The 54,343-nt window shown below is 61.7% G+C and carries 59 protein-coding genes (2 of these 59 cut by a window edge); 22 read left to right on the top strand and 37 right to left on the bottom strand.

The window, feature by feature from the left end; all coding sequences use genetic code 11:
- A protein-coding gene (locus tag DMY87_RS08855; RefSeq protein WP_110790909.1) for an EAL domain-containing protein crosses the window boundary here: on the bottom strand, positions 1-166 show its start. The gene continues 2,213 nt to the left of window position 1, outside the view; the window shows 166 of its 2,379 coding nt (coding positions 1-166); its start codon is at positions 164-166; its stop codon lies off the left edge, out of view.
- A gap of 203 nt (positions 167-369) precedes the next feature.
- Entirely contained in the window at positions 370-966 is a 597-nt protein-coding gene (locus DMY87_RS08850) for a 50S ribosomal protein L25/general stress protein Ctc (RefSeq protein WP_110790908.1), read from the bottom strand.
- Positions 967-1,265: 299 nt separating this feature from the next.
- Here DMY87_RS08850 and DMY87_RS08845 point away from each other — a divergent pair, with 299 nt between their 5' ends.
- From DMY87_RS08845 to DMY87_RS08830, 4 genes are all read left to right on the top strand, one after another.
- On the top strand, positions 1,266-3,350 hold the full coding sequence (locus DMY87_RS08845) for a putative bifunctional diguanylate cyclase/phosphodiesterase (protein ID WP_110790907.1): 2,085 nt from the start codon (positions 1,266-1,268) through the stop codon (positions 3,348-3,350).
- Positions 3,351-3,491: 141 nt separating this feature from the next.
- Positions 3,492-4,448 carry a helix-turn-helix domain-containing protein gene (locus DMY87_RS08840; protein ID WP_110790906.1) on the top strand — a complete coding sequence of 319 codons (957 nt, stop codon included), beginning with the start codon at positions 3,492-3,494 and terminating at the stop codon, positions 4,446-4,448.
- A gap of 140 nt (positions 4,449-4,588) precedes the next feature.
- Positions 4,589-6,103: an aldehyde dehydrogenase gene (gene adh / locus DMY87_RS08835; RefSeq protein ID WP_110790905.1), complete on the top strand. Its 1,515-nt coding sequence runs from the start codon at positions 4,589-4,591 to the stop codon at positions 6,101-6,103.
- Positions 6,104-6,256: 153 nt separating this feature from the next.
- The gene (locus DMY87_RS08830) at positions 6,257-6,628 is read left to right on the top strand and encodes a DUF779 domain-containing protein (RefSeq protein WP_110790904.1); all 372 of its coding nucleotides are present in this window, start codon (positions 6,257-6,259) and stop codon (positions 6,626-6,628) included.
- A gap of 16 nt (positions 6,629-6,644) precedes the next feature.
- On the opposite strand, the gene DMY87_RS08825 is transcribed toward DMY87_RS08830, so the two are convergent.
- From DMY87_RS08825 to lgt, 7 genes are all read right to left on the bottom strand, one after another.
- Complete coding sequence (locus tag DMY87_RS08825; RefSeq protein ID WP_110790903.1) at positions 6,645-7,499, bottom strand: hypothetical protein; 855 nt, start codon at positions 7,497-7,499, stop codon at positions 6,645-6,647.
- Between the two features lie 157 nt (positions 7,500-7,656).
- Positions 7,657-8,589 (bottom strand): ribose-phosphate pyrophosphokinase, encoded by a 933-nt coding sequence (locus tag DMY87_RS08820; protein ID WP_110790902.1) that lies wholly within the window; start codon positions 8,587-8,589, stop codon positions 7,657-7,659.
- 150 nt (positions 8,590-8,739) lie between these two features.
- Positions 8,740-9,537 carry a hypothetical protein gene (locus DMY87_RS08815; protein WP_425353482.1) on the bottom strand — a complete coding sequence of 266 codons (798 nt, stop codon included), beginning with the start codon at positions 9,535-9,537 and terminating at the stop codon, positions 8,740-8,742.
- 93 nt (positions 9,538-9,630) lie between these two features.
- On the bottom strand, positions 9,631-10,782 hold the full coding sequence (locus tag DMY87_RS08810) for a M24 family metallopeptidase (RefSeq protein ID WP_110790900.1): 1,152 nt from the start codon (positions 10,780-10,782) through the stop codon (positions 9,631-9,633).
- Position 10,783: 1 nt separating this feature from the next.
- Positions 10,784-11,578, bottom strand: coding sequence for a peptidoglycan editing factor PgeF (pgeF, locus tag DMY87_RS08805; protein ID WP_110790899.1), 795 nt, complete (start codon positions 11,576-11,578; stop codon positions 10,784-10,786).
- Positions 11,579-11,708: 130 nt separating this feature from the next.
- Positions 11,709-12,809, bottom strand: a complete 1,101-nt coding sequence (locus DMY87_RS08800; protein ID WP_110790898.1) for a class I SAM-dependent methyltransferase — start codon at positions 12,807-12,809, stop codon at positions 11,709-11,711.
- A gap of 13 nt (positions 12,810-12,822) precedes the next feature.
- The gene (gene lgt, locus DMY87_RS08795; protein WP_110790897.1) at positions 12,823-13,668 is read right to left on the bottom strand and encodes a prolipoprotein diacylglyceryl transferase; all 846 of its coding nucleotides are present in this window, start codon (positions 13,666-13,668) and stop codon (positions 12,823-12,825) included.
- Between the two features lie 191 nt (positions 13,669-13,859).
- Here lgt and DMY87_RS08790 point away from each other — a divergent pair, with 191 nt between their 5' ends.
- The 4 genes from DMY87_RS08790 (at position 13,860) to DMY87_RS08775 (ending at position 16,253) form a co-directional block, all read left to right on the top strand.
- On the top strand, positions 13,860-14,120 hold the full coding sequence (locus tag DMY87_RS08790) for an accessory factor UbiK family protein (protein WP_110790896.1): 261 nt from the start codon (positions 13,860-13,862) through the stop codon (positions 14,118-14,120).
- A 458-nt stretch (positions 14,121-14,578) separates the two neighbouring features.
- Positions 14,579-15,079: a type III secretion system chaperone family protein gene (locus DMY87_RS08785; RefSeq protein ID WP_006725585.1), complete on the top strand. Its 501-nt coding sequence runs from the start codon at positions 14,579-14,581 to the stop codon at positions 15,077-15,079.
- A gap of 2 nt (positions 15,080-15,081) precedes the next feature.
- A complete protein-coding gene (gene proC / locus DMY87_RS08780) occupies positions 15,082-15,900 on the top strand; it encodes a pyrroline-5-carboxylate reductase (RefSeq protein WP_110790895.1) in 819 nt (272 codons plus the stop codon).
- Entirely contained in the window at positions 15,897-16,253 is a 357-nt protein-coding gene (locus DMY87_RS08775; RefSeq protein ID WP_110790894.1) for a tRNA-binding protein, read from the top strand. The genes proC and DMY87_RS08775 overlap by 4 nt, the downstream gene beginning before the upstream one ends.
- A 50-nt stretch (positions 16,254-16,303) precedes the next feature.
- Here the strand turns inward: DMY87_RS08775 and DMY87_RS08770 are convergent, their stop codons facing one another.
- Genes DMY87_RS08770 through DMY87_RS08760 form a run of 3 tightly spaced genes read right to left on the bottom strand, consistent with a single transcriptional unit; the run spans position 16,304 to position 18,950 of the window.
- Positions 16,304-17,686 (bottom strand): ATP-binding protein, encoded by a 1,383-nt coding sequence (locus tag DMY87_RS08770; protein ID WP_110790893.1) that lies wholly within the window; start codon positions 17,684-17,686, stop codon positions 16,304-16,306.
- Between the two features lie 45 nt (positions 17,687-17,731).
- The gene (locus DMY87_RS08765; RefSeq protein WP_110790892.1) at positions 17,732-18,454 is read right to left on the bottom strand and encodes a response regulator; all 723 of its coding nucleotides are present in this window, start codon (positions 18,452-18,454) and stop codon (positions 17,732-17,734) included.
- Positions 18,435-18,950: a MarR family winged helix-turn-helix transcriptional regulator gene (locus tag DMY87_RS08760; protein WP_110790891.1), complete on the bottom strand. Its 516-nt coding sequence runs from the start codon at positions 18,948-18,950 to the stop codon at positions 18,435-18,437. The genes DMY87_RS08765 and DMY87_RS08760 overlap by 20 nt, the downstream gene beginning before the upstream one ends.
- 305 nt (positions 18,951-19,255) lie before the next feature.
- Here DMY87_RS08760 and DMY87_RS24145 point away from each other — a divergent pair, with 305 nt between their 5' ends.
- Together DMY87_RS24145 and DMY87_RS08755 are read left to right on the top strand one after the other, a co-directional pair.
- Entirely contained in the window at positions 19,256-19,420 is a 165-nt protein-coding gene (locus DMY87_RS24145; protein WP_165826178.1) for a hypothetical protein, read from the top strand.
- Between the two features lie 74 nt (positions 19,421-19,494).
- Positions 19,495-20,139, top strand: a complete 645-nt coding sequence (locus DMY87_RS08755; RefSeq protein WP_110790890.1) for an MBL fold metallo-hydrolase — start codon at positions 19,495-19,497, stop codon at positions 20,137-20,139.
- A 61-nt stretch (positions 20,140-20,200) separates the two neighbouring features.
- Here the strand turns inward: DMY87_RS08755 and DMY87_RS08750 are convergent, their stop codons facing one another.
- The 5 genes from DMY87_RS08750 to DMY87_RS24025 form a co-directional block, all read right to left on the bottom strand.
- Entirely contained in the window at positions 20,201-20,665 is a 465-nt protein-coding gene (locus DMY87_RS08750; protein WP_110790889.1) for a BA14K family protein, read from the bottom strand.
- 145 nt (positions 20,666-20,810) lie between these two features.
- Complete coding sequence (locus DMY87_RS08745) at positions 20,811-21,026, bottom strand: cold-shock protein (protein WP_006725577.1); 216 nt, start codon at positions 21,024-21,026, stop codon at positions 20,811-20,813.
- A 252-nt stretch (positions 21,027-21,278) separates the two neighbouring features.
- Complete coding sequence (locus DMY87_RS08740; protein ID WP_110790888.1) at positions 21,279-21,500, bottom strand: hypothetical protein; 222 nt, start codon at positions 21,498-21,500, stop codon at positions 21,279-21,281.
- Between the two features lie 194 nt (positions 21,501-21,694).
- A complete protein-coding gene (locus DMY87_RS08735) occupies positions 21,695-22,981 on the bottom strand; it encodes an NAD(P)/FAD-dependent oxidoreductase (protein WP_110790887.1) in 1,287 nt (428 codons plus the stop codon).
- A gap of 94 nt (positions 22,982-23,075) precedes the next feature.
- Positions 23,076-23,489 carry a hypothetical protein gene (locus tag DMY87_RS24025; protein ID WP_133253011.1) on the bottom strand — a complete coding sequence of 138 codons (414 nt, stop codon included), beginning with the start codon at positions 23,487-23,489 and terminating at the stop codon, positions 23,076-23,078.
- 244 nt (positions 23,490-23,733) lie between these two features.
- Between DMY87_RS24025 and DMY87_RS08720 the strand changes: the two genes are divergently transcribed.
- The 3 genes from DMY87_RS08720 to DMY87_RS08710 all read left to right on the top strand — a co-directional run bounded on the left by DMY87_RS08720 (position 23,734) and on the right by DMY87_RS08710 (position 25,737).
- Positions 23,734-24,936 carry a pyridoxal phosphate-dependent aminotransferase gene (locus DMY87_RS08720; protein ID WP_110790884.1) on the top strand — a complete coding sequence of 401 codons (1,203 nt, stop codon included), beginning with the start codon at positions 23,734-23,736 and terminating at the stop codon, positions 24,934-24,936.
- Between the two features lie 103 nt (positions 24,937-25,039).
- Positions 25,040-25,327, top strand: coding sequence for a type II toxin-antitoxin system Phd/YefM family antitoxin (locus DMY87_RS08715; RefSeq protein ID WP_110790883.1), 288 nt, complete (start codon positions 25,040-25,042; stop codon positions 25,325-25,327).
- Positions 25,328-25,329: 2 nt separating this feature from the next.
- On the top strand, positions 25,330-25,737 hold the full coding sequence (locus DMY87_RS08710) for a type II toxin-antitoxin system VapC family toxin (protein ID WP_110790882.1): 408 nt from the start codon (positions 25,330-25,332) through the stop codon (positions 25,735-25,737).
- A gap of 7 nt (positions 25,738-25,744) precedes the next feature.
- Here the strand turns inward: DMY87_RS08710 and DMY87_RS08705 are convergent, their stop codons facing one another.
- The 3 genes from DMY87_RS08705 to DMY87_RS08695 all read right to left on the bottom strand — a co-directional run bounded on the left by DMY87_RS08705 (position 25,745) and on the right by DMY87_RS08695 (position 29,690).
- Positions 25,745-26,971 (bottom strand): PQQ-dependent sugar dehydrogenase, encoded by a 1,227-nt coding sequence (locus DMY87_RS08705; RefSeq protein ID WP_110790881.1) that lies wholly within the window; start codon positions 26,969-26,971, stop codon positions 25,745-25,747.
- 175 nt (positions 26,972-27,146) lie between these two features.
- Positions 27,147-28,352, bottom strand: a complete 1,206-nt coding sequence (locus DMY87_RS08700; protein ID WP_165826177.1) for an OpgC family protein — start codon at positions 28,350-28,352, stop codon at positions 27,147-27,149.
- A gap of 180 nt (positions 28,353-28,532) precedes the next feature.
- On the bottom strand, positions 28,533-29,690 hold the full coding sequence (locus tag DMY87_RS08695) for a calcium:cation antiporter (RefSeq protein ID WP_205908158.1): 1,158 nt from the start codon (positions 29,688-29,690) through the stop codon (positions 28,533-28,535).
- Positions 29,691-29,830: 140 nt separating this feature from the next.
- On the opposite strand from DMY87_RS08695, the gene DMY87_RS08690 reads away from it, so the two are divergent.
- Positions 29,831-30,100, top strand: coding sequence for a DUF2188 domain-containing protein (locus DMY87_RS08690; RefSeq protein WP_110790879.1), 270 nt, complete (start codon positions 29,831-29,833; stop codon positions 30,098-30,100).
- 21 nt (positions 30,101-30,121) lie between these two features.
- Here DMY87_RS08690 and DMY87_RS08685 read toward each other — a convergent pair whose 3' ends face one another.
- A complete protein-coding gene (locus DMY87_RS08685) occupies positions 30,122-31,045 on the bottom strand; it encodes a LysR family transcriptional regulator (RefSeq protein ID WP_110790878.1) in 924 nt (307 codons plus the stop codon).
- Between the two features lie 103 nt (positions 31,046-31,148).
- On the opposite strand from DMY87_RS08685, the gene DMY87_RS08680 reads away from it, so the two are divergent.
- Positions 31,149-32,174 (top strand): NAD(P)H-binding protein, encoded by a 1,026-nt coding sequence (locus DMY87_RS08680; protein ID WP_110791023.1) that lies wholly within the window; start codon positions 31,149-31,151, stop codon positions 32,172-32,174.
- On the top strand, positions 32,171-32,569 hold the full coding sequence (locus DMY87_RS08675) for a DUF6220 domain-containing protein (protein WP_110790877.1): 399 nt from the start codon (positions 32,171-32,173) through the stop codon (positions 32,567-32,569). Before DMY87_RS08680 ends, DMY87_RS08675 begins: the two co-directional genes overlap by 4 nt.
- A 162-nt stretch (positions 32,570-32,731) precedes the next feature.
- Here DMY87_RS08675 and DMY87_RS08670 read toward each other — a convergent pair whose 3' ends face one another.
- The 4 genes from DMY87_RS08670 to trxB all read right to left on the bottom strand — a co-directional run bounded on the left by DMY87_RS08670 (position 32,732) and on the right by trxB (position 36,440).
- Positions 32,732-33,832, bottom strand: coding sequence for an alkene reductase (locus tag DMY87_RS08670; protein ID WP_110790876.1), 1,101 nt, complete (start codon positions 33,830-33,832; stop codon positions 32,732-32,734).
- A 61-nt stretch (positions 33,833-33,893) separates the two neighbouring features.
- Positions 33,894-34,187 (bottom strand): ArsR/SmtB family transcription factor, encoded by a 294-nt coding sequence (locus DMY87_RS08665; RefSeq protein ID WP_110790875.1) that lies wholly within the window; start codon positions 34,185-34,187, stop codon positions 33,894-33,896.
- A 358-nt stretch (positions 34,188-34,545) separates the two neighbouring features.
- A complete protein-coding gene (locus DMY87_RS08660; protein ID WP_110790874.1) occupies positions 34,546-35,442 on the bottom strand; it encodes a LysR family transcriptional regulator VtlR in 897 nt (298 codons plus the stop codon).
- A 20-nt stretch (positions 35,443-35,462) separates the two neighbouring features.
- Complete coding sequence (gene trxB, locus DMY87_RS08655; protein ID WP_110790873.1) at positions 35,463-36,440, bottom strand: thioredoxin-disulfide reductase; 978 nt, start codon at positions 36,438-36,440, stop codon at positions 35,463-35,465.
- A gap of 237 nt (positions 36,441-36,677) precedes the next feature.
- On the opposite strand from trxB, the gene DMY87_RS08650 reads away from it, so the two are divergent.
- Both DMY87_RS08650 and DMY87_RS08645 read left to right on the top strand, forming a co-directional pair.
- Complete coding sequence (locus DMY87_RS08650; protein ID WP_110790872.1) at positions 36,678-37,145, top strand: Lrp/AsnC family transcriptional regulator; 468 nt, start codon at positions 36,678-36,680, stop codon at positions 37,143-37,145.
- 63 nt (positions 37,146-37,208) lie between these two features.
- Entirely contained in the window at positions 37,209-37,946 is a 738-nt protein-coding gene (locus tag DMY87_RS08645; RefSeq protein WP_205908154.1) for a hypothetical protein, read from the top strand.
- Here the strand turns inward: DMY87_RS08645 and DMY87_RS08640 are convergent.
- From DMY87_RS08640 to greA, 3 genes are read right to left on the bottom strand one after another with little or no spacing between them, the layout of a single operon-like run.
- Positions 37,900-38,730 carry a glycosyltransferase family 25 protein gene (locus DMY87_RS08640; protein WP_110790870.1) on the bottom strand — a complete coding sequence of 277 codons (831 nt, stop codon included), beginning with the start codon at positions 38,728-38,730 and terminating at the stop codon, positions 37,900-37,902. The genes DMY87_RS08645 and DMY87_RS08640 overlap by 47 nt on opposite strands.
- Positions 38,731-38,775: 45 nt before the next feature.
- A complete protein-coding gene (locus DMY87_RS08635) occupies positions 38,776-39,843 on the bottom strand; it encodes a glycosyltransferase family 4 protein (RefSeq protein ID WP_110790869.1) in 1,068 nt (355 codons plus the stop codon).
- A 16-nt stretch (positions 39,844-39,859) separates the two neighbouring features.
- Entirely contained in the window at positions 39,860-40,336 is a 477-nt protein-coding gene (gene greA / locus DMY87_RS08630; protein ID WP_110790868.1) for a transcription elongation factor GreA, read from the bottom strand.
- 288 nt (positions 40,337-40,624) lie between these two features.
- Between greA and DMY87_RS08625 the strand changes: the two genes are divergently transcribed.
- On the top strand, positions 40,625-41,854 hold the full coding sequence (locus DMY87_RS08625; protein WP_110790867.1) for a putative DNA modification/repair radical SAM protein: 1,230 nt from the start codon (positions 40,625-40,627) through the stop codon (positions 41,852-41,854).
- Positions 41,854-43,320, top strand: a complete 1,467-nt coding sequence (locus DMY87_RS08620) for a UdgX family uracil-DNA binding protein (protein ID WP_110790866.1) — start codon at positions 41,854-41,856, stop codon at positions 43,318-43,320. The genes DMY87_RS08625 and DMY87_RS08620 overlap by 1 nt, the downstream gene beginning before the upstream one ends.
- Before the next feature lie 94 nt (positions 43,321-43,414).
- On the opposite strand, the gene DMY87_RS08615 is transcribed toward DMY87_RS08620, so the two are convergent.
- From DMY87_RS08615 to carB, 7 genes are all read right to left on the bottom strand, one after another.
- Complete coding sequence (locus DMY87_RS08615) at positions 43,415-44,968, bottom strand: MFS transporter (RefSeq protein ID WP_110790865.1); 1,554 nt, start codon at positions 44,966-44,968, stop codon at positions 43,415-43,417.
- A 130-nt stretch (positions 44,969-45,098) separates the two neighbouring features.
- The gene (locus tag DMY87_RS08610) at positions 45,099-45,563 is read right to left on the bottom strand and encodes an SRPBCC family protein (RefSeq protein WP_110790864.1); all 465 of its coding nucleotides are present in this window, start codon (positions 45,561-45,563) and stop codon (positions 45,099-45,101) included.
- Positions 45,560-46,012: an SRPBCC domain-containing protein gene (locus DMY87_RS08605; RefSeq protein ID WP_110790863.1), complete on the bottom strand. Its 453-nt coding sequence runs from the start codon at positions 46,010-46,012 to the stop codon at positions 45,560-45,562. Before DMY87_RS08605 ends, DMY87_RS08610 begins: the two co-directional genes overlap by 4 nt.
- Positions 46,009-46,359 (bottom strand): ArsR/SmtB family transcription factor, encoded by a 351-nt coding sequence (locus tag DMY87_RS08600; protein WP_110790862.1) that lies wholly within the window; start codon positions 46,357-46,359, stop codon positions 46,009-46,011. The genes DMY87_RS08605 and DMY87_RS08600 overlap by 4 nt, the downstream gene beginning before the upstream one ends.
- 135 nt (positions 46,360-46,494) lie before the next feature.
- A complete protein-coding gene (locus DMY87_RS08595; RefSeq protein ID WP_110790861.1) occupies positions 46,495-46,689 on the bottom strand; it encodes a DUF2283 domain-containing protein in 195 nt (64 codons plus the stop codon).
- Positions 46,686-46,940 (bottom strand): DUF4258 domain-containing protein, encoded by a 255-nt coding sequence (locus DMY87_RS08590; protein WP_110790860.1) that lies wholly within the window; start codon positions 46,938-46,940, stop codon positions 46,686-46,688. Before DMY87_RS08590 ends, DMY87_RS08595 begins: the two co-directional genes overlap by 4 nt.
- Positions 46,941-46,949: 9 nt before the next feature.
- Positions 46,950-50,432: a carbamoyl-phosphate synthase large subunit gene (carB, locus tag DMY87_RS08585; RefSeq protein ID WP_110790859.1), complete on the bottom strand. Its 3,483-nt coding sequence runs from the start codon at positions 50,430-50,432 to the stop codon at positions 46,950-46,952.
- Between the two features lie 338 nt (positions 50,433-50,770).
- On the opposite strand from carB, the gene DMY87_RS08580 reads away from it, so the two are divergent.
- Both DMY87_RS08580 and DMY87_RS08575 read left to right on the top strand, forming a co-directional pair.
- The gene (locus DMY87_RS08580) at positions 50,771-51,688 is read left to right on the top strand and encodes a phosphatase PAP2 family protein (RefSeq protein WP_110790858.1); all 918 of its coding nucleotides are present in this window, start codon (positions 50,771-50,773) and stop codon (positions 51,686-51,688) included.
- An 83-nt stretch (positions 51,689-51,771) separates the two neighbouring features.
- Positions 51,772-52,494, top strand: coding sequence for a DUF1868 domain-containing protein (locus tag DMY87_RS08575; protein ID WP_110790857.1), 723 nt, complete (start codon positions 51,772-51,774; stop codon positions 52,492-52,494).
- Positions 52,495-52,543: 49 nt separating this feature from the next.
- Here DMY87_RS08575 and DMY87_RS08570 read toward each other — a convergent pair whose 3' ends face one another.
- Positions 52,544-53,020 (bottom strand): hypothetical protein, encoded by a 477-nt coding sequence (locus DMY87_RS08570; protein WP_110790856.1) that lies wholly within the window; start codon positions 53,018-53,020, stop codon positions 52,544-52,546.
- 259 nt (positions 53,021-53,279) lie between these two features.
- Positions 53,280-54,343 carry the final stretch of a methyl-accepting chemotaxis protein gene (locus tag DMY87_RS08565; protein ID WP_110790855.1) on the bottom strand. It continues 1,312 nt past the right edge of the window, so 1,064 of the gene's 2,376 nt are visible here — the last part of the coding sequence; its start codon lies beyond the right edge, outside the window; it ends in the stop codon at positions 53,280-53,282.

Below are 54,343 nucleotides of genomic sequence, written 5' to 3'. Positions count from 1 at the left end.
CCAGGGCCTGGGCATTGGCGGCAATCACGACGTCGAGATTCTGCTGCAGTTCGCGCGACGCGCGATCAGTCGCCAGCGACAGAAACAGACCGAAGAGCGGAACGACCAGAATGAAGATCGTGGTCGCGACGATCGCCAGGAAGCGGCTTTCGACCGAACGGGTCATCGCGATCCAGACTCAACCGCGAAACGACGTTGCGACATGCTCATGACAGGCTCCCACGCGCAGAGATTGAATGCGCACGGTTGCATGAAACCGTTTAAATCTGACTAAGGAAAGTTGTGACATTTTCCTTGGTTTCAAAAGAAACCAATGAAAAACCCACCCCCTTGCAGGGATGGGTTCTCGATTGTCACCGTTGCCTGATATCAGGCTTCGGCAGCTTCTTCTTCCATGCCGCCAGCCGGAGCGACGATCGTGGCGATGGTGAAATCGCGATCGGCGATGACCGGGGTCACGCCCTTCGGCAGCTTCACGGCCGAGATATGCACGCTGTCGCCGACCTTGAGGCCAGCGAGGTCAACGGTGATCGCTTCCGGAATGTCGGAAGCCGGGCAGTGCAGTTCAACTTCGTGGCGAACGATGTTGAGAACGGCGCCGGTCTTGATGGCCGACTTCTCTTCATTGATGAAGTGAACCGGAACCTGAACCGAAACCTGGCTGTTTGCCGAGACGCGCAGGAAGTCGACATGCATCGTGAAGTCACGAACGACGTCGAGCTGGTAGTCCTTCGGCAGGACGCGGATCTTCTCGCCGTTGACGTCGATGACGGCAACGGTGGTCAGGAAACCGCCTGCGTGGATGCGCTTGGTGATCTCGTTGGTGTTGATCGAGATCGAAATCGGGGCCTGCTTGTCACCATAGATGACAGCCGGAATCAAACCGTTGCGGCGAAGTTCGCGGGAGGACCCCTTACCTACCCGTTCGCGTGCTACGGCCTTGAGCTCGTAAGTAGCGTGGCTCATGGCTTTACCTTTCAAGTTACTGGAGAGCCCTGGCGGTGCATTCTGCCGATGCCAGGACCGGAGACCGTTGCCGGTCCCATCCGCATTGCCTCCAAGGGTGTCTGCGCGGATCGGGCGCCTATAGACCAGATGATGCGGAATGGCAAGGTTTGCCGGCGAAAAGGCATGCTCGCCTGATCGTGATCGCGATCTAGCGCTCGGAAGGGCGGGTGGCAAGTTGGTAACCATCCGGGGCAAGCATTTGGAAATTGACGAATGTTAGGAAATGCAAAGCTGCTCCCTCCATCCGGTCATGTCCCATGTTCCAAGTCCTCACCTGCATCGCGGTCGATCATTCACCAATTTCCCTGGTGGCAGCCGTCAGCGTCTGTGTCTTCGGTTCGCTGCTCACGATGCGGCTTTTCGGTCGCGTCCGCAACACGCGGGGGATCACGCGGGCGAGCTGGATCACCCTGACCAGCGTGATTGCCGGTTGTTCGATCTGGACGACGCATTTCGTCGCCATGATGGGCTACCGCACCGGCGTGGTCGCCGGTTATGCCCCGACGGCCACTCTGCTCTCGCTGGTTCTGGCGATCACCGTTACCGGGATTGGTTTGACGATCGCGGCCATGACGCAGCGAAGCCTGCTGATCGAAGCGGGCGGTTTCCTCGTCGGCCTCGGGATCGCCGCCATGCATTATGTCGGTATGTCCGGCTATCAGGTGCAGGGACACCTGGACGTGGATCAAACGTATGTCGCCACATCGCTGGCCTTCGGCGCCTTCTTCGGGGCCCTGGCCACCAGCAGGGTCGCACGGCCGGTGACGCGGTTCTGTCGCTATGGCGGTGGGGTGGCGCTCATCTTCGCCATCGCCACGACGCATTTCATCGGCATGACCGGCGTGACGCTGGTTCAGGATCCCATGGCGGCCATGCCGGCCAACATCCTGCCTGAAAGCCTGATGACACTCGTGCTGATGCTGGTCACCGTGATGATTCTCGCCATTGGCTCGATGACCTACGTGATCGACCGGCAGACGTCGAAATCGGCACTTGAGCGGTATCGGCACCTGTCCCTGCACGACGCCCTGACCGGCCTTCCCAACCGTTCTGCCTTCCTTGAGCGTGTGGCGCACCTGATGGAGCGGCCCGACGCCCGGAATGCGCGGATTTATGTCCTGTCCTTCGATCTCGACCGGTTCAAGGAGATCAACGACGTTCATGGCCATGCTGCCGGAGACCAGGTATTGCGCGTGGCCGCTGAGCGGATGAATGCACAGATGGGCGAGGGGGACTTCGTCGCGCGCATCGGTGGTGACGAATTCGTGGCGGTCTCGTCGCGGCTCTTTACCCATGCCGAGGCGGAAAAGCTGGCACAGCGCATCATCACCGACCTGAGTGCACCGATCGTGTGGGAGGGGTTGACGCTGTCGATCGGCAGCAGCATCGGCATTGCCGTCTTTCCCGATGGCGCGGAGAATGTGGACGACCTGCTCGCCCAGGCGGATGTCGCGATGTACCGCGCCAAGGCGACGGGATCGAACAATGTCTGCTTTTACGATATCTCGATGGACCAGGCGGCGCGGGCGCGCAGTGCCCTTGCCATGGATATGCGCCACGGCCTCATGCATGGCGAATTCGAACTCTATTTCCAGCGGCAGAACGATACCCAGTCCGGCAAGGTTGTCGGGTTCGAGGTCCTGTTGCGCTGGACGCATCCGATGCGCGGTATGGTCTCTCCCGTCGACTTCATTCCGATTGCCGAGCGGACGGGATTCATCATGGAACTCGGCGACTGGGTGTTGCGGCAGGCCTGCCTGGAGGCCGTGCAATGGCGCAACCCGCTCTGCATCGCCGTCAATGTCGCGCCCAAGCAGCTTGCCAATCCGGCCTTTCCGCAGCGCGTGCGGGACATCCTCACCGAAACCGGTCTTCCCGCCGAGCGGCTGGAACTGGAAATCACCGAATCCGGCATCATTGCCGACCAGCAGCATGCGCTGAACATCATTCGCCAGCTCAAGTCCTTCGGGGTGAAGATCGCCATGGACGACTACGGAACCGGTTATTCGTCGCTGTCGACGCTGCAGCTCTTCCCCTTCGACAAGATCAAGATCGACCGCGCCTTCATCGACAACGTGGCAGAAAACCGCCAGTCGGCAGCGATCGTGCGCTCGACGCTGATCCTCGCCCAGAGCCTCGATATTCCGGTGCTGGCAGAAGGGGTCGAAAATGCCGACCACCTGAAATTCCTGCAGGACGAGGGCTGTGCCCAGGTTCAAGGCTATCTCTATGGTCGGCCAGCGCCGTTGTCGCAGCTTCAGGATGTCGTCAACGGTCAACCCGCTGACACAACGCCTGGCCCGGAAGCTCCTGCATCGGCCACACGGACACTCGCGGCCTGATCCTTCCACGGTCCTGACAAGTGTCGCAAAACTGCGCCACCTGAAAGACGTGAATTTTCGGACGCCAGTTGCCGCAGATCGCAGCGGATTGCATGCGCGTGCGGAAAGCGCATACTGGGCGATGCGCTTTGGGAGGAGCCGATGTCACAGGAACTGAGCCATTCCGATCTCGTCTACTCGACCGCACGACAAGCCTCTGCGGCCGTGACATCGCCCGTTGCCGCCTCATGGCGCCGCTGCCTCACCCTGCATCACCTGCAGCCGGAGGCCGCAGCACTGCCGATGCAGGTCGAGGACAAGCGGTTTCGCGAGGCGCGCGAGAAGATGGAGCGGCTGATCGGCAATGCGACCGATGAAGTCGACCGGCTCTACCAGATGATCGGGCGCTCGGGTTGCTGCATCGTGCTGGCCGACGCCGAGGGGATCGTCGTGGATCGGCGCGGCGCACCCGGCGACGACGCCGATTTCCGCAGGCTCGGGCTCTGGCAGCAGAATGTCTGGAGCGAGGCGAGCGCCGGAACCAACGGGATCGGTACGGCGCTGGCGGATGAACGGTCCGTCATCATTCATCGCGACCAGCATTTCATGAGTGCGAATATCGGGCTCTCCTGCGCCACGGCCCCGATCCGAGACCATCTCGGCCGGGTGACGGCAGCGCTTGATGTTTCCACCTGCCGCAGCGATGTCAACGACATGACGCTTGCGGTTCTCTCCCAGGCTGTCCGGGATGCGGCGGCGCGGGTCGAGTGCAATCTCTTCCGCAGCGCCTATGCCGGTGCCCGCATCATCGTGGTGCCGCAGGCCAATACGGTGGCGGCCCTGATCGCCGTCGACGGCGACGACATCATCCTTGGGGCGACGAAATCCGCCCGGATGGCGCTGAAGCTCGATGACCGGATGATCGCTCAGGGGCTCCCGGCGGCCGACGCGCTGCGGGAAGCCCGCGGTGAAGCCAGCGGCGATCTCGATGACGCGGAGCGGGCGGCGATCCGTCGCGTGCTGTCCCGGGCTCAAGGCAATGTCTCGCTTGCCGCCCAGATGCTCGGCATCAGCCGCGCGACGCTGCACCGGAAGCTGAAGCGTTTCCAGATCCAATAGCATGGCCGGCACTGTCGCATTCCTGAAACACAGTGCAGTGCGGTACAGGTTCGGGTGCCTTCTCATATCAGCATAAGCGGATGATCATCTTCCCATCGGAACCCGAGGAGGGGTTCCTTTCCTAAAGGGAGGATAATGCCATGAACATCCAGGTCCAGGCGCTTGCCGCATCGCCGTTCAAGCTGAAGTACGGCAACTTCATTGGCGGCGAGTGGCGCGAGCCGGTGAACGGCCGCTACTTCGAAAACACGACGCCGGTGACCGGCGGCAAACTCTGCGATGTCGCCCGTTCCGACGAACACGACGTCAATCTCGCCCTCGATGCAGCCCATGCCGCCAAGGACAAGTGGGGCCGTACGTCCACCACCGAGCGCTCGAACATCCTGATGAAGGTGGCGCAGCGGATGGAGGACAATCTCGAACTGCTGGCCCGTGCCGAAACCTGGGACAACGGCAAGCCGCTGCGCGAAACCATGGCCGCCGACATTCCGCTCGCCATCGATCACTTCCGTTACTTCGCCGCCTGCATTCGTGCCCAGGAAGGCACGATCGGGGAGGTCGACCACGACACGATCGCCTATCACTTCCACGAGCCGCTCGGCGTTGTCGGCCAGATCATTCCCTGGAACTTCCCGATCCTGATGGCCGCCTGGAAGGTGGCGCCGGCTCTGGCTGCAGGTAATTGCGTGGTGCTGAAGCCCGCCGAACAGACGCCGGCCTCGATCCTGGTGCTCGCCGAACTGATCGCCGATCTGCTGCCGCCGGGCGTGTTCAACATCGTCAACGGCTTCGGCCTCGAAGCCGGCAAGCCGCTCGCCACCAGCCCGCGCATCGCCAAGATCGCCTTTACCGGCGAGACGTCGACCGGTCGCCTGATCATGCAGTATGCGAGCCAGAACCTCATTCCGGTGACACTGGAACTGGGCGGCAAGTCGCCGAACATCTTCTTCGAAGACGTCATGCGCGAGGATGACGACTATCTCGACAAGGCGCTGGAAGGCTTTGCGATGTTCGCGCTCAACCAGGGCGAGGTCTGCACCTGCCCGAGCCGTGCGCTGGTGCATGAGAAGATCTATGACCGGTTCATGGAAAAGGCGATCAAGCGGGTCGCTGCCATCAAGCAGGGCAACCCGCTCGACATGTCGACGATGATCGGCGCGCAGGCCTCCTCCGAGCAGCTGGAAAAGATCCTATCCTACATGGATATCGGTCGCCAGGAAGGCGCCGAAGTGTTGATCGGCGGCGAGCGCAACAATCTCGCAGGCGATCTCGCCGGCGGCTATTATGTGAAGCCGACGGTGTTCAAGGGCCACAACAAGATGCGTGTGTTCCAGGAGGAGATCTTTGGGCCGGTCGTTTCCGTCACCACCTTCAAGGATGAGGCGGAAGCACTCGAGATCGCCAACGACACGCTCTATGGACTTGGCGCCGGTGTGTGGAGCCGCGAGGCGAACACCTGCTACAACTTCGGCCGCAACATCCAGGCCGGTCGCGTTTGGACCAATTGCTACCATGCCTATCCGGCCCATGCGGCCTTCGGTGGCTACAAGCAGTCGGGCATCGGTCGCGAGACCCACAAGATGATGCTCGATCACTACCAGCAGACCAAGAACATGCTGGTCAGCTATAGCCCGAAGGCACTCGGGTTCTTCTGAGCTCCTCCCCAGCCTCCCCTTGAGGGGGAGGTCGCAGCAAGGCCGCGGGTGGCGTGAATGTCCGTATCGACTCGGCGTCACGCCATCCCGGCACTGTGAGCCGACCCTCTCCCTCAAGGAGAGGGTGTGGGCGTTGATGCTTTGGAGAAAGCCATGTCGACTGAAACTGCCCCCCGTGTCGTCGCAACCGAGGCTGCTCTCGACTTCCTGGCTGAAATCCAGCGGGATCATCCGGACATCCTCTTCCACCAGTCCGGTGGCTGCTGTGACGGGTCGTCTCCCATGTGTTATCCGGCCAACGAATACCGGGTCGGGGAAACCGATGTGAAGCTCGGAGAGATCGGTGGAGTGCCGTTTTACATCAGCGGGAGCCAGTATGCTGTCTGGGCACACACGCAGCTGATCATCGATGTGGTGCCGGGCAGGGGCGGCATGTTCTCGCTCGACAACGGTCGGGAGCGGCGCTTCCTCACCCGCTCAAGGCTTTTTGCCGGTGGCGAGGCGTGTCCGCTGCCGGGTGCCTGAAACAAGATTGAACGGTTCAGCGCAGGCCGGTTTCGGCGCAGGCCTCGTCGATGATCGCAAGCTTGGCGGCCTGGGAGGCTGCGTATTCCTCGCGGAACTGCCGCGACACCCACATCACCGACCGTCCCCTCGCACCTTCCCAGCCGATGCTGCCGAGCGCTTCCGCCTCGCGCAGCTTTCGGTTCAGGTGGGTGCGCGAGAGACGGAAGATCTCCGCCATCTGCGGCACGGAGCGGACCTGGGTGCGCACCCGTTCAGCGGACGGATCTGCCAATTCGATGCCGGCCAGCAGCCAGTCCATGACGATGCCGCCATTGTTCAGCCAGGTGAAGAGTGACCAGGTCTGGGGTGGCGTGCGGATGGCCGGGGCCACCATGAAGCGACGGGTGATGGCGGGATGCAGACGGGGCAGCAGTGTCTCGTCGGCCTCGAAGGTCGCCAGACGATTGCCGCCGTCGATCGCGTCCAGACTGCGCAGGTGGATCCAGGTCCAGCGATGGACGCCGGCGATCGTCAGCGGAGAGGGGGCAACCGGTCGGTTGCGGCGGTCGCCGGCATGAACCTGCACCGCGATGCCGTAGACCAGCATTTCCTTGACGAAGGCGTCTGCCGTGTTGACGCTCGAAATCTCGAATTGACGGACCTGTTCGAAATATCGCGCGAGGAAGATCGCCGGCTCACTCGCCCCGGATGTGACTTCGTTGAAGTAGTGGGCCATTGCGAGGTGGCCGAGCAGCCAGCGTTGCTGGGTGCCAAAAACGGCAGCGAGCCTCGGGCTTTCGTCGTGGACGGCGAGCAGGGCTGCAGACTGATCCCGGATCGCCTCGTGGAGTTTCGGGCTTTCCAGCAAGGTTTCGACTGTCAGGGACATGTAAGATGCTGCGTCTTCCTGGAGATATTCAGGGGCGGCAAAGTCCCCTAGGCGGCAGACCATATAAGAACTCTCAGCCGACAGCAAACGGCATCGACTTCGATGATTAACGGCCATCGGCCGGTGCCGATGCCCCCCAGTCAAGCGTGTGGCGCGTTCAGTCGAAGAGGCTCGATACCGATTCTTCCTGGCTTGTGCGGTTGATCGCCTCGCCGAGCAGGGTCGATGTTGAGAGCACGCGGATGTTGTGTGCCGAAAGCACCGGCGTGGTCGGCTGGATCGAGTCCGTGATCACCAGTTCGCGCAGCTTGGAGGAGGCGACACGGGTGACGGCACCGCCGGAGAGGACGCCGTGGGTGATATAGGCCGTGACGCTGGTGGCGCCGTTCTTCAGGAGCGCTTCGGCGGCGTTGCAGAGGGTGCCGCCGGAATCGACGATGTCGTCGATCAGGATGCAATCCTTGCCGGAGACGTCACCGATGACGTTCATGACCTCCGACTCGCCCGGACGGTCGCGGCGCTTGTCGACGATGGCCAGCAGACAGTCGAGGCGCTTGGCGAGCGAGCGGGCACGCACCACGCCACCGACGTCGGGCGATACGACCATCACGTTGTTCTGGTCGTAGTGTTCCTTGATGTCGCGGGCGAGAAGCGGCACGGCATAGAGGTTGTCGGTCGGAATGTCGAAGAAGCCCTGGATCTGGCCGGCATGAAGATCAAGCGTCAGTACGCGGTCGGCGCCGGCCTCGGTGATCAGGTTGGCGACCAGCTTGGCCGAGATCGGTGTGCGCGGGCCCGGCTTTCGGTCCTGGCGGGCATACCCGAAATAGGGAAGGACGGCCGTGATGCGGCGTGCCGAAGATCGACGGAAAGCGTCGATCATGATCAGCAGTTCCATCAGGTGGTCGTTCGTCGGAAAGGACGTCGACTGAACGACGAACACATCTTCACCACGCACATTTTCCTGGATCTCTACGAAGATTTCCTGGTCTGCGAAACGGCGGACGCTGGCCTTGCCGAGTGGTACGTTGAGATAGGAGCAGATCGCTTCGGCCAATTGCCGGTTCGAATTACCTGCGAAAACCTTCATCTTGGCCCGCCTGTTACCATGCTGAGATGGGCGCTTTTTAGCGTCCTTACCCTTGAATGCAAGAGGCTTGGACGGGAACACCCCTATTTTCGGTTAATCATCGGAAATTGAATCGTTTAGCAAGACGTCGAGCCGGTCATCCAGCATGGTTCAGCCGGGCCGTCCGTTTCTCCAGGCGACGTATTCGGCCATGCTCTTGGTGGCGATCTGCTGCATGACCGAGGCGGGGACGGCGGCCCAGGGGTCCTTGGCGGCCGAGGGCACGACCTCCTGGCCCTGAATCCGGTGAAGACGGCCGCCATTGGCATCCAGCACGTCCCAGACATAGGTGACGGTGACATTGCCTCTGTCGGTGAAGGCGGAGAAGTATCCCTTCAGGATATGTTCGCTTGAGGCGTCGTTGGCGCTCTTGATCGTCAGGCCTCGGGCGCGGGCCTCTGCGCCGAGTTGCCGCGACAAGGGGGTCACCGCCTGGACGGGGGCGCCGATGATCGGCAGGAAGCGGACCGTGCCGGTGGTGGCCTGGCCTGTGGAGGCCGATTGCGCGGCGGCTGGCTGTGTCTGCTGTGCGGCGGTGGTTTGGGCCGTGCGCGCCGTGGAACCGGCCTGCGGTGCTGCCGGGAACTCCTGCGATGCCGCGCCATCGAGCGGCGGGGAGGCGACGGGGTTCACGCCGCCCTGAGCCAGGGCCTGTGCCTGCGCCTCCAGCGTGTTCTGCGGGCCGCGTGGTGCGGTGGGATAGCTGCCGGCCTGGTCGAGGGGAGCACTCTGAACCGACTGCACGCCGGCCGCGGCCGTGGGCTGTGTCTCTCCATAACCTGCGGGCTGGGTGCCGTTGCCGACATCGGCGCGGGGTGTCAGTACTTCCGTGCTGTTGCATGCGGCGAGCAGCCACAGGGGGAGGAGCATCGCGGCACGGCTCGTGGTCAATGTCGCTGAACGTCTCAAGGGCAGTTCCTTCCCCTTCGGCTCCCGTCACAATTTATGCGTCTAGCACGTTTCGTCTGTCAATTCCCTGAACAGATTGGAAAAACCTGGCGTTCAGACGGCGATCAGTTCCAGCGGATGGCGGGAGAGGGCGCGAGGTGCCGTTTCGGTCGTGAGATAGGTCTGGCCAAGCGTCATGGCGGCTTCCCTGTCGCTGTCCATGATGATCATGTGCACGAAAAGCGTCATATTGGGCTCGATCTCCTGGGGATTGCCGGCATGGAACATCTGATGCTCCATCCAGGAGGGCGAGAAGCGGGCGCCGACGGAATAGCCGCAGGCATTGAAGCGGTGCCGCGTCAGACCCCGCTCGTCCATGGTGCGGGCGTGGGCGTCGAAGAGATCGCCGAATGTATAGCCGGGGCGCAGGACCTGCTCGATGGCCTTCATGCCTTCGGCGGCGGCGGCGTAGAGTTCGCGATGGCGGGCCGAGACCTCGCCGATCAGGATCGTGCGCAGCATCGGGGCATGGTAATGGGCGGAGACGCCGGCCCATTCCAAGGTGATCTGGTCCGTGGCCGACAGTTTGCGGCGGCCGGACTTGTAGCGGCACAACAGAGCGTCGGGGCCGGAGCCGATGACAAATTCATTGGCGGAATAATCGCCGCCACCGGCCAGCACGGCGTGCTGGAGCGCCGCCAGAATGGCGGATTCGTCGGCCTCGGGGCCGATCAGCGGCAGAGCTGCGTCGAAGGCGTCGTCGGCCAGGTGAGCAGCTTCCACCACGCGTTCGATCTCGGCCGGGCTTTTGACCAGGCGAAGGTCACTCACGAGATAGGAGGCATCGCTGATCTGGGCGAAGTTCGTCAGCTGATTGTCGAGGAGGCGGGCGACACGGCCGGTCATGCCGTGGGTATCGTATTCGATCCCGATGCGGGCGCCGAGCAGATCGAGGTCGCTGAGGAGATTGCGCAGATCCGTCGTCGGGTCGGCATTCATGCGGTCGACCCAGACCACGATGTTCTCGATCGTCGAGGTGTGTTTGGCCTGGCGCAGGTCTGGCGAACGGGTGAGCAGGGTCATGCTGCCATCTGCCTTCACCACCAGTGTCTGGAAGAAGCAGTAGCCGAAGGTGTCGAAGCCGGTCAGCCAGTACATGCTCTCCTGGGCGAAGAGCAGCATGGCGTCGAGCTTTTCGGCGGCCATTTTTTCGAGCAGGCGTTCGCGGCGCGCGGAAAATTCGCTCTCGTTGAAATGTCGTGCCATGTCAGTCCTCCGTGATCGCGATCGCTGAAATCTGCCGCCCGTAATCCGGTTCCCCGGCATGGGTGGTTCGGCGATAGGAATAGAACGTCTCAGGTGCTGCATAGGTGCAAAGCCCGAGGCTGTCGGCTGTGATACCGGCACGCGCCAGTCGCATGAGCGTCAGGCCGGGCAAGTCGAACATGGAATGTCCGGGTTTGGCGGACGGGGTGAAGAAGGCGGCGAAGGCCGGGTCCTCTGCCAGGAAACGCTCGACGAATTCCGGGCCGACTTCGTAATTTGCGGCGCTGATCGACGGGCCGAGCGTGGCGCGGATGCTTTCCCGCTTTGCGCCAAGGGCGATCATCGCGTCGATGGTGTTTTCCAGGACGCCGCCGAGCGCGCCCTTCCAGCCGGCATGGGCCGCACCGATCACCCGGTTCTCCGCATCGGCGAAGAGGATGGGACCGCAATCGGCGGTCAATACGCCGAGCACCACACCGGGAGCCGCCGTCACCTGGGCATCCGCTTGCGGTCGGCTGCCGTCATAGTCGGCAGTCACGACGACGACATCGGGTGAGTGGATCTGATGGGCGGTCGCCAGACGCTCCGGTTCGAGGCCGAACCAGCCGGCAACGCGGCGGCGGTTTTCGTGAACACGCGCGGGGTCGTCATTCGAGCCGAGGCCGACATTCAGGCCGCGATAGATGCCGTCCGAGACGCCTCCCTCACGGGTGAAGAAGCCATGGCGAATTCCTGCCTTCTTCGCATGGTCGAGGTTTCCAGCGGTGATCGGGCGCGGCTGGTCGGTGGTGGTCATGATCCGGGTCTCCGGCGCTCGGCAAATCGGAGAGGCGTGAGCCATTCTCGCGAAATGCCTGATTTCGTTCGGCTTTCAGTTTATCGAGCCGTCGGGTCGGGGGCGATGGTGGCGTTCGAGGCGGCCCGTGTCAATGCTTGGCCTTGAACGGAGCAAGGTGCAGGGCAGGCATGGAGACCGCCATGACCTTGAACAATTCACCCATGTAGCCATTGCCGGCACCGGCCAGACGGTGGACCGCATCAACGATGGTCTTCTGGGTTGTTTCGTCCTTGCCACGACCAAGAACGGCGGCCCGTTCCTCGATGCCGAGGCCCACCAGAAAATCGCCCTGATGCATGCAGCCATTGAGATGGACGCCGGCGGCGAGGGCGGTGCGGGCGAGGTTTTCGAAGTCGACATGGCTGGTCAGATCCGCGAGGCCCGGATGGGCAAGCGGCGGATCATATTCATGGGCGCGGACCGCCTGGAGCGTGTCGCCGAAATTGCTGACCATGTGGCCGTAGTCGATGACGAGAGCCGTGCCGTGGCTCTGGCGCAGACGCTCGCAGATGGTGAGCATGACCGACTGGCGGGCAGGGGCCACTTCGAAGATTTCGCCATCCGACACCGGCGACGTCGTCTGGGGCAGCAGAGCAGGATCGAGCGTCGCGACGCCGAGCGTGAAGCACAATTCGCCTGTTTCGTCGAGGCCGACCATGCGTTCGCGGAAGCCGGACGGTGTCTTGACGAACTGGCGGATCGGAATGGCATCGAAGAGTTCGTTGGCGGCGAGCAGGGTGAACCCTTCGGGGACGCCGTCGAAGCTGTCATGCCAGGAGACCTTGTCGCCATGGCTGGAGAGCGTTTCCATTTGGGTCAGCTTCAGGAGCGCGCTGGTCTCGACGAGATGCACGGTTGCCGTCTCGTAGAGACGAGGCGCCGCGCGGGAGATGACCCGCAGCATGTCGGCCATCATCGTGCCACGGCCGGGGCCGATCTCGACGAGGCGCACGTCGAGCGGTTCGCCGTGCCGCTGCCAGGCGTTGATCATGAAGATGCCGAGCATTTCGCCGAAGAGCTGGCTGACCTCAGGGGCGGTGACGAAATCACCGGCGCGGCCGAAGGGATGGCGCGTGCGGTAATAGCCATGCTCAGGGTCCGCGAGGCAGAGCGCAAAATAGTCGGTGACGCTGATCGGGCCGTTGGTCGAGATCAGCGATTTAATTTTTTCGGCAAGCGGTGTCGGCATGCGTCCGGCCTCCTCAAGCGCTCGTCCGGGCCATGCGCCCGGAGCGTGCCAAGATCCACAGGCCGACGAGAGCCATGGGCAGAGACAGCACCATGCCCATGGTCAGCCAGCCGCCGAAGAGATATCCGATCTGCGGATCCGGTTCGCGGAAGAATTCGACGAAGATCCGGGCTGCCGCATAGCAGGTGACGAAGACGCCGGTGATACGGCCGGGATGGCGCAAGGCCTTGAAGGCGCGGGCAAGGAGCTGCAGCAGCAGGAAGAGCAGCAGACCTTCAAGGGCTGCTTCGTAGAGCTGGCTCGGATGGCGGGGGAAAGGGCCGCCGGTCGGGAAGGCCATGGCCCAGGCAACGTCCGAAGGCCGCCCCCAGAGTTCGCCATTGATGAAATTTGCAATGCGGCCGAAGAAGATGCCGAGCGGGGCGACGCTGGCGACGATGTCGAACAGGCTCCAGACCGGTACCAGATGCTTGCGGGCGAAGAAGACCATGGCAAGCGTTGCGCCGAGGAAGCCTCCGTGGAAGGACATGCCACCGTTCCAGACCTGGATCGCGCGGATCGGATTGGCGGCGACTGCAGCGAAGTCGTAGAACAGGATATAGCCGATGCGTCCACCGGCGACGATGCCGATGGCCACCCACAGAATGAAGTCGTCGATCTGCTCGACCGTTGCCGGCGGGGTGCCGTTCGGCCAGAGGTTGGGGCGGCGCAGGAGATCACGCGCGACCAGCCAGCCGATCAGGATGCCTGCAACATAGGCCAGCCCATACCAATGGACCGCCAGGGGACCGATCGAGAAGACGATCGGATCGATCGTGGGGAAGGATACGACGGCGAACAGGTCCAGGACTGACAACAATGGATTGCTTTCGTTGATGCAGGGCGAAAATGGCGTTGCGACTTGGGGCGGTCAAGATGGAATCTGGACGTCATGCCACACCGTCAACCACCTTTATGTCCAGACTACGTCTTGCACCCAGGAGCTTCTGGTCCTACCTCATCTGCAAGGGGACAATGGAGGTCCCGCATCCTGCTCAAGAGGAGAGTTTCATGTCGACCGGACCCAACCGCCTTTTCGATGATTTCGCCAAGCTGATGACGGATGCAGCGGGCGCTGCCCAGGGCGTGCGCAAGGAAGTCGAAACCGCATTTCATGCCCAGGCCGAGCGGTGGCTCAACAGCATGGACCTCGTCAAGCGCGAGGAATTCGACGTGGTGCGGGAGATGGCATTGAAGGCGCGCGAGGAAAACGACCTGCTGCTGAAGCGTATCGAAGTCCTCGAAGCCCAGCTCTCGGCGCAGGCGAAGTAAGAATTCGCGTCGGTGAGCCGTCTTTGCGGCGATCCAAGAGCACAGGACGACATTTTTGAACGGATTGATGGACCCATAGCTGTGGCTATGGGTCTTTTTGCGTTTTCAGAGCCTTGACGGAAACAATGGCGCCTTTTTCCGCGAAAAAATTACAGGTTGTGGACAGGTGCGAAAAAGCCAATCGCCAGAGTCGCTTATGACCTGATGCAAAGGCGATTCCCGAAGCGCCATCCACAGGGTCGTCGTCCAAATCGCCTGTTGGGGGCTGGTACTGGCTTCTGGCGATTATACACTGATTTTAAATGATGATTCGAAACGGGCCTTCACAAGTTTCGGACAGGGTGCGTGTTTTATCCTGGGGTCCTTCGGAATCGTTTTCAGTTAGTTCCGGTTTTAGTGTTCGAGTGCTCCGGCGTTTTGTCGGTAGCCCGTTTTCACTCCGGTCAAGAAGGTGAAGCATGAGCCTCATGGAAATCGAAGTCGAACGCCAGTCAAACCCGGTCGACATGATCGAGTTTGTCGCTGCGACCAATGACTGGTCGTTCGAACGATCCGGCGAAGACGAGATCGCAATGACCGTCGAAGGGCGCTGGGCCGATTACCACGTTTCCTTCTCCTGGATGGAGGAGTTCGAGGCGCTGCATCTGGCCTCCGCCTTTGACCTGAAGATCCCCGAGAACCGCCTCAACGAAGTCATCAAGCTGCTGTCCTACGTGAATGGCCAGGTCCTGATGGGGCACTTCGACCTGTGGCGCAACGAGGACGTGGTGATCTTCCGCCAGTCGCTGCTGCTCGCCGGTGGTGCGGAGCCGACCAACCGCCAGGTCGAGGTTCTGCTCTCGTCCGCCGTTGATGCCTGCGAAGCTTACTATCAGGCTTTCCAGTTCGTCGTCTGGTCCGGCATGGACGCCAAGAGCGCCATGGATGCCGTGCTGTTCGAGACCGTCGGAGAAGCCTGAGCATGAGCCAGTCCGTCTTCGGGCACATCGTCCTCGTGGGTGCCGGCAATATGGGCGGCGCCATGCTGTCCGGCTGGCTGAAGAACGGCATTCCGGGCTCGGCGGTGACCGTGCTCGATCCGGGCCCGTCCGATGCGATGAAGACGCTGATCGCCGAGGCCGGTGCCCAGCATGCGGTAACGCCACCTGCGGGGCTCGTCGCCGATATCCTGTTCCTCGCCGTGAAACCACAGGTGATGGATGCCGTCCTGCCGGGCCTCAAAGGTCTCGTCGGGCCGCAGACGACAGTGGTCTCGGTTGCTGCGGGCAAGACGATCGCCTCGATGGAGGCGCATCTCGGCCCGGCCGGCATGGTGCGGGCGATGCCGAACACGCCGGCAATGATCGGACGCGGCATTACCGGCGCCTTTGCCAACGGCGCGGTGACGGAAACCAAGCGTGACATCGTCGACCGCTTGCTGAAGGTGTCCGGCCCTGTCGAATGGGTTGACAGCGAGGCGGCGATCAATGCCGTGACAGCGCTTTCGGGCAGCGGTCCGGCCTATGTGTTTTATCTCGTCGAGTGCATGGCAGAGGCAGGTCGCAAAGCTGGCCTGCCGGCGGACCTCTCCATGCGGCTTGCTCGAGAAACGGTCGCGGGGGCTGGTGAATTGATGCACCAGTCCCCCGACCCTGCGTCCAAGCTACGGCAGAACGTGACCTCACCAGGTGGCACGACGGCGGCAGCACTTTCCGTGCTCATGGCCGAAGATGCGATGCAGCCGCTGTTTGACGCGGCCATCGAGGCGGCTCGCAAGCGGGCCGAGGAACTGGCGCAATGAGCAGCGAAACGAAGGCGCCCGAGATCACCTTCGGCGATTTCGAGAAGGTCGACATCCGTGTCGGGACCATCATCGAGGTCGAAGCGTTCCCGGAGGCTCGAAAGCCCGCCTTCAAGCTCAAGATCGATTTCGGCCCTGACATCGGGGTGAAGAAGTCGTCGGCCCAGATCACCGTGCATTACACGCCGGAGACATTGATGGGGCGCCAGGTGCTGGGCGTCGTCAATTTTCCGCCTCGGCAGATCGGTCCTTTCCGGTCGGAAGTGCTGACATTGGGCTTCGAAGATGCCGACGGCGCAATCGTGCTTGCTACTGTCGAACAGGGTGTGCCGAACGGGCGCAAGCTGATGTAATTCGCGGCGGCCCCGCTACGGCGCCGCTTTCTTTTCCACCATGACGCTTTTCAGACGGGAACGCGCAAGACGGCGCGCAGGCCACCCAAGGGGCTGTCCTCCAACGTGACGTTGCCGCCATGGCTGCGGGCGATGTCACGGGCGATTGCCAGGCCAAGGCCGGTGCCGGAGGCGTCAAGATTGCGGGCTTCGTCGAGTCGGAAGAAGGGTTTGAAGACGTCGTCGCGTGCCTCGCGCGGGATGCCGGGACCGTCGTCGTCAAAGATGATGACCAGCCATTTGGCCGTGTGGCGGGCATCAATCTTCAGCCGGTTGGCATACCGCCTGGCATTGGAGGCGAGGTTGGTGACAAGGCGGGCAAAGGCGTTGGGGCGGACGGAGACGGATGTTTCTCCCTCGAGCGTCCATTCGAATGTCCTGCCGTGCAGATTGAAGTCGGCCTCGAGCTTCTCGAAGAGTTCGGCCAGATCGAGCCGTCCGACATTCTCTTCCACTTCGCCCTTGGCGAAATCCAGATAGCCTTCGAGCATGCTCTGCATGTCGTCGACATCCTTGTTCAGGTTGTCGAGCTCCGGGCCGTCGCCGGCCAGCGCCAACTGCAGGCGGAAGCGGGTGAGGATGGTGCGCAGGTCGTGGCTGACCCCGGCCAGCATGGCCGTGCGCTGCTCCATCTGCCGCTCGATGCGTTCGCGCATCAGGATAAAGGCGAGACCGGCGCGGCGCACCTCGTCGGCGCCGCGTGGCGAAAAGCTCTCGGGCGGTTTCTGCCCCTTGCCAAAGCTCTCCGCCGCATTGGCAAGCGCCAGGATCGGCCGGATCTGGCCGCGCAGGAACAGGATCGAGATGACGATCAGGACGAGGGCGGTCGAGACCATCCAGACGATGAAGATATGGGTGTTCGAGGCATAGGCTTCGTTGCGGCGGGCGAAGATGCGCAAGGTGCCCTGGTCAACGACGATGCGGATCTCGACCAGATTGCTGTCGCCGACGGTGTCGATCCAGAAGGGGCGCCGGATGCGGTCCTCGATCGCATCCGACAGGATCTGGTCGAGGATCGAGAAGAAGGGGCGGGGGCGCGGCGGCGGAAGCTCGGTTCCCGGTTCCAGTGAGACCATCAGGTTGAGCTTGTCGGCGGCGATGTCGACGATCTTGTCGAAATCCTCCTGACCCGGATAGCGGTCGAGCAGTTCGATGACGGCGGAAATGTCACGCGTGACGGCGGCCGACAGGCGTTCCGTCACGAGCTGCCAGTGGCGCTCCATGAAGACGAAGGCGACCACGGTCTGCAGGATCAGCATCGGCAGGATGATGATCAGCAGCGAGCGGGCATAGAGACCGGTGGGCAGACGGTGGCGCAGCCAGCGGAGCATGCCCTTGATGCCCGTGGCCGGGCTGCGGTCCTGGTCCCGCCGGATCTGCTCGAATGGCGTCATTGCGTTCTGCTTCCTCGGCGCCCTCAGGCGTCGTTCGTGGCCTGCTCAGTCCATGCTCAGCCGGTAGCCGATACCGCGCACGGTTTGCAGCCAGACGGGGTTGGCCGGATCGTCCTCGATCTTGCGGCGCAGCCGGTTGATCTGGACGTCGATCGTGCGTTCACCGACATCGGCATCGTTGCCCACCAATTCATGGCGGGGAATGGTGTCGCCCGCGCGGCCGGCAAACAGCATCATGATTTCCTGCTCGCGGTCGGTGAGGCGGATCACTTCGGCGCCCTTGCGCAGTTCCTTGCGCAGAAGGGAGAAGGTGTAGGGGCCGAACATGATCTGTTCGATCTTCGGCGCGTCCGGATTGGTGTTGCGCTTGAGAATATTGTTGATGCGCAGCACGAGTTCGCGGGGATCGAAGGGTTTGGCAAGATAGTCGTCGGCACCGGCTTCAAGGCCGGCGATGCGGCTGTCGGCTTCGGAGCGGGCGGTGAGCAGGATGATCGGCACCTTCTTTTCGTCCGACAGGCTCTGGGTGAGCGACAGGCCGGATTCACCCGGCATCATGACGTCGAGCACCAGAAGGTCGAAGCTCAGGCCGCCAAGTTTGCGGCGCGCTTCGGCTGCATCTGCGGCGACCGAGACGCGAAAGCCCTTTTCCGTCAGGAACCGGTGGAGCAGATCGCGGATACGGGTGTCGTCATCGACGACGAGGAGGTGCGGGGCATCATCTGTCAGAACGATCTTTTTCAACACGTCAGTCGGCCCCCTCTTCATCCAAAGGCATGTCCACCGTCTGCTTCTGCATGCCTTGGAGAAAGCGGCGAACGGTGTCGCGCTCCCCGATGCTCATGCCCTGCATGGCCTGGGCGATGCGGCGGGACTGCGGTTCCGACAGTGCCAGCGACAATTCGCGGCCGGCAAGCGTCGGGTAAAGTCTGCGCTGGCGGCGGTCGGCGGGGCCGGCCATCTGGCGGATATAGCCGCTGTCGATCAGTTCCTTCAGCACGCGCGCCAGGCTCTGCTTGGTGATCTGCAGAATGCCGAGCAGGTCTGCCACGGTCATGCCCGGTCGGCGGCTGACGAAATGGACGACGCGGTGATGGGCACGGCCGTAACCCAGCTTGGCGAGGATGGCATCCGGATCGGAAACAAAGTCGCGATAGGCGAAGAACAGGCTTTCGATCGTCTCAAAATCGATCGCCTTGTCGTCCACCACGGGCAGATCCGGCAAAACCTTTTTGGCAGTCTTCGTCGCAGACTGTCGAACCACGCTGTCATTCCTTTCCGTGCCGACGAGCGTCCCCCGTCGGGGCCGAGGCTTGTCGGCTGTCTTTCGTTTCACGGCGAGGGATGGATCCATCCGCAACGCCCCGCATCGGGTTGCAGGTCCTGCGCCCGCTCGGCGGCAAAACTATGCGCAAGTGTAACAAATTTCCAACAGATTTACGATCTTCGCACAGTTTCACAATCGCATGGAAACCTTCGAGCGCACCTGTCGTTAAGCGGTGAGAAAACCCGTCAGCCACGGGCAAGCGAAGTCGGAGACACTCTCCGGCGGAGAGAGGGACACCGATCATGATCACCCACACCCATGCCGAAACTGAGACATCCGCATCCAGCCTGCGGCCGCTCGCCATCCTCGTGTTCACGACGAAGATCGTCGTTGCCGGATTTCTCGTGAGCCAGGCTGCCTTGGTGCCGGCAAGCCCGGTCGCGCAGGTTTACGGACTGAGCCGCTAAAGACGGTGACCATTCCTCTGGGGAGCCGGGCGTGGTAAGTCGCTCGCCGTCCATAGCAGAAGGAAGGCCATTTCATGGGTCAGGTCCAAACCGGCATCATCCCGGTCACCCCGTTTCAGCAAAATTGCACTGTTCTGTTCGATGACGAGACGCGCGAAGGCGTGATCGTCGATCCGGGCGGTGATGTCGATGTGATTCTGCAGGTCATCGCGGAAAACCGGATCACGCTTTCGGCGATTTGGCTCACCCACGGGCATCTCGACCATGCCGGTGGGGCCGCCGAGATGAAAGAGCGCACCGGGCTGACCATCATCGGGCCTCACAAAGACGATCTTCCGCTTCTGCAGCGCATCGAGACCCAGGCGGAAAAATACGGCATCACCGGGCTTCGCAATGTGACGCCGGACCAATGGCTCGAAGACGGCGCCAAGGTCTCCTTTGGTCGTCACGAATTCGAGGTTTATCACTGCCCGGGGCATGCGCCTGGCCATGTGATCTACTTCAACCGCGACCAGAAGTTCGCGCATCTCGGGGATGTGTTGTTCAATGGCTCGGTGGGGCGCACCGACCTGCCCGGCGGGGATCATCAGACGCTGATGAACTCGATCCGTGACAAGGTGCTGCCGCTCGGGGACGATGTCGGTTTCATCTGTGGCCATGGTCCTGGAAGCCGGATCGGCGACGAGCGCCGCAGCAACCCGTTCATCCAGGGGCTCTGATCCTCTTGCCAATAACGCAGAAAAGCCCCGCAAGGGGCTTTTCGCTTTCGATATACTTGTATCAGCCTGCGGTGCAGAAGTGCGACTGGCCGTCGTAGCCGATATAGGTCCCGGTGCGGGAATTGAAGCTGCGGTAACGCTGCGAGCAGTACTGGTACCAGGCGCCGGTCCAGGGTTCGACGCTGTAGGACTGATAGACCGGGCGCTGCTGCTGGTAGACCGGGCGCGGACGATAGACCTGGCGACGCGGCGGCGGCGGATAATCGTCGACGTAATAATCCTGGTCGTCATAGACGGACACCGGTCCACGGTCGACATAGACGCGGCGCTGGGGCGGTGGGCTTGCCAGGGCAGAACCGACGATCACACCGGTTGCAAGGCCGATCACGCCAAGGGCGATGGCATCGCCATTGTCATGGCGGTGATGACGATAATAGCGGTCATCGGCCTGAGCCTGCGAAGCAGCGGCCATCGGGACCAGGGTGACTGCAGCCGCAAGAAGGGCATTGCGCGCGAATTTGATCATGGCTTCGTTCCTCAACAACTGCGTGGTGCCTGAAGCAACACGCTATGGGAGGACATTAGGACTCGTTGGCTGAACGCAGTCTGAATGAAAAAACCCGGCATGGATGCCGGGCCGCAATTTTGAAGACAATACCGGCTGACGGAAATCAGCCGGAGATCTGCAGGTTTACGGCCTTGGGGCCTTTGCCGCGGCGATCCGGTTCCGTGTCGAAGCTGACCTTCTGGTTCTCGGTGAGACCCGAAAGGCCCGAAGCCTGGACAGCGGAAATGTGGACGAAGATGTCCGCGCCGCCATTGTCGGGCTTGATGAAGCCAAAGCCCTTGTCGGTGTTGAAGAATTTTACAGTGCCAGTCTCGGCCATGCGTCAGGTCCTTTTCTCTCTGCCCGTATTCGGCGGGGCAGCATTACAATTTTACCCGCTTGCGGGTGCGCGACAGGCATTTGTCGAAATGTGAGGAAAGGGGCCTTGTTACCGCAGACAATACCGAGATGTTGCTTCGCATCCCGATATCAACTGCCCGGGGTTGTTATAGCGTCCCCGGCGCGCATCTGTTTATAGGTCTTCCCATGCTCGCAAATTTGCCCGAACGGCGGAAGAGTGCTTGGTTTGTGGTTAATTGGCAAGCAAAAGTTTCAGCGGGCGCGGTGTGCAAAGTCCCGCATTCTCAGTGTCCTTGGCGTGAATCCCACGTGCCGGATGGGCGGATTTTGCCTTCACGTGAAAATTTGCATCGCCTGCGATGCAGATTGCGAAAAATATGCACTCCATCACGGATTTTTTCGGTCGAAAATTTTGCGTGCGGACACGAGGCACGCCGTCGTCTTTCTGCCTCATGCCTTAAGGTTTCCAGCGGGTTCCGCCCGAAAATGGATGATGATGGGCGGAGATCTCCGCCTTCGGCAACCATCCGCGCGCAAGCGGTGACATGAAAATTGCATCTCAGGTGGGCCGAGAGACCGGCCGCGCGCGGCCGGCAGGCAGCGTTGAGCGCTCTCCTGGCCAGCTCGCTGGCGTGCTCACGCCGTTCGTCACGTGTCAAAGGTGACTGATTTCAGCTTGTCGATGCCGAGCGCCTGGAGCGCCAGCTTTTCGTAGAAGGGCTCCGATTTGCCGAGCTTGACCTTGTAGAGGAAGTATTTCTCGAAGCCGATCTTTGCCGCATGCACCCACTTGCCCTGCGAGGACCAGTTGACATTGCGCGGCGGCAGCTGTGGCTGGGCGACGAAGGCGATGCCTCCATCGCCTAAATCCGCGAGGCAGACGGCGTTCCAGGTGCCCTGGGCATCCGGCTTCTCGCCATTGATCAGGGCAGCGATATTGTGGGCGGTGGCCGTCACCATGGATTCGATCATGAAGCCGGTCTTCGGCACGCCGACCGGTACGGCGGTCTTGCCGAGCGGCGGGATGGCAACGCAGACGCCGACCGAAAAGATGTTGGGGAAGGTCGGGTTCTGCTGATGCCTGTCGGCAAGGATGAAGCCGCGCGGATTGGTCAGGCCTTCGATGTCGCGGATGGCGGCGACGCCGCGAAAAGCGGGCAGCATCATCGTATAGGCACTCGCGATTTCGTGCGTCGTCTTGACCGTGCCGTCGTCGTTCATCTCCTCGGCGGTCACCTTGTCCGCATCGAACTTCTTCACGCGGGCATTGGTGACCCATTTGATATGCTTGGAGCGGAGGGCGCTTTCCAAGAGCCCCTTGGTGTCGCCAACCCCGTCCAGCCCGAGATGGCCGATATAGGGTTCCGACGTGACGAAGGTCATCGGCACGCGGTCGCGCACCTTGGCATCGCGCAAGGCCTTGTCGAGGATGAACGCGAATTCATAGGCAGGGCCGAAACAGGAGGCGCCCTGGACGGCGCCGATGACGACGGGGCCGGGATTGGCGACGAGCCTGTCGAAGGCCTGTTTTGCCGCAAGCGCGTGTTCGATGTGGCAGACCGATTGGGTGTGAGCCTCGGGGCCGAAGCCCTCGATCTCGTCGAATGCCAGCTCCGGGCCCGTCGCGATGACGAGATAGTCGTAATCGAGCGAGGTGCCGTCCGCCATGTCGATCCGGTTCTCGCTTGGCTGAAGACGCAGGGCGCCCTGCGGATGCAGGGTGATGCTGCGCTTGGCACAGGCCGGGCGCAGATCGACCTCGATCTCTTCGCGTCCGCGCCAACCAACCGCAACCCAGGGATTGGAGGGGACGAAGGAATAGGTCGATCCCTTGTTGATCAGGTGGATCTCGACCTCCTTGCCGAGACGATCGCGCAATTCGTAGGCCATGATGGTGCCACCCAGGCCGGCACCCAATACCGCAATCTTCTGCATAGCGTTCTCCTCCCGGCAATGCTCAGGAGAACAATATATACGAAACTACATAGGTATCAATTATTCTAAATGCTGATGCGCCCGAGCCATAGGATCATCCTTGGTGCCCGTCTCGCCGGCTGCCTTCCGAGCGCATCAGGTCATCGACGCTGCGGCGCCACAGACGGAAGCCACCGAAAGCCATCACACCGAAGCAGAGGGCCAGAAGGCTGATCAGCGTGATCCGCTCATCGCGGGGGAGGGTGCTCGTCTGGACCGGATGCGGGGGCGTCTTCGGCGCGGCGAGGGCGCCGATGCTTGAGGTGATCTCCCGGCTTGGCGGCAGGGCCGGCTGGTCGCCGCGCGACATTTTTCCCTGAGAGGCAGTGATGGCGGGTTCCGCTCGCGCGGCGAAACTCGGCGCCTGGAGGCTGGCCAGTGTCACGGCGACGACAATGGCGACCGCCGGGATGCCCGACGTCCAGCGGTGGCGGGGCCTCCTCTCCTGGTCGAGGTCTGAAACGGACATGGCGGATCCTCGCTTCTGCTTCCGGATACCTGACGAAACCGCTATTTGTGGTCAGCAGAAGGACGGAAATGTGGCCTTGTCGGAGCCTCATTGTGACTTCGGCGCAAAGCATTGCCTCGGTGACGCATTTCTCTGACCTTGTCGGTGCTTTCTGCTTGAAAGGCCGGGCCTCTTTCGCCATAGAGCTTGGACCTGAGGCCCTGGGAACCGGGGTCGATGTTCAATCAGCTCAGGACACATCCTCATGGCTTTCCTTGCCGACGCCCTTTCCCGCATCAAGCCTTCCGCGACCATCGCCGTCACGCAGATGGCCCGGGAGCTCAAAGCGCAGGGGAAAGACGTCATTTCGCTCTCCGTCGGTGAACCCGACTTCGATACGCCGCAGAACATCAAGGATGCGGCTGTCGCTGCGATTGCTCGTGGCGAAACGAAGTACACGCCGGTTGCCGGCATTCCGGAACTGCGCAAGGCGATCGCCGACAAGTTCAAGCGCGAGAACGGGCTCGACTACAAGCCAGAGCAGGTGATCGTTGGCACCGGCGGAAAGCAGATTCTTTTCAACGCCTTCATGGCGACGATCAATCCGGGAGATGAAGTCGTCATCCCGGCGCCGTTCTGGGTATCCTATCCGGAAATGATTGCGCTGTGCGGCGGCACGCCCGTCTTCGTCGAAACGACCATCGAGAACAATTTCAAGCTGACCGCCGAGCAGCTGGACAAGGCGATCACGCCGAAGACCAAGTGGTTCATGTTCAACTCGCCGTCCAACCCGTCGGGTGCCGCCTATAGCAAGGAAGAGCTGAAGGCGCTGACCGACGTGTTGATGAAGCATCCGCATGTCTGGGTTCTGACCGATGACATGTATGAACATCTCGTCTTCGGCGACTTCGTTTATTACACGCCTGCCCAGGTCGAGCCGGCGCTTTACGATCGTACGCTCACCATGAACGGCGTGTCCAAGGCCTATGCGATGACCGGCTGGCGTATCGGCTATGCAGCCGGCCCGCTGCCGCTGATCAAGGCCATGGACATGATCCAGGGCCAGCAGACGTCCGGCGCCTGCTCGGTGGCCCAGTGGGCGGCCGTCGAGGCGCTCAACGGGCCGCAGGACTTCATCACGGAATCGAAGAAGGCCTTCGAAGAGCGCCGCGACCTCGTCGTTTCCATGCTCAACCAGGCTTCTGGCCTCGTGTGCCCGAAGCCGGAAGGCGCCTTCTACGTCTATCCGTCCTGCGCTGCCCTCATCGGCAAGACCGCGCCGTCGGGCAAGGTCATCGCGTCGGACGAGGATTTCGTCATGGAATTGCTGGCCACTGAAGGTGTTGCCACCGTTCACGGTTCGTCCTTCGGCCTTGGCCCGAACTTCCGCGTGTCCTATGCGACCTCGAACGCCAAGCTGGAAGAGGCCTGCAGCCGTATCCAGCGCTTTTGCGCTTCGCTGAAGTAAGCGCCGAGGTTCCTCGGTTTTCGGAAGGGCTCGCCGAAAGGCGGGCCCTTTCGCATTTTCGGCTTTGTTGAGGGGGCCGGATGCTTGTGGTATTCTCGGTTGCATGAAAACCGTCAGTCTGCAGGAAGCCATTCGCGATCTGGACACGCTTGCCCACGCGGTCGAGCAGGGCGAAGTCGTGACTGTGACGCGGGACGGCAAGCCGGTGCTGGATCTGGTGCCGCATGCGGCTACGGTTGAGGCGGAGGAGAAGCCGAAAAAGGGCGGGCTGGATCTTGCGGCTGGGGAGGCCTACCTGCGCTCCAAAGGAATTAGCAGGGTTTTCGGCTATGTGGCCGAGGATTTTGATGATCCTTTGCCCGAAGACTTTCTGCTTAGGCCGCTCCCTTAACCATGCGCTGCCTGCTGGACACCCACATCATCGTTTCGATGTTGCAACATGAGCTGGCGCTACGGTTTCCCGGGCCTGCCCGCGTAGTGCAGGCCGCCAACTTCTTCGGTTATGTCAGTGTCGCGAGTGCCTGGGAGATCGCGTTAAAATCCCGGCTGGGAAAGCTGTTTCCCCTTACTGACCTGGATACTATTCCGCAGACCCTTCAGGCAATTGGTCTGTCGATATTGCCCGTGACCCTTCCGCACGTGCTCCACACCCTCGACCCTGAGCCTCCAACCCGCGATCCCTTCGACCGGCTGCTGCTCGCCCAATGTCATGTGGAAGGACTGAAGCTGATCACGGTGGATCGCGCTCTCGTCACCATCCCTTGGCCTTCCGCCCCTGATCTGGCGACCAGAGGCGGCTAGGCCCAATTCAAGCCTTGGTCAGCTTGACGATCGTCGAATTGCCGCCGCCGCGCTGTTCGGTGACGGCGTAGACGGCCCCATCCGGGCCGACCTTCACGTCACGGATGCGGGCGTCGAGGGGGACGCGTTCCTCGTGTTTCACCCGGTCGTTTTCCATATGCAGGACGACGACGCCCTGGCTGACGAGGCCGCCGACGAGGAAGGCGCCCTTCCATTCGGGGATGGCATCGGCATCGTAATAGGCCATGCCCGAGGGGGCGATGACGGGGTCCCAGTAGTAGACGGGCTGTTCGGTGTCGGCCATCTGGGTAACGCCGTCGCCGACCGCCTTGCCGCTGTATTCGACACCATAGGTCACTTCCGGCCAGCCATAGTTCTTGCCGGCTTCGGGTCGGTTCAACTCATCACCGCCCTTTGGGCCATGCTCGACGGTCCACAGGCGGCCTTGGCCGTCTATCGTCGCGGATTGCAGGTTGCGGTGTCCGAGCGACCAGATTTCCGGCTGAGCGTTGTCCTGCCCAGCAAAGGGATTGCCGTCGAAGGCTTCGCCGGTCTGTTTGATGCGGAAGATCTTGCCAAGGCCACTCGTCAGGTCCTGCGCCTGGACGCGCGGCTCGGCATCGGAGCGTTCGCCGACCGTAACATAGAGTTCGCCTTGAGGACCGAAGGCAAGACGGGAGCCGAAATGCTTGTTGCCGTCGTAGCTCGGCATCTGGCGGAAGATGACGGCGACCTCTTCGAGTGTGCCGCCGCCTTGATCGTCGGGGACGAGGCGGGCCGAGGCGACCGAGGTACCGTTGCCGTCGTTGCGCGGTTCGGAGAAGGAGAAGAAGATCTTGCCCGAGGTCTCGTAGTCCGGAGCAAGCGCCACATCAAGCAGGCCACCCTGGCCATTCGCCATCACTTCCGGCACACCGGCGATTTCGGGACCGGCCTTGCCGTCGGTGCCGATGATGTGCATGGCGCCCGCTTTTGCGGTCACCAGCATGCGGCCGTCGGGCAGAAATTCCATCGCCCAGAGATGCGGCAGGCCTTCGGAGACGACCTCGGTCTTGATCTTGGCCACCTCTGGCGGCTGCGGCGCGCGTGCCTGGCCGTCAAACGCCGGCTGCTGCTGCGGCGCATTGGGCGCCTGGGTCTCGGCCGGTGCGCCGGCTTGCTGGGCAAGTGCGGGTAGGGAGAGAACGCTGGCGGAGAGGATGGTTCCGGCAAGGATGAGGGGCAGGCGGGGCATGTCTATCTCCTGGTCTTCGTGAACGGTCCGGGTGTGAACGCTGATGTGGGGCTCATGCTCCCGATCGGAAGATGGAGGCTCATCAAGTTTGGTTCATCGCCGAGTGATCAGCGCTGGCCTGTATAGACAGGAAAAAGGCGGGGCCTCCCGGTCCCGCCCTTTGTCTCTCAAGCCATCAAGCCGCTGTCTTGACCCAAGGGCCCAGAATTGGCGAATTGGCAAAGAGCCGCTCGCGATCCCTCCACAGCGCGGGCAGGGCAAGCACGCCGAGTGCGGCAAGGGTGATCGCGGTCTTGGTCAGCTGCGACAGTTCCGGCGTGCGGCCGTCGATGTAGTAGACCATGTAGACGATCAGCACGTGCCAGACATAGATCTGCAGCGAGTGGCGACCGAGCAGCTGGAGAAAGTTCAGCGTGAACAGGCTGGTGAGGCCGGATGCGAGCTTCTGGATGATCGGGCTGCGATGGCGCGGGCCGGCGATCAGGATCCAGGCGATGCCATAGGCAACGGCTGCGAAGTTGATCAGATAAACCGGGCCAAAATCGGCGCGCACTTCCATCAGGCCGAATTTCTCCAAAACGAAGCCCGGCATCAAGCCGTGGGCGGTGGTGATGCGCAGCGGCAGGAAGAAGATGGTGATGGCGAGGGCCGTCCAGGCAAGTGTGGTGCGCTTGGGGTCGAAGACCTTCTGCCACTCGATCTTGCCCATCGAGGTGAGAGTGCCCGCGATGATGCCGGCGAAGAAGACGATCTGCCAGCCCATCAGGTTGAAGCTCACGCGCAGCCCTTCCTTGTCGGGCGCGCCGGCAAGCCAGCCGTTCAGCGGATAGGTGATCATGCGGTGGAGGCCGAGTTGGGCGGCGAGCCACACGAGCAGCGAGGCGATGGCGACGCCCAGCCACTGGCCACGCAGGCAGAACCAGATGACGATGGGCGCAAAAACCATATAGGCGATGTATTGCGGCAGGATGTCCATGAAGGTCGGTTGCACCAGGAATGTCGCAACCGGTGCCAGCGAGGCCGGATCCTTCAGGCTGACGGTGCCGAGCCAGTTCTGCCAGGCCTGGGTCGCGCCGGGTAGCACGAGTTGAAGGACGAGGATGACGAGAACCACGCCCATCGCATAACGATAGAGTTCCAGGGCTCGCGACCAGATGCGGTCTCGGCCGACATGATAGCCGTCCTTCATCATCTTGCGCGCGTAGACCATGCCGGTCAGCAGGCCTGACAGGAAGACAAAGCCTTGGGCATCTTCAACGAAGGCAAGGTTTCGATGGTTGATCTCGACGAGCCAGAGGCCGCCAGCGAACACCATGTGATTGATCAGCATGAAGACGAGGAAGTAGCCTCGCATGCCATCGATGACGTCCAATCTTTTCACGTTCGACTCCCGCGTTAGCCCCCGGAACCCGACCGGGGGCGATCTTCAACCGCATCGTGTTGACAATGCGGCGGAAGGGCCGAAGGGGCCGATCCGTACGGGATGAACGGGAACTTTCCACAAAAGTTCCCGCTTCAAGGTCACCTGGACGTGAAGGAAGTGTGCAGTGCACGCGGCGAATCAGAGGCCCAGGAAGGCGAGCATGATGAAGGTGGCGAAGAGGACGAAATGGGTCATGCCCTCGATGGCATTGGTCTCGCCGTCGTTCAGATTGATGGCGGCCGCGATGAGCGTGATGGCAACCATGGTGGTCTGGACGGGCGTCATGGCCATGACGAAGGGCTGGCCCGTGTAAAGGGCGATCCCCTCCATGACGGGTACCGTCAGGATGACCGTGGAGAGCGATGCCCCCATGGCGATGTTGATCGTCGCCTGCATGCGGTTGCGCAGGGCCGCGCGCAGTGCTGTCAGGATTTCCGGGGCTGCCGAGATGGCGGCAACCAGGATGGCCGTGAGGGCGACCGGGGCGCCGGTACCCTCAAGCCCGGCATCCATCAGCACTGCCATCACCTCGGCCAGAATGCCGATCAGCACGACGCCGAACAGGATGACACCGATCGACCAGACCGCCGACGTGGGCGGGGCTTCCGTCTTGTCTTTCGCCGAAGCCGGAGCGACGCCGCCGCGTCTGCTCTTTCCGCCGGAAGCCGGCCTTGGCTTTGGGGCTGCCGGCGGGGCCGCAGCGCGACTCGGGTAGCTGTAGGAGAAGAAATAGCTGTGGGTGCCGACCTGCATGCGCAGGAAGAGTCCGTAGAGCGCCAGCATCGCGAAGATGGTGAACACGGAATAATACTGCCAGCGGTCGGTGGGGATGAATTCCGGCACGACCATGGAAATGCCCATGGCGGTCAGGATCATCACGCCATAGGTCTTGCCGCTGTCGTCATTATACGGCTGTTCGCCGTGCTTCAGGCCGCCGATGAGGGCAGCGAGGCCGAGGATGCCGTTGATGTCCAGCATGACGGCGGAATAGATGGTGTCGCGCACCAGCGTCGGGGAGGCCCCCTTGTTCATCATGATCGCGAGGATGATGACTTCCACCGCGACTGCGGACAGGGTGAGGATCATCGTTCCATAGGGATCGCCGACCTTGTGGGCGAGGATCTCTGCATGGTGGGCAACACGCATGGAGCCGATGACGATCGCGGCGATCAGGATGACGGCACCGACCAGCGAGGCGACCTGGCCATGTTCGAGCAACGCATGCTCGCCAAACCATGCGGCGATCCCCAGCAGGATGGGGATGAGCAGGAGCCTTTCCTGCTTCAGTGCGGACATCATTCTGGGCTGCTCCTTCGGTTGGCTCCCTTTAACGGGTGGAACATAGCTGTGTTCCCTCGACAAGACCCGGTTGCCTTCCAGATTTGCGCCCCGGCGTTTTTGATGGAATAATCCCTTTAGCCCGAGAGGAGAAGGCTATGGTGAAGATCATCTACGAGATCGTCCCCCACGACGGCGGCTGGGCCTATCGGCTTGGCCAAGTCTATTCGGAAGCGTTCGGGACGCATGACCAGGCGCTGGAGGCGGTGCGCATTGTTGTTGCCGAGCAGCAGGTCGGGGACGAGCCGGTGACGATCAGCTATCAGGACGAAAACGGCCGCTGGCGGGAAGAATACAGCGACGGCGGAGACCGGCCGGAGATCGAGGTCGTCGACGCCTTTGTCGAGACCTCCGCACCTCCGGGTTGACCTTTCATCCGAGGATGCCGTTTACGGTCGGGTCGAAGGCCTGGATGCGGGCGTTGGGCCCGCAAAGGCAATGAGCCCCGCCACCAGGGCGTCGAAGGTCGTGCGAAAGCGCGGCGTGGTCTTCAGGCTCTCATGCATGACCACATAGGTTTCAAGCCCGATATCGAGCAGGCCCGGGAGCACTTCCACGAGATCAGGATCGTTCCGACCCAGAGCGACCTGACACACCCCGATGCCGACGCCGGCGCGGATGGCCGCCATCTGGGCGAGATTGCTGTCGGCGCGAAACTGGAAATGCAGATTGGCCACCATCGGATTGTTTTTGAGGATCTCACGGATATAGGCGAGCTGCCTGTCGAAGCCGATCATGCGGTGGTGTGAAAGATCTGCGAGCGTGGTCGGTATGCCGCGACGTTCCAGGTAGCGCCGATGGGCATAAAAACCCATGGGAAGCACGCCGATGCGCCTGCTGAGAAGGGCGGCCTGACGCGGCGTCGTCATGCGCACGGCAATGTCGGCTTCCTGGTTCAGGAGATCCTCGACCGTGTCGGAGGCAGAGAGTTCGATCTCGAGTGCAGGATGGCGTTCCTGCAGTTCGGCCAGAATCGTCGGCAGAGCTTCGATGGCGATCACCTCGCTGGCGCTGATACGGATCGTTCCGCGCACTTCTTCCATGTCGCCGGAGGCAATGCGGGCCAGGGATGCCGACATCGCAGCCATGGATCGGGCGTGCCCATGCATGGCGCGCGCCTTTTCCGTCGGCAACAGTCCCTGCGGCCCGCGCAGGAAGAGAGGGCCGCCGAAAGCCTGTTCCAGCGCCTCGATGTGGCGCCCGGCCGTCGGTTGCGTGAGGCCGAGGCTGCGCGCTGCGGCCGACAGGGAGCCGCTGTCGAGCACGGCGAGGAAGGTGCGGTAGTGGTCCCAGCTGATTTGATCGGTGTCCATGCATTTATGTATAGCAGATCGACAATATTCGGCAATTTTGAATATCGTGGCGGCGTGTCATCCTTTCAGCAGATCCGAACTGAAGGAGATCGACATGACTGAGATGAATGCCATTGCACCACGTCCTCTGGCGCTTGTGCTCGGTGCCACAGGTGGTCTCGGCGGCGCTCTCGCCGAAGCCTTGCTCGCGCGTGGTTATCGGGTGCGCGCGATGCATCGCAACCCGGGAGCGCAGATGGCGGCACGGCCGGCCTATGAATGGGTGAAAGGCGATGCCATGAATGCGGCAGACGTCCTGCGCGCAGCGGAGGGCGTCCGGTTGATCGTGCATGGGGTCAATCCGCCCGGCTATTGCAACTGGGGGCAGCTGGTGTTGCCGATGATCGACAACACGATTGCGGCCGCGCGGGCTGTCGGTGCGCGCATCCTGATGCCCGGCACGATCTACAATTACGGGCCGGATGCCTTTCCGCTGCTGTCCGAAGACAGTCCGCAGACACCCACCAGCATCAAGGGGGGAATCCGCGTGGCGCTGGAGCGGCGGCTCAAGCGGGCCTCCGAAGACGGCGTGCCGGTGATCCTGGTGCGGGCGGGCGATTTCTTCGGCCCTGACGCCGGCAATAACTGGTTTGCGCAGGGGCTTGTCATGCCCGGCAAACCGGTCCGTTTCGTCATCAATCCGGGGCGCAAGGGTGCCGGCCATGCCTGGGCTTATCTTCCCGACGTGGCAGAGACCTTCATGCAGTTGCTCGACCGCGCGGATCAGCTGCCGACCTTCGCCCGCTTTCACATGGATGGATTTTTCGACGCCGATGGGAGCCAGATGGCCAAGGCGATCGGCCGGGCGATCGGCAAACCGTCGATCCGAATCTGGTCCTTTCCCTGGCTGCTCGCCGGGCTTGCGAGGCCTTTCGTGCCGCTGATGCGTGAGCTGCACGAGATGCGCTATCTCTGGAAAACGACTGTTCGGCTCGACAATCGCCTGTTGGTGGAGCGGCTGGGGGCTGAGCCGCGCACGCCGCTCGACGAGGCCGTGAAGGCGACGCTTTCGAGCCTGGGATGCCTCGATCCCGCGGCGGGTCCGTCGGCCCCGGCTGCACGCGCCGTCGTGACAGGCGGTGCCGCATGACGGCGGCATCTATAAAAGGGTCCGGGCAGGCCCTGGCATCCGGCCTGTTCTCCGGCTTCGCAGTCCTGACGCTGGTCGGCATTGCCGGTCAGTTCGTGCTGGCCGGGATGTCGATCTTCGGCGCTGCCGATGCCTGGGGGCTGCACGGGCTTTTCGGTGGTCTGGTCTCCCTGCCGGTGCTTGCAATGCTCTGCCTGACCTTCTGGGCCCCCGCGCTGCGGGTGCTGCGGCGGGAGGCCGGTATCCTGACAGCGGTCTATCTGGTGCAGTTGGTTCTGGCGGGTCTGAGGTCCGACTTCCCGATGATTGCCGCGCTGCATCCGCTCAATGCACTGATCATGGCCGATGTTGCTATGGGCATTGCCAAGACCCGGTTCCCGAGCGCGCGGTCCTGACCTATCGCATTTCCGGCGAAAACGGAGTCGCCTTCAATGCTCTATGTCTTTGTTTTCACGCAATTCCGGACGCAAGACCGTCTCGCACATTTGCTGGAATTGCTCTAGACAAAGCCCCCGCATCCGCGATGCGGGGGCTTTGTTTCGGAGCTTTCGTCTGGATCAGGCAAGCGTCGGATAGGTCGTGTATCCTTGAGCGCCGCCGCCGTAGAGCGTTGCGGCTTCCACTTCGTTCCAGGCCGTGTCTTCCTTCAAGCGGCGGACAAGGTCCGGATTGGCGATGAAGGGACGACCGAAGGCGACGACATCGGCGTAACCGCTTTCCACCGCTTCGAGGGCGGCTGCCCGGTCATAGCCATTGTTGACCATCCAGGTGCCCTTGCCGCCCTTGGCGCGGTAGGCAGCCTTCAATGTCTTCCAGTCGAAGGGCAGGACGTCGCGTGGGCCGCCGGTGGCGCCTTCGATGACGTGGATGAAGGCGAGATCGAAGCCAGCAAGCTTTTCGACCAGTGCCGTGTAGACGGCGGTCGGATCGGGGTCCGACACGTCGTTGGCCGGCGTTGTCGGGGAGATGCGGATCCCGGTGCGATCGGCGCCGATTTCCTTGACGATGGCATCAACGACTTCGATCGTCAGGCGAATGCGGTTTTCGATCGAGCCGCCATAGGCGTCGGTGCGCTGGTTGCTGTTCGAGCGCATGAACTGCTCCAGCAGATAACCATTTGCGGCATGGATTTCGACACCATCGAAGCCGGCCTCGATGGCCGAGCGTGCGGCCTTGCGATAGTCCTCGATCAGGTCTGGGATCTCCGAGAGATCCAGCGCGCGCGGCTCGGAGGTTTCGGCAAAGGCCCCGGAACCGTCAGCATTCAGGATGTAGGTCTTGGATTTGGCAGCGATGGCCGAAGGCGCCACCGGCTTGCCGCCGTCAGGCTGCAGCGAGGTGTGCGAGATGCGGCCGACATGCCAGAGCTGGGTTACGATCTTGCCACCGGCCGCATGCACGGCAGCGGTGACTTTTTTCCAGCCTTCGATGGCTTCCGGCAGGTAGAGGCCGGGCACGTCGGCATAACCCTGGGCCTGGTGGCTGATGGCGGTGCCTTCGCTGACGATCAGGCCGGCGGTAGCGCGCTGGCGGTAATATTCGACGTTCAGGTCGTTCGGTATGGCGCCCGGCGACCGATTGCGGGTCAGGGGCGCCATGGCAACGCGGTTCGACAGGGAAATGTTTCCGACGGTCGTCGGTTCAAAGAGCTTGGACATGTAACCTCTTGAGCGTTTCCGGCGGTGGGAGGGTGGTCGCCGGGAACCGGGATGTGGGAGGTCAGAGCATGCCGTTCAAGGTCTTGATGAATTCAGCAATGGTATCTTCGTCACGGCGATAGAGCACGCGCTGGCCAACACGCTTGGAGCTGATGAGGCCCGCGCGCTGCAAGGTTGCCAGATGTGCGGATACGGCGGATTGCGACAGGCCGGAGCGCTCGAACTGGCCGGCGCTGATGCCTTCGCCGGCTTCTTCCTTCGGAACGCCGAAATATTCGTCGGGCTCCTTCAGCCAGATCAGCATCTCCATGCGCGCAGGATGCGCCAGCGCCTTCATCACATCCTCTAGGTACATAAACCCTCCAGTGTATTCGGTCTTGATCAACGGAGCGAAACTCCGCGCATTCCTTTTTATGGGGTTGCGGCGATAGTTCCGCGTTACGCTTCAAATTCCGGAGCGCAGGATTTGTTCCAGGCGAAAGCCAAAAAAAGAGGGCCACTGGAAAACCAGGGCCCTTTAAATTGTGAAGGTTAAAACCTCCAGAGGGGAACAGCTGCTGCGGTGGAACTGGGAGGAAAAAGCCACCATGTGCATCAGCTGTGTGCGATATGGTGGTTTTTTGTGCAGTGAACAATGCTTTTTTATGCATGTCAGGCATGCGGTGAGCGCAGGTCAGTGCGCGAGGCATACAATTTTGCCCTGCGAAAGGCGCTCAGAAGTTCCAGTTTCTGGCCTTTGCGACGATGAAATCGCGGAAGGCCTTCAGCTTCGCCGCGTTCTTGATTTCGTCGGGATAACAGAAATAGGTGTCGAAGGAGGGTACATCCGCACTCGTCACCAGCTGCAGCAGGCCCGGATCGCGACCGACGATATAGTCCGGCAGCATGGCAATGCCGATGCCGAGCAGGCAGGCGCGCTTGATCGAGGTCAGGCTGTTGATCTGCAGATGCGGCGTGCGCGGATTGTCGGAGGTGCGTCCGGCGACCTCCAGCCAGTTCACGTCCAGCAGGTAGTTGGGTGCCGGCTCGCCGAAGGTGATGATCCTGTGGTTGTCGAGATCCTCGATCGACTGTGGCTCGCCATAGCGGTTGATGTAGGACGGTGCCGCATAGACGTGCATATGCACGGTGAAGAGCTTGCGCTGGATGAGATCAGATTGCTGCGGCTGGCGCAGGCGGATGGCGCAGTCGGCGTGGCGCATGTTCACATCCAGCTCCTCGTTGTCGAGGATGAGCTGGATCGACATGTCGGGGTGGAGCTGCAGGAATTCCTGGACCTTGTCGGTCAGCCAGCCCTGGCCGAGGCCCACGGTGGTCGTTACACGCAGTTTGCCGGATGGTTTCTCCGTCGTCTCGGTCAGCTGCATCTTCACGGTCTGCAGCTTCAGCAGCACATCATGCGCCGTGCGATAGAGCAGTTCGCCCTGTTCGGTAAGAATCAGGCCGCGGGCATGGCGGTGGAAGAGCTTGACGCCGATATCCTGCTCCAGCGAGGAGACCTGACGGCTGATGGCCGACTGCGAGAGATGCAGCTTGTCGGCGGCATGCGTGAAGGAGCCGGCTTCGGCGGCCGCATGAAAAATGCGCAGTTTGTCCCAGTCCAGCGGCATGCCGCCCCCTCTCATGGCGGCTATTCCGCCGCTTGCTGGGTGGGGACCGACAGGGCGGTCAGGTAGCGCTCGGCTTCGAGCGCCGCCATGCAGCCCATGCCGGCCGCGGTAATCGCCTGGCGATAGACGTCGTCGGTGACGTCACCGGCGGCGAAGATGCCGGGCACATCGGTCGCGGTTGAATCGGGAGCGGTCCACAGATACCCGTTGGACTTCAGCTTCAGCTTGCCCTTGAACAATTCGACGGCCGGGGCATGACCGATCGCGACGAAGACGCCGTCGATCGGCATGTCGGTGACAGCGCCGGTCAGCTGGTCCTTGAGCCTGACGCCCGAGACGGACGGCGGCATCGGCGGCTTGGCGGGCGTGCCGGTGATTTCCTCGACCGTGGTGTTCCAGAGGACACGGATATTGTCCTTGGCGAAGAGGCGTTCCTGCAGGATCTTTTCCGAGCGGAACGAGTCACGGCGATGGACGACGGTGACCGACTTGCAGATATGCGAGAGGTAAAGCGCTTCCTCGACGGCGGAATTGCCGCCGCCGACGACGATGACGTCCTTGTTGCGATAGAAGAAGCCGTCGCAGGTGGCGCAGGCAGAGACGCCGAAGCCCTGGAAATGCTGCTCGCTTTCGATGCCCAGCCACTTTGCCTTCGCGCCTGTGCAGATGATCAGCGTATCTGATGTCCAGACCTGGCCACTATCGGTTTTCACGGTGAAGGGGCGATGGCTCGTGTCGACCTCGGTCACGAGATCGCTGACGATCTCGGTGCCGACATGGATCGCCTGGTTCAGCATCTGCTCCATCAGCCAGGGCCCCTGGATCGGATCGGCGAAGCCGGGATAGTTTTCCACGTCTGTCGTGATCATCAGCTGGCCACCCTGTTCCATGCCGGCGATGAGGACCGGCTTCAGCATGGCGCGGGCGGCATAAATGGCAGCGGTATAACCGGCGGGGCCGGAGCCGATGATCAGCACCTTGGTGTGGCGGGCGGTCATCTCAGTTCCTTTCAAATCGCGGCGGCGGGGGCGAAGTCCCCTCTCAAATGGGTGGGAGCAAGGTTCCCCGCAATGGTCGGCCCATTTAGGATTGAAGCGTCACGCAATTCAAGGCCGGGAATGCATTAGCAACAAGGTGATTGACCGGCATGCGCAATTATTGTGCGCAAACTCGACACTTTCTTGCCTGCTGCATTTTTTCGGATAGATAACTGAAGACGATCAGCGGGAGCGAGCATGCTCAGACTTGAACTCGACGCCATCGACCTGCGCATTCTCAAGGAATTGCAGCAGGACGGGCGCATGACCAATGTGGAACTGTCCGAGCGTGTCGGCATTTCCGCCCCGCCCTGTCTGCGCCGTGTGCGCAAACTCGAGGAGGCGGGCGTGATCGAAAGCTATCACGCCGTGTTGAATGCCAACAAACTCGGCTACGACCTTGTCGCCTTCTGCATGGTCGGCCTCAAGCACCAGTCGGAAGCCAATCTCAAGGCCTTTGCCGCAGCAACCGACAGCTGGCCGATCGTCCGTCAGGCGTGGATGGTCAACGGCGACAGCGATTTCCTTTTGCATTGCGTGGCCGCGAACCTGACGAAGTTCCAGGATTTCGTCATCGAAGTGCTGACGGCCAACGAACATGTGGACACTGTCCGGACGATGCTGACGATCCGGCAGGTGAAGAAGGTCGGATTGCTGGAGGTTTGAGCTTCATCCGCAAGGCCGGTTGGTCGACTACACAAATCCGAAGACTTGAATAGGATGAATCCGGTGGCGCGAAAGAAAACGGCGTTCGAACAATTCTTCTCCCTGAACTGGCACCGCAAGCGCCTGGGTGGCGCAAAGCATGTGAAATCCTCCGGCGATTTCGCGGCCATGAAGGCGACGCTGGTGGATGGCGATGCTCCGAAGCAGACCCGTGGCTCTGCGAAGTCACTCGATGAACATCTCGAGAACCTCAGGAAGGAATTTGCGGGGCAGCCCGAGCTGCTCTGGCACCATGCCAAGCTCATCGTGCTCCTGCGCCGCGGGGTGGATACCGAAACGGTCTTTGCTCAGTTCTCTGAACTCTGGGACGCGGAGGGCCTCTATCTCTGCGAGGCTCTCAATCTGCGCTGGCTCGTTTCCGCGACCGACACCTTCGCTGACCATGCATCCGACAGCGAGACGCGGGTTCTGGCGACCCTGGTTTCGCTTCTGGTCAACACGGTAAAGATCTACGAGACCGAACGCATATTGGCCGATGGCGAACCCTTGCCGCTCTCGCCGGCAAAAGTGGCGCGGGTCCAGAATGAACTCATCCCTTTGTTTTCTGGGCTTTCCTGCTTCACCATCGGTACGGATGACACCTTGCGGAACACGCGCTGGCGGCTCGATCCCCTGATGGAGAAGGGCGCGGTGGGCCTCATTCTGAAAACCGTCTTTGATCGCCTTCAGGTCGAGGACACCGCTTTTGCCCGGCTCAGGGCAGTACATCACCGTGAACGGACGGGGTGGTGGTCGAGCTGATCGGGGTCAACTGGCCAAGATAGCCGAAATCCTGACGCTCCACGGAGAGCCGGGTGCGTTCTGCCCGACCGAAAACTTGTAGCTGGCGCAAACCCATCCTCAGTTGAGCCCAGATTCGGCGCAGGCGGTGGCGCCAGTTCCCCTTCGTGCGTGCGCCGTTCACTGGGGAGATCGAGGATATGGTCTCGAGCGGCACGTCGACCTGTTCGGCCGTGGCGCGGTCGCTCTGAAAAGCGAGGGGCGGAACGGCCTGATAGGCATCGAGGCTGTAACAGGCACAGATGACAGCATCGGCCAAGCCACAGGTCGTTTCGGTTGCGGCTAGCAATTTGCGGGCGCCGTTCGGCCAAAGGACATAGGCGGCTGCTCCGGACCGGTCCTGATAGAGGCGTCGGAGCTTCGGATATCGGGCCGCACGACGCGAGAGCAGCTTCTTGCGGCCTCGGGTCTCCAATGTGACAAAATCCATGTCCGTTGCTGTGGCGAGGGTGTCGAGCAAGGCCGGCAGCTGATCGGAGAGAATCGCATCATCCTCCAGGATCAGTATGGGATCGCCCTGGCTTGCGACCACCTGCCAGGCCTGCTGATGGCTGAGAAGGCATGCCCGTTCGGCGCGCGTCAGAGGTCGCTCCCAGGTCTCCCAATAGGGGGTGTCCGCCGTTTCGTCGGCGTTTTTGTCGAATGCCGGCATGCGCTCATGGGCAATTCCGAGGATAGACAGTTGTCGCTCCTGGAATATCCGCCTTTCCGAGGCGGCTTCGAGATTGATCACCAATGCTCTCATGGTTCTCCCATTGCCGATGTGGCCGCTGGCCGGGCTCGATGCAATTTATATAGCAACTCTGCGATAGAGGCCGCCAAGAGATGTTGCTTCGCCTTCGAGCGCAAATCTCTGCGTGACATGACGCCGACCACTCCTGCCCTGTTGGTCGATGACGTCGGGATCCTCCAGCAGAGCGGATGCAGCGGCAATCATGCCGGGCAAGTCGCCTGCGGGAATGACGGTGCCCGTCTCTCCCTGTATTACCAGCTCCGAAAACGCCCCCACATCCGTGGCGACCACAGGCACACCGGTGGCCATGGCTTCCAGGGGGGTGAGGCCGAAACCTTCCCAGCGTTGGGGCGCGATAAAGAGGTCAAGGGTCCGATACCAGTTGGCGATATCCGTGTGTTCGCCGACGAAGAGGATGCGGTCGGCGAGGCCTGCCGCCGCCACCTTCGCCTTGAGCTCATCCTCAAAGGCCTGGTGCTGGGGCGTGGCGCGGCCAGCGACGATGGCTGCCCAACCGGGGTGTCGGGGGAGGGCCGCGATCATGGCGTCGACGAAGAGGTCCGTGCCCTTCTGGTGGCGGACGCGGCCGAAACAGCCGATGTAGCGAAGGTTTGGCGCAAGGCCGCAGACACGCTTGGCCTCGGCCTTGTCTTCCGCCGGCCGAAACGTCTCGCAGTCGATGCCGTGCATGACCACGGTGTTGGGCACTTCGAGATAGGCCGAGGTCTTGGCGCTGGTGGCGATCACGGCGTCCATCTGGCGGATCAGGAACTTCGTCCAGCCGGAATGCTTGCGCTGCGATGCGGATGTGAAAACGAGTTTCAGAGGCATGCGCAGGAGGTCGCGCAGGATGATGCCAGGCAACATCTCGATGTTGCGGCGGGCATGCCAGACGCGGTGCGTGTGACCCTCCGGCGGACGCCAGAGTTTCCACAGGTCGCGGAAACGCAGATGCGGCAGGTCAGAGGGAAGGCCCGGTCCGAGAACCGCGACCTTCTGGCCGAGACGGTTCTGGACGGGAACCAGTTGGATGATCGTCGAGGTGACGCCGGAAAGACGCTGCTTGAAGTTCGGCGCGATCACGTGGATCTCGTCGAGATCCACGTTGTTCTTCGTCTTCGGCATCAGCAGAACCAGTCCATCAGCCCCAGTTGACCGCGAGGATCTCGTAGGCCTTCGAGCCTCCGGGCGCGACCACTTCGATGCTGTCGCCAGCTTCCTTGCCGATCAGCGCACGCGCGATCGGGGACGAAATCGAGATGCGGCCAGCCTTCACGTCGGCTTCCTGGTCGCCGACGATCTGATAGGTCTTTTCTTCGTCCGTGTCCTCGTCGATCAGCTTGACGGTGGCGCCGAACTTGATCTTCGAGCCGGACATCTTGGAGAGGTCGATCACTTCGGCGCGGGCAATCAGGTCTTCAAGCTCGCCCACGCGGCCTTCATTGTGGCTCTGGGCTTCCTTGGCGGCGTGATATTCGGCATTTTCCGACAGGTCGCCATGGGCGCGGGCTTCGGCGATTGCCTCGATGATGCGCGGACGCTCCTCCTGCTGGCGCCAGCGCAGCTCTTCGCTGAGCTTGGCAAAGCCGTTCTGCGTCATCGGTACCTTTTCTACCATTTCTTCTTCCTTCGTCTCTTTGGCCGCAGGCGCGGGCACAAAAGAAAACAGGTTCCGAAGCAAAGCTGCGGAACCGTGTCACAAATCAGGTTGCAATCACTATAGCAGAATGCTTCGCGCAATTTCCAGAGGTTTCGGACAAACCGTCCGTTGTCCTTGTTATCATTGCAACAATCTGTCGGATTGGCCCTAAAATGCGGCGATCTCTCTGATTTGTCGGCACGGCGGACGGTTTGTCGCAGCCGTCATTCTTGACGAAGATTGATAGAACATATAGTGAACATTCTTATGAAGAAATCGCTGAAAGACCGGCTGGCCATTCTCTCGGATGCGGCCAAGTATGACGCGTCCTGTGCCTCCAGCGGTACGACGCGACGGGACTCCAAGGCTTCGGGCGGGCTCGGATCAACCGAAGGATCCGGCATTTGCCATGCCTATGCGCCCGATGGCCGGTGCATCTCGCTTTTGAAGATCCTGCTTACCAATTTCTGCATCTATGACTGCGCCTATTGCATCAACCGGTCGTCCAGCAATGTCGAGCGCGCACGCTTCACGCCGGACGAGGTGGTCTGGCTGACCATCGAATTCTATCGGCGCAATTATATCGAGGGGCTGTTCCTCTCTTCGGGCATCATTCGGTCCTCTGACGACACGATGGGGGAGATGGTGAAGATCGCTAGGGATTTGCGCATCAAACACGGCTTTCGCGGCTATATCCATCTGAAGACGATCCCCGAGGCTTCCGCCCATCTGGTCGAAGAGGCGGGGCTCTATGCCGACCGGCTGTCGATCAACATCGAACTGCCGACCGATCACGGGCTGGAACGCTATGCACCGGAGAAGCGGCCGGTCAACATTCGTCGGTCCATGGCCGATCTGCGGCTGAAGATCGAAGAGGCGCGCGAGCCGACGCTTTCCGGCAAACGCAAGACATTCGTGCCGGGTGGGCAGAGCACGCAGATGATTGTCGGGGCCGATGGGGCTGATGATGCGACAATCCTTGGGTCGAGCGCCCGGCTTTACAGTTCTTATGGGCTGAAACGGGTGTATTATTCCGCCTTCAGCCCGATCCCCGACAGCTCGAAAAACCTGCCCCTGATCAAGCCACCTTTGATGCGGGAGCACCGGCTTTACCAGGCCGACTGGCTCTACCGCTTCTACGGCTTCTCCATCGACGAGATTGCCTCGATCGGCGAAGGCGGCATGCTGGATCTCGAACTCGACCCCAAGCTCGCCTGGGCACTTGCCAATCGCGACCGGTTTCCGGTCGATGTCAACAAGGCCGACAAGGAGACGCTGCTTCGGGTGCCCGGATTCGGCACGAAGACGGTCAATGCGCTGGTTTCAGCACGCAGGCATCGCACCGTTCGGTTGGAGGATCTGGCACGGCTCGGTGTCTCCTTGAAAAAAGTACGCTCCTTCATCACGGCTGAGGGCTGGTCGCCGCATCAGCGCCTTGACCGATCCGACCTGAGGGCTGCATTCGCCCCTCCGCCGGAACAGCTGTCTCTGCTCTGATGCGCGAGGTCACGCTGGCGGGACGCGGGGATTTTACCGAGTGGCGAGAGGCGGCGCGAGCACTGCTTACCGACGGCGTAGCGCCACAGGATGTGTTTTGGCAGACGGGCCAAAGTCCGGGGTACCTCTTTGGGCAGGCTGCAGTCTCAACACCGCGAGCGGCAGCCGGATCAGCGCCATTGTCGGTGCCGAAAGGTTTTCTGGCGGCGGCGGAAGCGGCCGTCTGCCACAGTGATCCCCTGCGATTCGATCTGCTCTACCGGCTGCTCTGGCGGATCGGTGCGGAGCGTACCTTGCTGGAGGTGACATCGGATCCTGACGTCGTGATGCTGCGTGGCATGATCAAGAACATCAGGCGCGACAGCCACAAGATGACGGCCTTTGTCCGTTTCCGCGAGGTTGAGGCGGTTCAGGCAGGGCGTCGGCGTTTCGTGGCCTGGTTCGAGCCGGAGCATTTCATCGTTGCGCGCACGGCCGGCTTCTTCCAGCGCCGTTTCACCGACATGGACTGGCTGATCGCAACGCCGAAAGGTTCGGCGGCGTGGAACGGGCAGGTGCTGAAAACGGCGGGCGAACCGGCCGCGCGGCCGGAAGCCGAGGATGAGACGGATGAGCTCTGGCGCACCTATTTCGCCAATATCTTCAACCCGGCGCGGGTGAAGATCCGGGCGATGCAGTCGGAGATGCCGAAAAAATACTGGAAGAACATGCCCGAGGCCTCGCTCATTCCGGATCTGATCGCCGGTGCCGAGAAGCGGGTGGCGGAGATGGCGGCAAGGGAGGCGAGCCAGGCGCCGGCCTTTCACGAGCGCTTGCAGGCGCAATGGCAGGGGCGGGAGAAGGGCGACGGTGCCGATCTGCCGCCACTGGAACGGCTGCGGCGGGAGGCGTCCACCTGCACGCGCTGCCCGCTACACTGTCATGCGACGCAGACGGTGTTCGGGGAGGGGCCTGAAAATGCCTCCGTGATGTTCGTGGGTGAACAGCCGGGAGACACCGAGGACCTCGCCGGAAAGCCGTTCATCGGTCCGGCCGGCAAGGTGTTCGACGAGGCCGTCGCGGTTGCTGGGATCGACCGCCACCAAGCTTACGTCACTAATGCGGTGAAGCACTTCAAATACGAGCGGCGCGGCAAGCGACGTATCCATATGCGCCCGGAGGCAGGCGAAGTCGCCCATTGCCGCTGGTGGCTGGCCAAGGAGATCGAGATCATCCGGCCGCGGATTGTGGTGGCCCTGGGGGCAACGGCCTATCTGTCGCTGACCGGGGAAAGCCGACCGATCGCTGAGGTCAGGAGCATGCCGATCCCGATGCAGGACAACCGCATGCTGCTGGTCACCACCCATCCGGCGGCGATCCTCAGGATGCCGAATGAAGACTTGAGGGCGCGCAGTCTCACGGCGTTTCGGTCGGATCTTGTCGGTGTGAAACGGCTTTCCGAGACCCTGTCGACGTCGGGGCACTAAAAGCCGGGCGCAGGCTCGTTTCCGGCGCGACCTCACGCCTTCGACCGCCGTCCTGCAGGACGGTGGGGATCAGAGCTGCGACCGGGTAAGGAGGTCAATGGTCGTGGCTGGAAGCCGCCGCGTCGAGATCGATTTCCGTTTTCGCGTAAACCCGCGCCGCGATGGCGGCGAGCAGCAGCAGCGTAACCGTGGCCAGCGCGCAGCAAAGCGCGAAGCCGCCGGCATAGCTGGTGCGGGCCAGTTGCAGCCATGGGGCGGCTTCGTTGCCGGTGGCGCGGGCAACTTCGAGCGCGGTGCCGAGCGCCGAGGTGACGGAGTCGCGGTCTGAAGGTGACAGCGCGGCCAGATCTGCATTCTGCATGCCAAAGCGGTAGAACAGCGTGCCGAGGCTGCCGAGGACCGCGACACCGAGTGCACCGCCGAATTCCGCACTGGTTTCCGAAATGGCGGAGGCGGAGCCGGCCCGCTCCGGCGGGGCCGTGCCAACGATCAGGCCTGTCGTCGTGAGGATAACCGGCACGAAGCCGAGGCCCATGACGATGCTCGCCCCGAGTACGCCAACGAGACTGGAGTTCCATGCGGCGATCGCCATGAGACCGGTGCCGAGCGCATTGACGACAAGGCCCAGCAGGACCGTGCGGACGGGTCCTAACCGGTTGGTCACCCGCCAGGCCTGGAACGACATCACGGTGAAGACCAGCGATGAGGGGATGGACCAGAGGGCGGCCTTGAGCGGTGTGAGGCCGATCACAAGCTGCAGGAAGAGGTTCTGGAAGAGGAAGAGGCCGAAGATGAAGAAGACGCCGGCAAGATTGACCATCAGCGACGCGGTGAAGGCCGGGATCTTGAACAAGGCGAGGTCGATCATCGGGTGTTCGAGCACCTTCTGGCGCCTGACGAAGACGATGCCGACGGCGAAACCGAACAGGATCGGCACGAGCTGGATCGGCTCGAAACCTTCGGCTGCCATTTTCTTGAAGCCGTAGACGATCGGCAGGACGGTCAGGAGTGAGAGCGCGACGCTCAGGAGATCGAGACGTCCGGCCTTTTCATCCCTGTATTCCGGCAGCAGGAAGGGTGCACTGGCAAGCAGCGCGGCCATGATCGGCACGTTGATGAGAAAGACCGAGCCCCAGTGAAAATACTGGAGCAGCACGCCGCCAATGAGCGGGCCGATCAGGCCGCCGAGCGCAAAGGCCGTGCCCCAGATGCTGATCGCGCGATTGCGTTCGCTCTCGTCGCGGAAGAGGTTGACGACGAGCGACAGGGTGGAGGGGGCGATCGTGGCCCCGGCGATGCCGAGCAGGGCGCGGGCGACGATCAGCGTCGAGGCGGTATGGGCGAAAGCGGCGAAGACGGACGCTACAGCGAAGAAGAAGGCGCCGATGAGGAGCACCTTGCGGCGGCCGATTCGGTCGCCCAGCGTGCCCATGGTGACGAGGAAGCCGGCGACCATGAAGCCGTAGATGTCATTGATCCACAAAAGCTGGGTGGCCGACGGATCGAGGTCGGCAACGATCGCGGGCATGGCGAGAAAGAGAACCGAGAGGTCCATCGAATAGATCAGGCAGGCAATGGAGAGGATCAGGAGACCAATCCATTCCCGGCGGGTTGCCTTTTCGGCGCCACCCTCGATCGCAGCAGACATCCAGACCTCCCCCATTATCCGGCGGCACAGTGCCGTGATGCGCCGGTTTAGGCAAATATGAAATTTTGATGGAACCTGTTTTCAGGCGTGATGGGATCTTGCCCGGTCGCACCCTGCCGTCGTTGCAGTTTCACGCCATCCGACCGGTGATGTAACCGTCCAGGCGCGCCAGCGTCTGGTGACCGCCTTCGACGGCGCCGAACTTCAGGGTTGCGTTCCGCGCTTCGGGTGTCGGGAAGATCAGCGTGATCGTCACACGGGTCTTGCCGCCGTCAGGCTGAAGCGTGATCACGCCGTGGAAATGGGCCGGTTCGCCCATCTCGCCACCGTGTTCATAGGCAATGCGGGTCGGCGGGGTGATATCCTGGTAGCGGATCCAGTTCGGCCAGTCCTTGCCGTCGGGGCCGTGCATCGTGTAGCGCCAGAGGCCGCCGACGGAAAAATCCATTTCGTGGGTCTCGTTGCGGAAGCCGTTCGGTCCCCACCACTGGTCGATGTGGTGCGGATCGGTGAACATCTGGAAGACGAGATCGATCGGGGCGGAGACCAGTCGGTCCACTTCGATGATGCGGGCGGGGTCGATTGCCATGGTCATTTCGCGGATGCTCCCTCGTCTTTGGCCAAAACGGCTTCAAGGCGGTCGAAATTCTGCTCGTTGGCGGCGCGGATGAATTTTTCGAGCTCGCGGTTCTCGTCCGTCGGCTCAAACAGCATGCGCCAATGGAGCCGCGTGCCGCTGTCTTCGGCCACGTAGGTCATTTCCATGGTGAAGACATGCATGGGTTCGTGATGCAGAAAGACGATGCGGCTATTCGGAACGATTTCTTGAAAGGTCGAGTGGTTGTCGAAATCCGTGCCGTTGGAGGCGGTCATGGTGATGCGCCAACTGCCGCCTTCGCGGAAGTCGAATTCGTCGATGCGGTTGGTAAAGTCGTGCGGTCCCCACCAGTCCTTCAGCGTGTCCGGATCGGCGAAGGCGCCGAACAGGGTCGGGGCGTCGACGGGAAACAGGCGGTCGTTGAGGATTTCCAGTTTGTCGGTCATGGCGTGTCTCCCGTGTCGTCAGGGGTCGATTGCAGTGTGGCCAGATAGTCTTCCAGCCTGTCCAGACGGTGTTCCCAGAGTTTGCGATAGTCGCCAACCCAGCTGTCGACAGCTTTCAAGGGTTCCGGCTCCAGCCGGCAGGGGCGCCATTGGGCCGTGCGGCTGCGCGAGATCAGCTTGGCACGCTCCAGAACCTTCAGATGTTTGGAGACGGCCGGCAGACTCATGGCGAAGGGTTCAGCCAGTTCGTTGACGGTGGCCTCGCCGGTGGACAGGCGGGCGAGGATGGCGCGTCGCGTTGGATCGGCGAGGGCGAAGAGGGTTTCCGACAAGGGATCTGCTGGCATAGAATTAGCCGATCGGTTAATTAACTGATCGGGTAAATACAAAATATGATGTTGGCCGTCAAGTGACCGGGCAAATGCACTTTGAAGCAAAGGAAAGTCTGGCGACAGCGCGGACATCAGGCGTCTGGCAAGGCTTCAGGCGGCATCCTCAAGTGCTGCGGCTGGCAGGTTTGCGGATGCGTTCAGAACCTCGAGGCCGACGATCCGGCCATCACGATCGTAGTCAAGCATGATGCCCTTCGACACTTCCTCTGTCTCCAGAACCGGCTCGGTGGAGAAGCGGATATAGGCCGCATCGGCGGCGGCATCATATTCAAGCTTCGGCTTCATCGGGGCATCCGTGCCTTGCGATCGAGGAATGCCGTGATGATACGGATTTCGGTCGCGGTTTCCAAGCAGATTACCCGCAAAATCCGCTCCTCGCGTTCCGGGACGCGCCGGTAACGCCGCTCAGTCGGCGGACCGGAGGGATCTGCCTCCGCCCACTCCGGGTCGCGGACCGTAAGCTCGATCCATGCTCGATCGAGTTGCCGCTCCGAAATCACCGTTTCCGTATGGAGGGTGAAATGGAGCGGCTTCATTTGTTGGCCTCAGAAATAACTCTGCAGCGGACGAACCTCGAGCTGGCCGCCTTTGAGCGCGCGGATGGCTTCGGCGGCGGCAAGGGCGCCGGCCATGGTCGTGTAGTAGGGCACCTTCTGCATCAGGGCCGCGCGGCGCAGCGATTTCGAGTCCGAGATCGCCTTGTTGCCGTCGGTCGTGTTGATGACCAACTGGACCTGACGGTTGCGGATCGCATCCTCGATATGCGGACGTCCTTCCAGCACCTTGTTGATCTTGATCGCCGGAATGTCGTTTTCGGCGAGGAAGCGCTGGGTGCCACCGGTTGCCATGACCTTGAAGCCGATCTGGGTCAGGATCAGGATCGCGGGCAGGGCGCGGACCTTGTCCTCATCGCGAACCGAGACGAAGACCGTGCCATCACGCGGCAGTTCGACGGAGGCGCCGAGCTGGCTCTTGGCGAAGGCGAGCGCAAAATCGGTGTCGAGGCCCATGACTTCGCCGGTCGAGCGCATTTCGGGGCCAAGCAGCGTGTCGACGCCGGGGAAGCGGGCAAAGGGGAAGACGGCTTCCTTGACGGCGATGTGCTTGAGGTTGCGCGGATCGGGTTTCTTGCCGTAGGCGGCGATCGCGTCGTCGAGCTTCTCGCCGGTCATGATGCGGGCGGCGATCTTGGCGATCGGGGCGCCGATGGTCTTCGCCACGAAAGGCACCGTGCGCGAGGCGCGCGGGTTGACTTCGAGCACGTAGATGACGTCGTCCTTGATGGCGTACTGGACGTTCATCAGGCCGCCGACATTGAGCGCCTTGGCCATGGCGGCCGTCTGGCGTTCCAGTTCGTCGAGCGTTGCCTTGGAGAGCGAACGGGAGGGCAGCGAGCAGGCACTGTCACCCGAATGGATGCCGGCTTCCTCGATATGCTCCATGATGCCGGAGACGAAGACGGTCTCGCCGTCGCAGAGCGCATCGACGTCGACTTCGATCGCATTGGTCAGATAGCTGTCGAACAGGAGCGGGTTCTTGCCGAGCAGCGTGTTGATCTGGCCGGTCTTGTCGTTCGGATAGCGCTGCTTGATGTCCTCGGGCACGAGACCCGGCACCGTGTCGAGCAGGTAGGACTGCAGCATCGATTCCGAATGGATGATCTGCATGGCGCGGCCGCCGAGCACATAAGACGGGCGCACGACCAGCGGGAAGCCGATTTCGGTCGCGACCAGGCGGGCCTGTTCGACCGAATAGGCGATGCCGTTGTTCGGCTGGTTCAAATCGAGCTTCATCAGAAGCTTCTGGAAACGATCGCGGTCTTCGGCGAGGTCGATCATGTCGGGCGCGGTGCCGAGGATCGGGATGCCGTTCTTTTCGAGCGCTTCGGCGAGCTTCAGCGGGGTCTGGCCGCCGAACTGAACGATGACGCCGACAACTTCACCCTTTTCCTGCTCGGCGCGCAGGATCTCGATCACGTCTTCGGCCGTCAGCGGCTCGAAATAGAGACGGTCGGAGGTGTCGTAGTCGGTCGAGACGGTTTCCGGGTTGCAGTTGACCATGATCGCTTCAAAGCCGGCATCCTTGAGCGCGAAGGCGGCATGGCAGCAGCAATAGTCGAACTCGATGCCCTGGCCGATGCGGTTCGGGCCGCCGCCGAGGATGACGACCTTCTTGCGGTCGGACACCTGGGCTTCCGAGCGCAGTTGGCCGACGAAGGGGGTCTCGTAGGACGAGTACATATAGGCGGTGGGCGAGGCGAATTCGGCAGCACAGGTGTCGATGCGCTTGAAGACCGGGCGAACGCCGAGGCCGTTGCGCAGTTCCGCGACTTCCTTCGGGCGCTTGCCGGACAGCGAGGCAAGGCGGGCGTCGGAGAAGCCCATGGCTTTCAGCGAGCGCAGATTTTCAGCGTCATCCGGCAGGCCGTGTTCGCGGACGCGGGCTTCCATGTCCACGATCGCCTTGAACTGGGCGATGAACCAGGGATCGATCTTGCAGCCCTCATGGACCTCTTCCGGCGACATGCCGAGGCGCAGCGCCTGGGCCACCATGCGCAGGCGGTCGGGCGTCGGGGTGCCGATGGCGGCGCGGATGGCGTTCTTGTCGTCACCCTGGCCGAGGCCCGGGATCTCGATTTCGTCGAGGCCGGTGAGGCCAGTTTCGAGACCGCGCAGGGCTTTCTGCAGGGATTCGGCAAAGGTGCGGCCGATGGCCATGACTTCGCCGACCGACTTCATCGCTGTCGTCAGCGTCGGTTCGGCACCGGGGAATTTTTCGAAGGCGAAACGCGGGATCTTGGTGACGACGTAGTCGATCGACGGCTCGAACGAGGCCGGTGTGGCGCCGCCGGTGATGTCGTTGTCGAGTTCGTCCAGCGTATAGCCGACGGCGAGCTTGGCGGCGACCTTGGCGATCGGGAAGCCGGTGGCCTTGGATGCGAGAGCGGACGAGCGCGAAACGCGCGGGTTCATTTCGATGACGACGAGGCGGCCATCGGCCGGGTTGACGGCGAACTGCACGTTCGAACCGCCGGTTTCAACGCCGATCTCGCGCAGAACCGCGATCGAGGCGTTGCGCATGATCTGGTATTCCTTGTCGGTCAGCGTCAGCGCCGGCGCGACCGTGATACTATCGCCCGTGTGGACGCCCATCGGGTCGATGTTCTCGATCGAGCAGATGATGATGCAGTTGTCCGCCTTGTCGCGGACGACTTCCATTTCATATTCCTTCCAGCCCAGGACGGATTCCTCGATCAGGACTTCCGTGGTCGGCGAGGCGTCGAGACCGGAATTGATGATCTCGTAGAATTCCGAGCGGTTGTAGGCAATGCCGCCGCCGGTGCCGCCCATGGTGAAGGAGGGGCGGATGATGGCGGGCAGGCCGACATGATCAAGCGCCTGGGCGGCGATCGCCATGGCATGGGCCATGTAGCGCTGCTTGCGGTCGGTTTCGCCGAGGTTCCACTGGTTTTCCAGCTCATCAAGCGCCTTGTCCAGCTCTGCGCCGGAGAGCTTGGCGCGCAATTCGGCGCGGGCGGCTTCATGGGTCTTGCGGTCGGCGTCCTTGATTTCGGTCGCGTTGGCGAGCATCGACTTCGGGGTTTCAAGGCCGATGCGCGCCATGGCTTCGCGGAAGAGGGCGCGATCTTCGGCCATGTCGATGGCGGCGGGCTTGGCCCCGATCATCTCGACATTGTAGCGGTCGAGAACACCCATGCGCTTCAAGGAAAGCGCAGTGTTGAGCGCCGTCTGGCCACCCATCGTCGGCAGCAGCGCGTCGGGACGCTCCTTGGCGATGATCTTGGCGACCACTTCAGGGGTGATCGGCTCGACATATGTGGCGTCGGCGAGACCCGGATCGGTCATGATGGTGGCCGGGTTGGAGTTGACCAGGATGACCCGGTATCCCTCTTCCTTCAGCGCCTTAACGGCCTGGGTGCCGGAATAGTCGAATTCACATGCCTGGCCAATGACGATCGGGCCTGCGCCAATGATGAGGATGGACTTGATATCTTGGCGCTTTGGCATGGCTCTATCCGTTCTTTGACCTGCGCGAAAAACCGGCCTGGGTGAGGGAGGTCACCGGCCGGGCGCAGAGAGATGGTCTTTTCAGGCTAGAAGCGGCTTATAGGGAAATGTCCGGACGGAAGAAACCCCGTTTTTACAGAAACTACCGGAAAAACTTCCGCAATGTGTCGGCAACTCCCGCCCAATGCGGTTGGCACCTGTTTGGGGGTGCATCGCGCCTGGCCAAAATCTTTGTCATCCTGTGTTGCCAGACGTTGCGTGTATACGTCTCCAACGGAATTTTAAGGGAATGATACGATCGTTCCTTCACCTAAGCAGAGCGCTCGGAGTGGAGCCGAATGTCACGCGATTTGGCAAACCTACGGTGCGCACTTCCGATCTACACAGTATGCAACGTCATTGCGATTGTCGCAATCACACTGCTCTCTAAGCTAAGGCTGGACGTTGCTTCGTTTGGGGCAGTGTTCTTCACGGTACCCCTGCTGGTCGTTGGTGCGCTCTTTACCCGGCGCAGAGTTATGGGGACGGCCTCTCTGATACTGGAGGTGCTGTGTAGCGGCATCGTGCTGTCCGTCGTGGTGTTGCTTGCCTCCTACCTCGCCATTTCGCTTGACCGCCCTCTTGTCGATGCCGCGCTTGCAGATGCCGACCGGTGGCTCGGTTTCAACGCATTTGATATCGTCACGATGGTCAACAACATGCCCGTGCTGAGCTCGATGCTCATGTACGCGTACTCGTCCTTCTCTCTACAGCTTCTTGTGTTGCCGATCTTGCTAATCGTTTTGGGCTCGCCGGCTTCGGCTTACACGCTTGTCCTTAGCTATGGGCTTGCGGGGGTGGTTGCGAGCCTCATCTCCATCTGGTTTCCGGCTGTCGGTGCTCACATCTCCTACGATCTGGCTTCTCAGCGTCTGCCATCGGTGAATCTGTATTATGGATACGCGTTTCTGTCCGAGTTCAATGCGGTACGCGCAAATTCAGAGTTCACCCTGTCGCTTGCGACGGCCCAAGGGATCCTCACTTTTCCGTCGGTGCATACGGCTGTGGCTATCATATGTACCGTTGCGTCGTTTGGGCAACGCGTGCTGAGGTATCCGGTCCTGACCCTCAACGTGCTCATGCTGATCTCGACCGTCACGCATGGTGGCCACTATCTGGTTGATGTCATAGCCGGCATTGTCGTGGCGACTTTGGCACTTGTAACCACCCTTGTGATCGCGCGTAGCCGCATACCCGGTATCGTTGCTCTAACTTAAGCGTTCCGTTTTCGCGATTTCTCGTCATAGTCCTTTTGCACGTTGCTGATAGCGCAAAGACCTCCGTCACTGCGAGGTCTAAAATGAACGCTCCAAAGCCGTCGAATCTTCACGATGCTACTGTCGACCCTATTGATGATGCCCTTCTGGCACATCTGGGCACACGCTACTCATCGGCTGGAATTTTCCTGCCCGAGCCGGGCAATACGATGGTTTGTCACCTGCAGGCGGGGTCCGAGACGGAGGCCGTGCTGCAGGAGGTCCGGGAGCGTTATCGTGCCATGCCCGGCAGCGAGCGCCTCGCATTCACAGCCGAATCCAGCCTGCACATGACGCTGTTCCAGGGCATTATCGAATATAGACGCCGATTGCCCTATTGGCCGGCGGATGTGCCGCTGGAAACGCCGATCGATGACATGACCGCGATCTTCCTCGATCGCCTTGCCGGTTTTGAACCGGGACAAGCATTCCAGATGCAGGTGGTGGCAGCGACGCCGAACGGGTTGACGCTGGAGGGCGTCTCGGAGGCGGATCGGGCGGCGCTCCGCTCGTGGCGGGATCGACTGGCCGATCTGCTCGGCTATCGCCATCCCGATCACGAGACTTACAGCTTTCACATCACCTTTGCCTATATGACCGAGCGTTTCGACGATGAGACGATGATGGCGTGGCAGCCGTTCCTGGCGGAGGTCGTCGAGGAGATCCGGCAGCGTGCGCCAATCCTTGCGCTCCGGCCACCGGCCTTTTGCAGCTTCGAGGACATGAACCATTTCGAGGAACTGCTGGTTCTGGAGCCACAGTCCTAGGTAACAAGCGGATCGGCCATTTTTGTTGGCTTGAATGGAGAGGTTTGCTCTAGCTCTCCGTTGCAGGCCACGCTTTCAGGACCTGTAAAGCGACAGGTCCTGCTTCCGGCCAAAGCTGCAGAAGATATTGATCTTCTCCGTCGAGCCCGTCTTCGCTCAATGTGTCAAGGCCCGACCAGCTGACGCGCACCCCAAGCGGCCCTGGGGTCACGGTCAGGCGAGGTGATGTTGCTTCGTCGTCAGTCATGCCCGCGACTATGAGCTGACCCGTGGGGCAATTGAACCCGGCATCTACCACCTGGTGAAAGCTATCGAGATCGGGTTTAGGACGCTGGTCGTGCCATTCAATACACACGGTCACGTCCATGTTGCGCACGGTATGAACTATGATTCCAGTCGGTCCGACCATGAGACGTCGGGCCATGCTGTCTTCGGTATAGTCATTCGGCAATTCGCAGTGCGCCTCGTCGCGCAGATAGAGCTGGAAGTAGTCGGCGAAGATCTCGCCTTGGTATAAAGTTCTCACCGCGATCCTCCCAACACTGATGGTCGCAAATATCTCGATTGAGGCGTTGATCTGCCGAAAGAGTGTCGTGCCACTGCAAACTGGGCACTCTGTGCATCTGACTTTGCAGGATGCGTGATGAAGAGAATATCGGCAAGGTAAACCGCTCGCAGCGTCAGCACTGCGAACGGCTTGATATCGGGATCTGCGCTAGATCCACATTGCACCTAGGGCTCTGGGAAAGCGCCCCATCTTCGTTGCGAATGTCCTATGGTCCCGATCAGAATTCTTCCCATTCGGCACCGCTCGGTGCGGGCTTTGCACCCATTGCCGTTGCCAGTTTGCCGACGAGTGCGCGTGCGGGAGATGCTGCGGCGCGGGCTGGACCCGCAACCGGGGTTGGGCGGCTCGCGGCAGGAGCCGCCGAGGGGTGGGCCTGTGTCTGAACGCTTCGGCTTGCCGCTGGGGCGCTGCGGGCCGGTGTCGTGGAATGTCCGAGATTGAACTGCGCCAGACGCGAGGAGAGCGATTGCACTTCGGACACGAGGGTGTGCGAGGCCGCATTGGTCTCTTCGACCATGGCGGCGTTCTTTTGGGTTCCCTGGTCCATGATGTTGACGGCGGCGTTGATCTCATGAAGGCCGGTCGACTGTTCGCGGGCGGCCTCCACGATCGCGTGCACATTGGTGTTGATCTGCTGGACCTCGGCAACGATGGCCGACAGAGCCTCGCCGGTCTGATCGACCAGGGAGACGCCATGCTTGACCTGATCGCCGGAGGCGGTGATCAGGCTCTTGATTTCCTTCGCGGCATTGGCCGAACGCTGGGCCAGTTCACGCACTTCCTGCGCCACGACCGCAAATCCCTTGCCGGCTTCCCCGGCGCGGGCGGCTTCGACACCCGCATTGAGGGCAAGCAGATTGGTCTGGAAGGCGATCTCGTCGATCACGCCAATGATGTTGGAGATCGATTGCGACGACTGTTCGATGGCACTCATGGCGTCGATTGCCGTGCGCACCACTTCGCCCGACCGTTCGGCACTTTCCTTGGTGCGGCTGACTTGCTGGCCGGCTTCCTCGGCGCGCTGGGTGGATTCCTTGACGGAGCGGGTGATCTGGGAAAGCGCGGCGGAGGTCTGTTCGACCGATGCCGCCTGCTGTTCGGTCCGGCGGGCAAGATCGTCGGCCGCCGCGCGGATCTCGTTGGAGCCGTTCTCGATCGTCGTTGCGTTTTCGCTGAAGGAGAGGAGGGCCGCGCGCAGTTTCTCGATGGAATCGTTGAAATTGACGCGGATCTCGTCAAGCGCCGGAGAGAAGGACTTTTCCAGTCGAACGGTCATGTCGC

It is taken from the genome of Peteryoungia wuzhouensis, from assembly GCF_003205195.1.
Lineage (GTDB): Bacteria > Pseudomonadota > Alphaproteobacteria > Rhizobiales > Rhizobiaceae > Allorhizobium > Allorhizobium wuzhouense.
This window is presented reverse-complemented; position numbering and strand designations above follow the sequence as displayed.

What these genes read in the sequence shown, in the direction of transcription:
- DMY87_RS08850 (WP_110790908.1), bottom strand. Translation starts at nt 966, where the DNA reads ATGAGCCACGCTACTTACGAGCTCAAGGCCGTAGCACGCGAACGGGTA.
- DMY87_RS08845 (WP_110790907.1), top strand. Translation starts at nt 1,266, where the DNA reads ATGTTCCAAGTCCTCACCTGCATCGCGGTCGATCATTCACCAATTTCC.
- DMY87_RS08840 (WP_110790906.1), top strand. Translation starts at nt 3,492, where the DNA reads ATGTCACAGGAACTGAGCCATTCCGATCTCGTCTACTCGACCGCACGA.
- adh (WP_110790905.1), top strand. Translation starts at nt 4,589, where the DNA reads ATGAACATCCAGGTCCAGGCGCTTGCCGCATCGCCGTTCAAGCTGAAG.
- DMY87_RS08830 (WP_110790904.1), top strand. Translation starts at nt 6,257, where the DNA reads ATGTCGACTGAAACTGCCCCCCGTGTCGTCGCAACCGAGGCTGCTCTC.
- DMY87_RS08825 (WP_110790903.1), bottom strand. Translation starts at nt 7,499, where the DNA reads ATGTCCCTGACAGTCGAAACCTTGCTGGAAAGCCCGAAACTCCACGAG.
- DMY87_RS08820 (WP_110790902.1), bottom strand. Translation starts at nt 8,589, where the DNA reads ATGAAGGTTTTCGCAGGTAATTCGAACCGGCAATTGGCCGAAGCGATC.
- DMY87_RS08810 (WP_110790900.1), bottom strand. Translation starts at nt 10,782, where the DNA reads ATGGCACGACATTTCAACGAGAGCGAATTTTCCGCGCGCCGCGAACGC.
- pgeF (WP_110790899.1), bottom strand. Translation starts at nt 11,578, where the DNA reads ATGACCACCACCGACCAGCCGCGCCCGATCACCGCTGGAAACCTCGAC.
- DMY87_RS08800 (WP_110790898.1), bottom strand. Translation starts at nt 12,809, where the DNA reads ATGCCGACACCGCTTGCCGAAAAAATTAAATCGCTGATCTCGACCAAC.
- DMY87_RS08790 (WP_110790896.1), top strand. Translation starts at nt 13,860, where the DNA reads ATGTCGACCGGACCCAACCGCCTTTTCGATGATTTCGCCAAGCTGATG.
- DMY87_RS08785 (WP_006725585.1), top strand. Translation starts at nt 14,579, where the DNA reads ATGAGCCTCATGGAAATCGAAGTCGAACGCCAGTCAAACCCGGTCGAC.
- proC (WP_110790895.1), top strand. Translation starts at nt 15,082, where the DNA reads ATGAGCCAGTCCGTCTTCGGGCACATCGTCCTCGTGGGTGCCGGCAAT.
- DMY87_RS08775 (WP_110790894.1), top strand. Translation starts at nt 15,897, where the DNA reads ATGAGCAGCGAAACGAAGGCGCCCGAGATCACCTTCGGCGATTTCGAG.
- DMY87_RS08770 (WP_110790893.1), bottom strand. Translation starts at nt 17,686, where the DNA reads ATGACGCCATTCGAGCAGATCCGGCGGGACCAGGACCGCAGCCCGGCC.
- DMY87_RS08765 (WP_110790892.1), bottom strand. Translation starts at nt 18,454, where the DNA reads ATGAAGAGGGGGCCGACTGACGTGTTGAAAAAGATCGTTCTGACAGAT.
- DMY87_RS24145 (WP_165826178.1), top strand. Translation starts at nt 19,256, where the DNA reads ATGATCACCCACACCCATGCCGAAACTGAGACATCCGCATCCAGCCTG.
- DMY87_RS08755 (WP_110790890.1), top strand. Translation starts at nt 19,495, where the DNA reads ATGGGTCAGGTCCAAACCGGCATCATCCCGGTCACCCCGTTTCAGCAA.
- DMY87_RS08750 (WP_110790889.1), bottom strand. Translation starts at nt 20,665, where the DNA reads ATGATCAAATTCGCGCGCAATGCCCTTCTTGCGGCTGCAGTCACCCTG.
- DMY87_RS08745 (WP_006725577.1), bottom strand. Translation starts at nt 21,026, where the DNA reads ATGGCCGAGACTGGCACTGTAAAATTCTTCAACACCGACAAGGGCTTT.
- DMY87_RS08740 (WP_110790888.1), bottom strand. Translation starts at nt 21,500, where the DNA reads ATGAGGCAGAAAGACGACGGCGTGCCTCGTGTCCGCACGCAAAATTTT.
- DMY87_RS08735 (WP_110790887.1), bottom strand. Translation starts at nt 22,981, where the DNA reads ATGCAGAAGATTGCGGTATTGGGTGCCGGCCTGGGTGGCACCATCATG.
- DMY87_RS24025 (WP_133253011.1), bottom strand. Translation starts at nt 23,489, where the DNA reads ATGTCCGTTTCAGACCTCGACCAGGAGAGGAGGCCCCGCCACCGCTGG.
- DMY87_RS08720 (WP_110790884.1), top strand. Translation starts at nt 23,734, where the DNA reads ATGGCTTTCCTTGCCGACGCCCTTTCCCGCATCAAGCCTTCCGCGACC.
- DMY87_RS08715 (WP_110790883.1), top strand. Translation starts at nt 25,040, where the DNA reads ATGAAAACCGTCAGTCTGCAGGAAGCCATTCGCGATCTGGACACGCTT.
- DMY87_RS08710 (WP_110790882.1), top strand. Translation starts at nt 25,330, where the DNA reads ATGCGCTGCCTGCTGGACACCCACATCATCGTTTCGATGTTGCAACAT.
- DMY87_RS08705 (WP_110790881.1), bottom strand. Translation starts at nt 26,971, where the DNA reads ATGCCCCGCCTGCCCCTCATCCTTGCCGGAACCATCCTCTCCGCCAGC.
- DMY87_RS08695 (WP_205908158.1), bottom strand. Translation starts at nt 29,690, where the DNA reads ATGTCCGCACTGAAGCAGGAAAGGCTCCTGCTCATCCCCATCCTGCTG.
- DMY87_RS08690 (WP_110790879.1), top strand. Translation starts at nt 29,831, where the DNA reads ATGGTGAAGATCATCTACGAGATCGTCCCCCACGACGGCGGCTGGGCC.
- DMY87_RS08685 (WP_110790878.1), bottom strand. Translation starts at nt 31,045, where the DNA reads ATGGACACCGATCAAATCAGCTGGGACCACTACCGCACCTTCCTCGCC.
- DMY87_RS08680 (WP_110791023.1), top strand. Translation starts at nt 31,149, where the DNA reads ATGAATGCCATTGCACCACGTCCTCTGGCGCTTGTGCTCGGTGCCACA.
- DMY87_RS08675 (WP_110790877.1), top strand. Translation starts at nt 32,171, where the DNA reads ATGACGGCGGCATCTATAAAAGGGTCCGGGCAGGCCCTGGCATCCGGC.
- DMY87_RS08670 (WP_110790876.1), bottom strand. Translation starts at nt 33,832, where the DNA reads ATGTCCAAGCTCTTTGAACCGACGACCGTCGGAAACATTTCCCTGTCG.
- DMY87_RS08665 (WP_110790875.1), bottom strand. Translation starts at nt 34,187, where the DNA reads ATGTACCTAGAGGATGTGATGAAGGCGCTGGCGCATCCTGCGCGCATG.
- DMY87_RS08660 (WP_110790874.1), bottom strand. Translation starts at nt 35,442, where the DNA reads ATGCCGCTGGACTGGGACAAACTGCGCATTTTTCATGCGGCCGCCGAA.
- trxB (WP_110790873.1), bottom strand. Translation starts at nt 36,440, where the DNA reads ATGACCGCCCGCCACACCAAGGTGCTGATCATCGGCTCCGGCCCCGCC.
- DMY87_RS08650 (WP_110790872.1), top strand. Translation starts at nt 36,678, where the DNA reads ATGCTCAGACTTGAACTCGACGCCATCGACCTGCGCATTCTCAAGGAA.
- DMY87_RS08640 (WP_110790870.1), bottom strand. Translation starts at nt 38,730, where the DNA reads ATGAGAGCATTGGTGATCAATCTCGAAGCCGCCTCGGAAAGGCGGATA.
- DMY87_RS08635 (WP_110790869.1), bottom strand. Translation starts at nt 39,843, where the DNA reads ATGCCGAAGACGAAGAACAACGTGGATCTCGACGAGATCCACGTGATC.
- greA (WP_110790868.1), bottom strand. Translation starts at nt 40,336, where the DNA reads ATGGTAGAAAAGGTACCGATGACGCAGAACGGCTTTGCCAAGCTCAGC.
- DMY87_RS08625 (WP_110790867.1), top strand. Translation starts at nt 40,625, where the DNA reads ATGAAGAAATCGCTGAAAGACCGGCTGGCCATTCTCTCGGATGCGGCC.
- DMY87_RS08620 (WP_110790866.1), top strand. Translation starts at nt 41,854, where the DNA reads ATGCGCGAGGTCACGCTGGCGGGACGCGGGGATTTTACCGAGTGGCGA.
- DMY87_RS08615 (WP_110790865.1), bottom strand. Translation starts at nt 44,968, where the DNA reads ATGTCTGCTGCGATCGAGGGTGGCGCCGAAAAGGCAACCCGCCGGGAA.
- DMY87_RS08610 (WP_110790864.1), bottom strand. Translation starts at nt 45,563, where the DNA reads ATGACCATGGCAATCGACCCCGCCCGCATCATCGAAGTGGACCGACTG.
- DMY87_RS08605 (WP_110790863.1), bottom strand. Translation starts at nt 46,012, where the DNA reads ATGACCGACAAACTGGAAATCCTCAACGACCGCCTGTTTCCCGTCGAC.
- DMY87_RS08600 (WP_110790862.1), bottom strand. Translation starts at nt 46,359, where the DNA reads ATGCCAGCAGATCCCTTGTCGGAAACCCTCTTCGCCCTCGCCGATCCA.
- DMY87_RS08595 (WP_110790861.1), bottom strand. Translation starts at nt 46,689, where the DNA reads ATGAAGCCGAAGCTTGAATATGATGCCGCCGCCGATGCGGCCTATATC.
- DMY87_RS08590 (WP_110790860.1), bottom strand. Translation starts at nt 46,940, where the DNA reads ATGAAGCCGCTCCATTTCACCCTCCATACGGAAACGGTGATTTCGGAG.
- carB (WP_110790859.1), bottom strand. Translation starts at nt 50,432, where the DNA reads ATGCCAAAGCGCCAAGATATCAAGTCCATCCTCATCATTGGCGCAGGC.
- DMY87_RS08580 (WP_110790858.1), top strand. Translation starts at nt 50,771, where the DNA reads ATGTCACGCGATTTGGCAAACCTACGGTGCGCACTTCCGATCTACACA.
- DMY87_RS08575 (WP_110790857.1), top strand. Translation starts at nt 51,772, where the DNA reads ATGAACGCTCCAAAGCCGTCGAATCTTCACGATGCTACTGTCGACCCT.